Source organism: Herbidospora mongoliensis (genome assembly GCF_001570545.1).
GTDB lineage: Bacteria > Actinomycetota > Actinomycetes > Streptosporangiales > Streptosporangiaceae > Herbidospora > Herbidospora mongoliensis.
Map to the genome: position 1 here is coordinate 224114 of NZ_BBXD01000016.1, position 56729 is coordinate 280842.

At 69.8% G+C, this 56729-nt stretch carries 52 protein-coding genes (2 of these 52 running past the window's edge); 35 read left to right on the forward strand and 17 right to left on the reverse strand.

Annotated features, from left to right (window positions below; translation table 11 throughout):
- From AW272_RS23815 to AW272_RS23825, 3 genes are all read right to left on the reverse strand, one after another.
- Window positions 1-201, reverse strand: the beginning of a protein-coding gene (locus AW272_RS23815) for an SRPBCC family protein (RefSeq protein WP_066369171.1). The gene continues 396 nt to the left of window position 1, outside the view; 201 of the gene's 597 nt are visible here — the first part of the coding sequence; the start codon lies at window positions 199-201; the stop codon falls past the left edge of the window.
- A gap of 90 nt (window positions 202-291) precedes the next feature.
- Window positions 292-504: a hypothetical protein gene (locus AW272_RS23820; RefSeq protein WP_066369175.1), complete on the reverse strand. Its 213-nt coding sequence runs from the start codon at window positions 502-504 to the stop codon at window positions 292-294.
- A complete protein-coding gene (locus AW272_RS23825) occupies window positions 494-2017 on the reverse strand; it encodes a PspC domain-containing protein (RefSeq protein ID WP_169807610.1) in 1524 nt (507 codons plus the stop codon). Before AW272_RS23825 ends, AW272_RS23820 begins: the two co-directional genes overlap by 11 nt.
- A 155-nt stretch (window positions 2018-2172) precedes the next feature.
- Here AW272_RS23825 and AW272_RS23830 point away from each other — a divergent pair, with 155 nt between their 5' ends.
- The 5 genes from AW272_RS23830 to AW272_RS23850 all read left to right on the forward strand — a co-directional run bounded on the left by AW272_RS23830 (window position 2173) and on the right by AW272_RS23850 (window position 6997).
- Window positions 2173-3327: an ATP-binding protein gene (locus AW272_RS23830; protein ID WP_245657689.1), complete on the forward strand. Its 1155-nt coding sequence runs from the start codon at window positions 2173-2175 to the stop codon at window positions 3325-3327.
- Entirely contained in the window at window positions 3324-3962 is a 639-nt protein-coding gene (locus AW272_RS23835; protein ID WP_066369186.1) for a response regulator, read from the forward strand. The genes AW272_RS23830 and AW272_RS23835 overlap by 4 nt, the downstream gene beginning before the upstream one ends.
- A 27-nt stretch (window positions 3963-3989) precedes the next feature.
- The gene (locus tag AW272_RS23840; RefSeq protein WP_066369190.1) at window positions 3990-5447 is read left to right on the forward strand and encodes a glutamate-cysteine ligase family protein; all 1458 of its coding nucleotides are present in this window, start codon (window positions 3990-3992) and stop codon (window positions 5445-5447) included.
- 78 nt (window positions 5448-5525) lie between these two features.
- On the forward strand, window positions 5526-6233 hold the full coding sequence (locus AW272_RS23845; protein WP_066369192.1) for a neutral zinc metallopeptidase: 708 nt from the start codon (window positions 5526-5528) through the stop codon (window positions 6231-6233).
- 17 nt (window positions 6234-6250) lie between these two features.
- The gene (locus AW272_RS23850; protein ID WP_245657690.1) at window positions 6251-6997 is read left to right on the forward strand and encodes a CPBP family intramembrane glutamic endopeptidase; all 747 of its coding nucleotides are present in this window, start codon (window positions 6251-6253) and stop codon (window positions 6995-6997) included.
- On the opposite strand, the gene AW272_RS23855 is transcribed toward AW272_RS23850, so the two are convergent.
- Genes AW272_RS23855 through AW272_RS23870 form a run of 4 tightly spaced genes read right to left on the reverse strand, consistent with a single transcriptional unit; the run spans window position 6986 to window position 10306 of the window.
- Window positions 6986-7705 (reverse strand): PIG-L deacetylase family protein, encoded by a 720-nt coding sequence (locus tag AW272_RS23855; protein ID WP_066369198.1) that lies wholly within the window; start codon window positions 7703-7705, stop codon window positions 6986-6988. The two genes, AW272_RS23850 and AW272_RS23855, sit on opposite strands and share 12 nt — an antisense overlap.
- 57 nt (window positions 7706-7762) lie before the next feature.
- A complete protein-coding gene (locus tag AW272_RS23860) occupies window positions 7763-8599 on the reverse strand; it encodes a M23 family metallopeptidase (protein ID WP_066369201.1) in 837 nt (278 codons plus the stop codon).
- 17 nt (window positions 8600-8616) lie between these two features.
- On the reverse strand, window positions 8617-9477 hold the full coding sequence (locus AW272_RS23865; RefSeq protein WP_083958605.1) for a M23 family metallopeptidase: 861 nt from the start codon (window positions 9475-9477) through the stop codon (window positions 8617-8619).
- Window positions 9478-9490: 13 nt separating this feature from the next.
- On the reverse strand, window positions 9491-10306 hold the full coding sequence (locus AW272_RS23870) for a M23 family metallopeptidase (RefSeq protein ID WP_066369202.1): 816 nt from the start codon (window positions 10304-10306) through the stop codon (window positions 9491-9493).
- A 183-nt stretch (window positions 10307-10489) separates the two neighbouring features.
- Between AW272_RS23870 and AW272_RS23875 the strand changes: the two genes are divergently transcribed.
- From AW272_RS23875 to AW272_RS23885, 3 genes are all read left to right on the forward strand, one after another.
- Window positions 10490-11293, forward strand: coding sequence for a hypothetical protein (locus AW272_RS23875; protein WP_066369205.1), 804 nt, complete (start codon window positions 10490-10492; stop codon window positions 11291-11293).
- Between the two features lie 57 nt (window positions 11294-11350).
- On the forward strand, window positions 11351-13591 hold the full coding sequence (gene pcrA, locus AW272_RS23880) for a DNA helicase PcrA (protein ID WP_245657691.1): 2241 nt from the start codon (window positions 11351-11353) through the stop codon (window positions 13589-13591).
- A gap of 500 nt (window positions 13592-14091) precedes the next feature.
- Window positions 14092-15042, forward strand: a complete 951-nt coding sequence (locus tag AW272_RS23885) for an amidohydrolase family protein (RefSeq protein ID WP_066369209.1) — start codon at window positions 14092-14094, stop codon at window positions 15040-15042.
- Window positions 15043-15203: 161 nt separating this feature from the next.
- On the opposite strand, the gene AW272_RS23890 is transcribed toward AW272_RS23885, so the two are convergent.
- The gene (locus AW272_RS23890; protein WP_066369211.1) at window positions 15204-16046 is read right to left on the reverse strand and encodes a hypothetical protein; all 843 of its coding nucleotides are present in this window, start codon (window positions 16044-16046) and stop codon (window positions 15204-15206) included.
- A gap of 184 nt (window positions 16047-16230) precedes the next feature.
- On the opposite strand from AW272_RS23890, the gene icmB reads away from it, so the two are divergent.
- From icmB to AW272_RS23910, 4 genes are all read left to right on the forward strand, one after another.
- Window positions 16231-16632 (forward strand): coenzyme B12-dependent isobutyryl CoA mutase small subunit, encoded by a 402-nt coding sequence (icmB, locus tag AW272_RS23895; protein WP_066369215.1) that lies wholly within the window; start codon window positions 16231-16233, stop codon window positions 16630-16632.
- A 213-nt stretch (window positions 16633-16845) separates the two neighbouring features.
- Window positions 16846-18027 (forward strand): ADP-forming succinate--CoA ligase subunit beta, encoded by a 1182-nt coding sequence (gene sucC / locus AW272_RS23900; RefSeq protein ID WP_066369220.1) that lies wholly within the window; start codon window positions 16846-16848, stop codon window positions 18025-18027.
- A complete protein-coding gene (gene sucD, locus AW272_RS23905) occupies window positions 18027-18902 on the forward strand; it encodes a succinate--CoA ligase subunit alpha (RefSeq protein WP_066369223.1) in 876 nt (291 codons plus the stop codon). Before sucC ends, sucD begins: the two co-directional genes overlap by 1 nt.
- 130 nt (window positions 18903-19032) lie before the next feature.
- Window positions 19033-20568, forward strand: a complete 1536-nt coding sequence (locus AW272_RS23910; RefSeq protein WP_066369225.1) for a cell division protein PerM — start codon at window positions 19033-19035, stop codon at window positions 20566-20568.
- Here AW272_RS23910 and AW272_RS23915 read toward each other — a convergent pair.
- Window positions 20565-20966, reverse strand: coding sequence for a hypothetical protein (locus AW272_RS23915; protein ID WP_066369226.1), 402 nt, complete (start codon window positions 20964-20966; stop codon window positions 20565-20567). The two genes, AW272_RS23910 and AW272_RS23915, sit on opposite strands and share 4 nt — an antisense overlap.
- A gap of 96 nt (window positions 20967-21062) precedes the next feature.
- On the opposite strand from AW272_RS23915, the gene purN reads away from it, so the two are divergent.
- From purN to AW272_RS23930, 3 genes are read left to right on the forward strand one after another with little or no spacing between them, the layout of a single operon-like run.
- Window positions 21063-21668 carry a phosphoribosylglycinamide formyltransferase gene (gene purN, locus AW272_RS23920; protein ID WP_066369227.1) on the forward strand — a complete coding sequence of 202 codons (606 nt, stop codon included), beginning with the start codon at window positions 21063-21065 and terminating at the stop codon, window positions 21666-21668.
- A gap of 23 nt (window positions 21669-21691) precedes the next feature.
- Window positions 21692-23233 (forward strand): bifunctional phosphoribosylaminoimidazolecarboxamide formyltransferase/IMP cyclohydrolase, encoded by a 1542-nt coding sequence (gene purH / locus AW272_RS23925; protein ID WP_066369230.1) that lies wholly within the window; start codon window positions 21692-21694, stop codon window positions 23231-23233.
- Window positions 23234-23242: 9 nt separating this feature from the next.
- Entirely contained in the window at window positions 23243-24103 is an 861-nt protein-coding gene (locus AW272_RS23930; RefSeq protein ID WP_066369238.1) for a bifunctional methylenetetrahydrofolate dehydrogenase/methenyltetrahydrofolate cyclohydrolase, read from the forward strand.
- A gap of 90 nt (window positions 24104-24193) precedes the next feature.
- On the opposite strand, the gene AW272_RS23935 is transcribed toward AW272_RS23930, so the two are convergent.
- Window positions 24194-24859: an FHA domain-containing protein gene (locus AW272_RS23935; RefSeq protein WP_066369240.1), complete on the reverse strand. Its 666-nt coding sequence runs from the start codon at window positions 24857-24859 to the stop codon at window positions 24194-24196.
- Window positions 24860-25088: 229 nt separating this feature from the next.
- Between AW272_RS23935 and AW272_RS23940 the strand changes: the two genes are divergently transcribed.
- The 4 genes from AW272_RS23940 (at window position 25089) to AW272_RS23955 (ending at window position 29801) form a co-directional block, all read left to right on the forward strand.
- Window positions 25089-26210 (forward strand): citrate/2-methylcitrate synthase, encoded by a 1122-nt coding sequence (locus AW272_RS23940; protein WP_066369242.1) that lies wholly within the window; start codon window positions 25089-25091, stop codon window positions 26208-26210.
- Window positions 26211-26274: 64 nt separating this feature from the next.
- A complete protein-coding gene (locus tag AW272_RS23945; protein WP_066369245.1) occupies window positions 26275-26589 on the forward strand; it encodes a DUF3017 domain-containing protein in 315 nt (104 codons plus the stop codon).
- A 49-nt stretch (window positions 26590-26638) separates the two neighbouring features.
- A complete protein-coding gene (locus AW272_RS23950) occupies window positions 26639-27853 on the forward strand; it encodes an NADP-dependent isocitrate dehydrogenase (protein WP_066369247.1) in 1215 nt (404 codons plus the stop codon).
- Window positions 27854-27956: 103 nt separating this feature from the next.
- Window positions 27957-29801, forward strand: a complete 1845-nt coding sequence (locus AW272_RS23955) for a serine/threonine-protein kinase (RefSeq protein ID WP_066369249.1) — start codon at window positions 27957-27959, stop codon at window positions 29799-29801.
- Here the strand turns inward: AW272_RS23955 and AW272_RS23960 are convergent.
- On the reverse strand, window positions 29798-30169 hold the full coding sequence (locus AW272_RS23960) for a hypothetical protein (protein WP_066369251.1): 372 nt from the start codon (window positions 30167-30169) through the stop codon (window positions 29798-29800). The genes AW272_RS23955 and AW272_RS23960 overlap by 4 nt on opposite strands.
- A gap of 60 nt (window positions 30170-30229) precedes the next feature.
- Between AW272_RS23960 and AW272_RS23965 the strand changes: the two genes are divergently transcribed.
- On the forward strand, window positions 30230-31024 hold the full coding sequence (locus AW272_RS23965; protein WP_157518729.1) for a COG1361 family protein: 795 nt from the start codon (window positions 30230-30232) through the stop codon (window positions 31022-31024).
- On the opposite strand, the gene AW272_RS42290 is transcribed toward AW272_RS23965, so the two are convergent.
- Window positions 30999-31139, reverse strand: a complete 141-nt coding sequence (locus AW272_RS42290) for a hypothetical protein (protein ID WP_157518730.1) — start codon at window positions 31137-31139, stop codon at window positions 30999-31001. The genes AW272_RS23965 and AW272_RS42290 overlap by 26 nt on opposite strands.
- Before the next feature lie 41 nt (window positions 31140-31180).
- Window positions 31181-32119, reverse strand: coding sequence for a UDP-glucose 4-epimerase GalE (gene galE, locus AW272_RS23970; RefSeq protein WP_066369255.1), 939 nt, complete (start codon window positions 32117-32119; stop codon window positions 31181-31183).
- 111 nt (window positions 32120-32230) lie between these two features.
- On the opposite strand from galE, the gene AW272_RS23975 reads away from it, so the two are divergent.
- From AW272_RS23975 to AW272_RS23985, 3 genes are read left to right on the forward strand one after another with little or no spacing between them, the layout of a single operon-like run.
- Window positions 32231-33520 (forward strand): hemolysin family protein, encoded by a 1290-nt coding sequence (locus AW272_RS23975; RefSeq protein WP_066369257.1) that lies wholly within the window; start codon window positions 32231-32233, stop codon window positions 33518-33520.
- 41 nt (window positions 33521-33561) lie between these two features.
- Window positions 33562-34569, forward strand: coding sequence for a tryptophan--tRNA ligase (gene trpS, locus AW272_RS23980; protein ID WP_066369260.1), 1008 nt, complete (start codon window positions 33562-33564; stop codon window positions 34567-34569).
- A gap of 9 nt (window positions 34570-34578) precedes the next feature.
- Window positions 34579-35547, forward strand: a complete 969-nt coding sequence (locus AW272_RS23985; protein WP_245657692.1) for a YihY/virulence factor BrkB family protein — start codon at window positions 34579-34581, stop codon at window positions 35545-35547.
- On the opposite strand, the gene AW272_RS23990 is transcribed toward AW272_RS23985, so the two are convergent.
- Complete coding sequence (locus tag AW272_RS23990) at window positions 35523-36647, reverse strand: D-alanyl-D-alanine carboxypeptidase family protein (RefSeq protein ID WP_083958607.1); 1125 nt, start codon at window positions 36645-36647, stop codon at window positions 35523-35525. The genes AW272_RS23985 and AW272_RS23990 overlap by 25 nt on opposite strands.
- Window positions 36648-36844: 197 nt before the next feature.
- Here AW272_RS23990 and AW272_RS23995 point away from each other — a divergent pair, with 197 nt between their 5' ends.
- The 8 genes from AW272_RS23995 to AW272_RS24030 all read left to right on the forward strand — a co-directional run bounded on the left by AW272_RS23995 (window position 36845) and on the right by AW272_RS24030 (window position 46194).
- On the forward strand, window positions 36845-38017 hold the full coding sequence (locus AW272_RS23995) for a glutamate--cysteine ligase (RefSeq protein WP_066369560.1): 1173 nt from the start codon (window positions 36845-36847) through the stop codon (window positions 38015-38017).
- Window positions 37992-39275, forward strand: a complete 1284-nt coding sequence (locus AW272_RS24000) for an amidohydrolase (protein WP_439649158.1) — start codon at window positions 37992-37994, stop codon at window positions 39273-39275. The genes AW272_RS23995 and AW272_RS24000 overlap by 26 nt, the downstream gene beginning before the upstream one ends.
- A 156-nt stretch (window positions 39276-39431) precedes the next feature.
- Window positions 39432-40505: a BMP family lipoprotein gene (locus AW272_RS24005; RefSeq protein WP_218011030.1), complete on the forward strand. Its 1074-nt coding sequence runs from the start codon at window positions 39432-39434 to the stop codon at window positions 40503-40505.
- Between the two features lie 73 nt (window positions 40506-40578).
- Window positions 40579-42114, forward strand: coding sequence for an ABC transporter ATP-binding protein (locus AW272_RS24010; RefSeq protein ID WP_066369565.1), 1536 nt, complete (start codon window positions 40579-40581; stop codon window positions 42112-42114).
- Window positions 42111-43250, forward strand: coding sequence for an ABC transporter permease (locus tag AW272_RS24015; protein WP_066369264.1), 1140 nt, complete (start codon window positions 42111-42113; stop codon window positions 43248-43250). Before AW272_RS24010 ends, AW272_RS24015 begins: the two co-directional genes overlap by 4 nt.
- Window positions 43247-44518, forward strand: a complete 1272-nt coding sequence (locus AW272_RS24020; RefSeq protein ID WP_066369265.1) for an ABC transporter permease — start codon at window positions 43247-43249, stop codon at window positions 44516-44518. The genes AW272_RS24015 and AW272_RS24020 overlap by 4 nt, the downstream gene beginning before the upstream one ends.
- Complete coding sequence (locus AW272_RS24025; RefSeq protein ID WP_066369267.1) at window positions 44515-44910, forward strand: cytidine deaminase; 396 nt, start codon at window positions 44515-44517, stop codon at window positions 44908-44910. Before AW272_RS24020 ends, AW272_RS24025 begins: the two co-directional genes overlap by 4 nt.
- The gene (locus AW272_RS24030; protein WP_066369272.1) at window positions 44911-46194 is read left to right on the forward strand and encodes a thymidine phosphorylase; all 1284 of its coding nucleotides are present in this window, start codon (window positions 44911-44913) and stop codon (window positions 46192-46194) included.
- 65 nt (window positions 46195-46259) lie between these two features.
- On the opposite strand, the gene AW272_RS24035 is transcribed toward AW272_RS24030, so the two are convergent.
- Window positions 46260-48020, reverse strand: coding sequence for an MFS transporter (locus tag AW272_RS24035; protein ID WP_169807612.1), 1761 nt, complete (start codon window positions 48018-48020; stop codon window positions 46260-46262).
- Entirely contained in the window at window positions 48017-48664 is a 648-nt protein-coding gene (locus tag AW272_RS42295; protein WP_169807613.1) for a chorismate pyruvate-lyase family protein, read from the reverse strand. The genes AW272_RS24035 and AW272_RS42295 overlap by 4 nt, the downstream gene beginning before the upstream one ends.
- Window positions 48665-49056: 392 nt before the next feature.
- Between AW272_RS42295 and AW272_RS24045 the strand changes: the two genes are divergently transcribed.
- Genes AW272_RS24045 through AW272_RS42300 form a run of 3 tightly spaced genes read left to right on the forward strand, consistent with a single transcriptional unit; the run spans window position 49057 to window position 51982 of the window.
- Entirely contained in the window at window positions 49057-50493 is a 1437-nt protein-coding gene (locus AW272_RS24045; RefSeq protein WP_157518732.1) for an ATP-grasp domain-containing protein, read from the forward strand.
- A complete protein-coding gene (locus AW272_RS24050) occupies window positions 50490-51716 on the forward strand; it encodes a GNAT family N-acetyltransferase (protein ID WP_066369281.1) in 1227 nt (408 codons plus the stop codon). The genes AW272_RS24045 and AW272_RS24050 overlap by 4 nt, the downstream gene beginning before the upstream one ends.
- 23 nt (window positions 51717-51739) lie before the next feature.
- Window positions 51740-51982 (forward strand): hypothetical protein, encoded by a 243-nt coding sequence (locus AW272_RS42300; RefSeq protein WP_157518733.1) that lies wholly within the window; start codon window positions 51740-51742, stop codon window positions 51980-51982.
- On the opposite strand, the gene AW272_RS24060 is transcribed toward AW272_RS42300, so the two are convergent.
- Window positions 51882-55100, reverse strand: coding sequence for a transposase (locus tag AW272_RS24060; RefSeq protein ID WP_169807614.1), 3219 nt, complete (start codon window positions 55098-55100; stop codon window positions 51882-51884). The genes AW272_RS42300 and AW272_RS24060 overlap by 101 nt on opposite strands.
- A 543-nt stretch (window positions 55101-55643) precedes the next feature.
- On the opposite strand from AW272_RS24060, the gene AW272_RS24065 reads away from it, so the two are divergent.
- A protein-coding gene (locus AW272_RS24065) for a tol-pal system YbgF family protein (RefSeq protein ID WP_157518734.1) crosses the window boundary here: on the forward strand, window positions 55644-56729 show its 5' portion. It continues 99 nt past the right edge of the window; 1086 of the gene's 1185 nt are visible here — the first part of the coding sequence; the start codon lies at window positions 55644-55646; its stop codon lies off the right edge, out of view.

Genomic DNA, 56729 nt, shown 5'->3' on the forward strand with positions numbered 1-56729 from the left:
GACGTCGGTGATCTGGGCGGTGCCCCGGTAGGTGACCCCGAGCGGGCCGACGCCGACCCGCATCCTGCCGGTGGCCGTGTCACCCTCGACCGAGTCGAGCGTGGCGCCCGGCAGGCACGGGGCCAGCCGTTCCACGTCGAGAAGCACCGACCACGCCTGGTCGACCGGGACCGGCACGGTGAACTCGTGCTCGAATCGCATGGCTCGACTCCGTTCTCTCAAAGCCGCTCCGGAGACAACTACCGCCAGACTCCGAACGTACGCCTGCGAAGTCCCAGATCAACCCTCGGGTTACCGCTTCCGGATCACCTTGGCCAGGATGCCCGCGAAACCCGCGATCCCCAGACCCCCGACGAGGATAGGCCCGATGATCGCCGGGTCGGGAGTCGGGTCGGTCAGATAGCGCACCCCCATCCCCACGAACAACAGGCCGCACAGCAGCGCCATCCAGTCGGTCCGGTGACCCCTCTTACGGTCGGTCCGGTCCGGTACGTCAGGCGCCACGGCGCACCTCCACATCGCCGACGCCCGCGGAGACGTACAGCTCGATCGTGGCCGCTTGGCCTTCGGGAGCGGTCATGGGGGTGAGCGTCCGGCTGATCCGGACGTCGGTGCCGTCGCTGACCTGGTGGTCGATCTTGATGTCACCCAGCCTGGTCTGGCCGTGCACCTCGACGATCGCGTCGGGCGGGACGACCACGGTGAGCTGGCCCAGGGACACCGACGCGTCGAATCTCACTCGTGCTCCGGGTGGTAGTTCCAGGTCGGTCAGGTCGAGTTCGCCCGCGCCGACCCCCACGGCGTAGGTGCGTTCGGCCATCGCGACGGTGGTCGGGTGCCACGAGTAGCTGCCGACCCGCTTCGGTATGCCGGTGACGGACGTGCCCACCACCAGCGCCACCGCGACGATCACGCCGAGCGCGATCAGCCCGGCCCCCCGGCCGAACCAGGTGGCGACGAGCAGACCGCCGCCGATGACGGCGAGCATCGCGCCGCCGACCATCGGCAGACTCACCGATTCGGTCCCGGGCTGCTGCACGGCGACCATGACCCCTCCAACGATCAATGCCAGCATGAATGTCAGGCCGCCGACATAGGACCTGCGTCTCTTGACCTTCGGCGCCTTCGGCACCCTGACGGGCGGCGGCGGAGCCGGCGCCTGTTTCGCGAACGGCCCGTGCGGCGCGAACGCCTCCCCGGCCGAGTAGGCGGCCTGCCTGGCCTCATAGGCCAGATCGGACAGCCGCCGATATCCGTCGGGCGCCTTCGCCCTGGAGGGCGCCGGGGCCGCCTGCGCCGGGGACGCCTGGGTCGGGGGCTCCTGGGCCGGATACTCCCGTGTCGCCGGAGACTCCCCGGCCGTGCCGGGCGGATCGGCGCTCGAAGGCGCCGGGTCCCGGCCGAACGACATCCGGTAGGACTCCCGGAAGGACTCCTTGACCGTCTCCCGGAAGTTGCCCCCCGTCGCCCCGGTCGTGAAACCCCCCACCGTGAACGCCGACGCCGGGGACGGCGAGCTGACCGCCACCGGCTCGATCCGGGTCATCCCCCGGCGACCCGTCAGCCGTTCGGGAATCGACGTGATCAACCCGAGCACGTCGACCCCCCGCGCGTGCGCCGCCAGCAGGGTGATCGCCAGCAGCACCCCCACCACGATCGTCCCCCGGTCGATGCCCCCCGAGGCCAGGTTGACGATCAGACCGAGCGTGAAGACCGCCACGAGCAGGGCCATCACGGTCTCGGTGTCGAATATCCTGCGCGTCCACTGCTCCACGTAGCCGGGGCCCCCGCCCGGCTCGCGCATCAGCAGGAAGGCCGCGATGTAGAGGATGACGCCGATGCCGGACCCCAGCAGCAGCACCGCGAACCCCACGCGGAACAGCACCGGGTCCATGCCCGTGAAGCGGCCCAGCCCGGCGCACACGCCCGTGAGCATGCGCCCTTCGGACACGCGGCTCAGTGGTTCACTGGGCGGATCACCGGCCGGTGGGTTCTCCTCGGGTGGTACCTCGGTCATGGTGCCCATCCTGTCCGTTTTCCAGGGATGACCGCCATCGGGGACGTCCCTGAGACCCCTCTCAGGGGCTCGCCCTGATGCCCGTGCGCGATGCGACATGTGACGATGCAGGAGCAATGTCGGAGAATCCTGGCGCCGCGGAGGCGTCCCCCAGAATGCTGAGGCCCCGGGCCGGGCGCGTGGTCGCCGGTGTCGCCCAGGGGGCCGCCGCTCAGCTGCGCCTCGACCCGGTCGTGCTGCGGCTGGCGTTCGTGCTGCTCACGATCCTCGACGGGGTCGGTGTGGTGGCGTACGCCGCCTTGTGGATGTTCACCGCGACCCAGCAGATCGAGCACCACGACCGCGCGGGCAGCCGTGACTGGGGCCAGGTGGCCGCCTACGGCCTGCTCGGGTTCGCCTTCGGGGCGCTCGCCCTGGTCAGCGGGGCGGCGGCCGGCGGCCTGGCCATGTGGCCGATCGCCGTCGGCGGCATCGGGTCGCTCATCCTGTGGCAGCAGGCCGATCCGGGCCTGCGGCAGAAGTGGATGACCTCGACCGTCGGCCGGGTCCGCGCCACCTGGGTGCGGTCGGGCATCGGCCTGCTTCTCGTGGGCGTCGGCGTCATCGGGTTCCTGGCCGCGCAGGACCAGCTCGCCCAGGCCAGCACCGGGCTCGTGTTCACCGGTGTCGTGCTCGGCGGCGTCGCGCTGATCGCCGCCCCGTGGCTGGCGGGGCTGTGGCGGGAGCTGCAGAAGGAACGTACGGAGAGAATCCGGCAGGAGGAGCGCGCCGAGGTCGCCGCGCACGTCCACGACTCGGTGCTGCACACCCTGACCCTGATCCAGCGCGCCGCGCACGACCCGCGCGAGGTCACCCGCCTGGCCCGCAGCCAGGAGCGCGACCTGCGCAACTGGCTCTACATGCCGAAACAGGACGCCGACGCCACCCTGGCCGCCGCCGTCCGGCGGGCCGCGGCCGAGGAGGAGGACGCCCACGGCGTCCCGATCGAGATCGTCTGCGTCGGCGACTGCGACCTGGACGACGGCCTGCGCGCCATGGTCCACGCGGCCCGGCAGGCGATGGTCAACGCGGCGAAGTATTCGGAATCGTCCGTGGTATCGGTTTACCTTGAGGTCGAGCCCGGCGAGGCCACCGTCTTCGTCCGGGATCGCGGCAAGGGGTTCGTTCTCGACGACGTACCGGGCGACCGGATGGGCATCCGCCAGTCGATCATCGGCCGGATGGAGCGCTTCGGCGGCACGGCCCGCGTCAAGACGGCCCAGGGCGAGGGAACCGAGATCATGTTGACGATGAAGAGGACCACAGGATGAAGACGGTAAGAGTGCTGATCGTGGACGACCACCGGCTGTTCCGGTCGGGTGTACGGGCTGAGCTCGGCCCCTCCATCCAGGTGGTCGGCGAGGCAGAAGACGTCGAGACGGCCGTCGCCACGATCGCCGAGCTCCAGCCCGATGTGGTCCTGCTCGACGTGCACATGCCCGGAGGCGGCGGGGTCGAGGTGCTGCGCCGGGTGCTGACCGCCGGCGCCCAGGTGCGGTTCCTGGCGCTGTCGGTCTCCGACGCCGCCGAAGACGTGATCGGCGTGATCCGGGGCGGCGCCCGGGGTTACGTCACCAAGACGATCAGTGGCGCCGAGCTGACCGACGCGATCTCCCGGGTGGCCGACGGCGACGCGGTCTTCTCACCCCGCCTGGCCGGTTTCGTGCTCGACGCGTTCGCCTCGACCGAGGCCCCGCCGATCGACCCCGAGCTCGACTCGCTCACGCAGCGCGAGCGGGAGGTGCTCCGGCTGATCGCGCGCGGGTACGCGTACAAGGAGATCGCGAAGGAGCTTTTCATCAGCGTGAAGACCGTGGAGACGCACGTCTCGTCGGTGCTGCGCAAGCTCCAGCTCTCCAACCGCCACGAGCTGTCGAGATGGGCCACCGCACGCCGTCTGGTTTGAAAGCCTCTGTCGTGGCAGTCTGACGAAATGGGGCGAGACGTACCCGCGACGCAGTTCAGCCGGGATGACCGGCGGCGCTACCGCGACAAGCTGAAGCGCTCGCTCGACGTGCTCGCCCGGATGCTCGGTGAGGCCCGGTTCGACGCCGAGCGGCCGCTGGCCGGGCTGGAGATCGAGCTCAACCTGGTCGATGCCCGGGGCGAGCCGGCGATGAAGAACGCCGAGGTGCTCGACGCGATCTCGGCGCCCGACTGGGCCACCGAGCTGGGCCAGTTCAACGTCGAGATAAACGTCGAACCGCGCGAGCTCGGCGGCAACGGCCTGGTCGAGCTGGAGCAGACGGTCCGCAACTCCCTCAACCATGCCGAGGAGCAGGCCCGCACGGTCGGCGGCCACATGGTCCTGGTGGGCATCCTGCCGACGCTCAAGGAGAGCGACCTCCACGAGGGAACCCTGTCGGCCAACCCCCGATACAAGCTGCTCAACGAGCAGATCTTCGCCGCCCGGGGCGAGGACCTGCGCATCGCGATCGATGGCGTCGAACGCCTGCACACCTACGCCGACAGCATCACCCCCGAGGCGGCCTGCACGAGCGTCCAGCTGCATCTGCAGGTCAGCCCCCGCAACTTCGCGGCACACTGGAACGCCGCCCAGGCCATCGCGGGCCCGCAGGTCGCCGTGGCCGCCAACTCGCCCTACCTGTTCGGCAAGGAACTGTGGCGCGAGACCCGGCTGAGCCTGTTCGAGCAGGCCACCGACACCAGGTCCGACGAGCTCAAGGCCCAGGGCGTCCGCCCCCGCGTCTGGTTCGGCGAACGCTGGATCACCTCGGTCTTCGACCTGTTCGAGGAGAACAACCGCTTCTTCCCCGCGCTGCTCCCGCTGTGCGAGGACGAAGATCCGGCGATGGTCCTGGAGGCCGGGGGAGTGCCCACGCTGGGTGAGCTGACCCTGCACAACGGCACGGTCTACCGCTGGAACCGGCCCGTCTACGCCGTCTCCGGCGGCCTCCCGCACCTGCGCGTGGAGAACCGGGTGCTGCCCGCCGGGCCGTCGGTGGCCGACATCGTGGCGAACGCGGCCTTCTACTACGGCCTGATGCGGGTGCTGCCGTTCGCCGAACGGCCGGTCTGGACGCAGATGTCCTTCTCGGCCGCCGCCGACAACCTGCGCGCGGCGTCCCGCTACGGCATCGACGCCCACCTCTACTGGCCCGGCCTGGGCGAGGTCACCGCCTCCGAGCTGATCCTGCGCCGCCTGCTGCCGCTCGCCTACGACGGCCTCAACCTGTGGGGCTGCGACCCCAAGTGCCGCGACCGCCTGCTCGGCATCATCGAGCAGCGCTGCCTGACCGGGGTGACCGGCGCGACCTGGCAGGTCCGCAAGGTCGGCGAACACGGCGGCGGCCACGAGGCGATGCGGCGGATGACGGTCGAGTACATGGCCAACATGCACACCAACGAACCTGTTCACCGCTGGGGCTAGAACTCCGGTCTTCTCAAGAAATATCCGTATTTGATAGGCAGGATTGGGGGCGTGCACTTAGTAACAAGGCTTCTCACGGTGTCCCTCCTGGTCCTGACCGCCGCCTGTGGAGAGGTCACCGCCGCCGACCCATGGACGACCGAGCCGGTCCCGGAGGTGACCGCCCCCGACGCGATCGAGACCGACTTCGACCGGCCCGCGGAGGCGGCGCCCGGCGACGACTGCAGCGTGAAGGGCGAGACCTTCTCCGAGGACGTCCGGCTGGCCCGCTGCCTGACCGAGGAGTTCTGGACCAAGCAGTTCGCCGACTCCGGCGGCACCTACCAGCCGATCAGCAGGTTCATCGAGTACAACGGCAACGACGGCCCGGCGTGCGGGGGCCAGGCGTCCGTGCCGAACAACGCCTTCTACTGTCCCGACGGCCACTTCATCGCCTACGACGCGACGTGGCTCCAGAGCCTGTACGACCAGCTCGGCGACGCCGCCGTCTACATCGTGATCCCCCACGAGTTCGGGCACGCGGTGCAGAACCAGCTTGAGTCCGACCACGAGTTCACCATCCAGTCGGAGCTGCAGGCGGACTGCTACGCCGGCGGCACCCTCAACGGCCTCATCACCGGCGGCCGGCTCCAAGCCCAGGAGGGCGACGACGCCGAGCTGATGGCGAACCTGGAGGCGGCCGGCGACCCCACCGACGCCTGGTGGGAGCCCGGCGCCCACGGAACCGGGGAGCAGCGGCAGCTCAACTTCGCACGGGGCTTCGACCGGGGCGTCGGGGCCTGCTGAAAGGGCAGGAGTGACTGATGGCTCACGCGATGGCGAGTGGACAGGCCCGGCGACGCCGGGTGCAGCGACCTGGTGCGGCGCTCGGGGCCGCGGTAGGGGTACTCGCCGTGGCCAACGTCCTCAACAACACGGTGGCCCGCCGGTACGCGCCGCTGACCTCGGCGGTGGCGACCGGGGCACTGCTCCTGATCGCCCGCCAGGCCGGTTCCGGCGCGCGTGACCTCGGCTTCGCCACGCCCGCCCGGGGCGCCCTCATCGGCGGCGGCCTGGCCGCCGCCGTGGCGGCCGGCTACACCGCCGGCGTCCTGCTGCCCCCCACCCGTCGCCTGTTCCTCGACGAGCGGGCCCTCGCGCTCACCCGGGCCCGGCTGTTCGAGGAGGCGCTGCTGCAGGTTCCCGTGGGGACGGTGCTGCTGGAGGAGGTGGCCTTCCGCGGGGTGCTCCCAGAGCTGTTCGGCTACTCCCTGAAGCCCCGCGCCGCCTCGGTGGCCTCGAACGCGCTGTTCGGCCTGTGGCACGTGCTGCCCGCCCTCGACATGGCCCGCGCCAACCCGGCCGCCGCCAGAGCGGGCACCCCCCGGCTGGTCGCCGGGACCGTGGCCACCACGACCCTGGTCGGGCTGGGCTTCCACGAACTGCGCAGACGCGGCGGCCTGCTGGCCCCCGCGCTGCTGCACATCGCGACCAACTCGCTGGGCTTCCTCGCGGCCCGGGGCGCCCGCCGGATGAACGCGCGCCGGCTGCTGAAGAGGTCAGCCCGTTGAGATCACGTGGAAGGCCTCCGCGTACGTCCCCTCCGGCAGCCCCGCGCCGGCGGCGTTGGCCGACAGGAAGCCCTTGACCATGCCCTCCAGGTCGGCCATGTGCCCGGTCTGCGACTCGTGGGCGCGCAGGGCGGCGATCTTCCGGTCGACCGTGGCGGTGATGTCGACCCAGTGGTTGGGGGTGGGGGTGCCGATCATCCAGACCTCCTTCACCGTCCAGGCCTCCAGGCCCTCTTCGGTCAGCAGGTCGGGGAAGGCGTAGGGGTTGCGGGCGTCGGGGTAGACCGCGTCGAGCGCGGCCGAGCCGACCGCGCGGTGGTCGGGGTGGCTGGGGCCCAGCCGGGCGTAGTTCCGTTCGGGGGTCGAGGTGATCACCAGTTCGGGCCTCACCTGGCGGATCACCCGGGTGATGTCCTTGCGCAGCGCGAGGGTGGCCTCGACGGCGCCGTCGGGGTAGCCGAGATGACGTACATCCGAGACCCCCACGCTCTTCGCCGCGGCCGACTGCTCGGCGCGGCGGATCTCGGCCATGCCCGCGCCGTCGGTCTCACGGTCGAAACCGCCGGCGTCGCCCGAGGTGGCCAGGAGGTAGACGACCTCGACACCCCGATCGGTGAAGGCCGCGACGGCGCCCGCGCCCCCGAAGTCGATGTCGTCGGGGTGCGCGGTCACCACCAGCACGGTCCGGATCTCAGCGGCGTCCAGCATGTGTCCTCCTAGTAGTTCATTTGTGCGAACAGTAGGACCGACGCCGCCGATTCCCGGCTAGCAGTTGACGATGTCGTTGCCGTCGTTGTCCTTGGCGACGTCGTTGCCCCAGCGGGACAGGTAGTAGGCCGAGACCCACTGGCCCTGCCAGGGGTTGCCCTCGTCGAGGTCGGTCTTCAGCCACCAGGTGTTCCAGGCCGAGCCGACCTGGACCTTCGGGCCCTTGGCGCGGCAGTAGACGTAGTTCGTGCCCTTGTAGAGGGTGCCGGTACGTGTGCCGCCGGGGGAGGAGTAGCCGGGGGCGTCGGCGAACGTGTCGACCCACTGCTTCCCCGGTGTGGACGGCGGAGTCGTAGCGCCGCCGCAGTTGGTGCTGGTCATGTTGAACGGGCCCGATGGGGTCGGGTTGGCGGTGCGGCCCTGGATGACCGGGATCACGATGTGCTGGGTGTCGCCGTTCGTCGTGCTGTTGGGGTTGGCGAGCTGCTCGTAGTGCAGGTGCGCGGTGCCGGTCCCCACGCTGCCGACGTAGCCGATGACGTCGCCGCGCTTCACGTTGCCGATCCCGCGCACCCCCGTCATGTGCAGGTAGACGGTGAACCAGCCGCCGCCGTGCGCGATCTCCAGGCCGCCCGGCGAGAACGTCTCGTGGATGTAGCCGTCGGCCGAGGCCAGCACGGGCACCCCGGTCTGCGGTCCGGGGACCTTGTACATGTCGATCTTGCCGACCGGGGTGTGGCCGTTGTAGGTGGTGAGGGCGACGACGGTGTTGCAGGCGTAGGGGAGCCGGAAGTCGGGGCGCGGGCCCAGCGCGGCCGCGCCGGCGGCCTGCGGGACCGCGAACGTGGAGGCGAGGACGGCGGCGACGGCCGCGATGATGCGGAGGGGTCTCATGTCAGGGTCCGTTCGGGTCAGCAGGGGCGGATGTCGTTGCCGTCGTTGTCCTTGGCCACGTCGTTGCCCCAGCGGGACAGGTAGTAGGCCGAGACGTACTGGTTCTGCCAGGGCGAGCCCTCGTCGAGGTCGGTCTTGAGCCACCAGGTGTTCCAGTTGGAGCCGACCCGGACCTCCGGGCCCCGCACCCGGCAGTAGACGTAGTTGGTGCCGGCGTAGAGGGTGCCGGTACGCGTGCCGCCCGGTGTGGAGTGGCCGGGCGCGTTGGCGAAGGTGTCGACGTTGACCTTCGTGGGCGCGGGCGGGGGCTGGGTGCCGCCGCAGTTGTTGCTCGTCACGTTGCGCCAGGTCTGGCCGTTGCCCTGGCCGTACTCGACGCCGTTGAACACCGGGCGGACCCGCTCGGTGCCGCTGGCGCCCCAGGTGGCGGTGCCGTTGCCGTTGGCGTCGTAGTTCTGCTCGAAGTGCAGGTGCGGGTGGCCGTTGGAGGTGTCGCCGGTGGCGCCGACGGTCCCGATGACCTGACCCTGCGACACGGTCTGGCCGACCGAGACCGAACGGGTGGCCATGTGCAGGTACGTGGAGTACCAGCCGCCGCCGTGGTTGATCTGGATGACGTTGCCGGGCCCGTTCGCGTCCTGCCGGTAGGACAGCTTGACGGTGCCGGCCGCCGACGCGAGGAGGGTGGCGCCGTTGGTGCCGGTCTGGTTGGGCTCCTTGACCATGTCGAGTGCGGGAGCGTGCGCCCAGGTGTCCAGGCGCCACTGCTGGCCGCAGAGGAAGGGCAGCTGGAAACCGGGCTTGGCCTGGGCGGGTGCGGCGAAGACGAGGCTCGCTCCGGCGACGGCCAGGGCGGTCAGTGCGGACAGGCGCTTCATTTTTTCGGTCCTCTCAACAGGTGCGGATGTCGACGCCGCGGTTGTCCTCGGCGACGTCGTTGCCCCGGCGGGACAGGTAATAGGCGGAGACGTACTGGTCGGTGAAGGGCTCGCCCTGGTCCAGGTCGGTGCGCAGCCACCAGGTGTTCCAGGCCGTACCGGCCTGCACGGTGGGGCCCTTGACCTTGCAGTAGACGTAGCTGGTCCCGGCGTGGAGGACGCCGGTCCTGGCGCCTCCCGGGGTGGCGCGGCCGGGGGCGTCGGCGAAGGTGTCGACGTAGTAGAGGGTCGGTGGCGGCATCGGGCCCACGCCGCAGTTGGCGCTGACAGCGGGGGTCGCGGCCGGATACCAGGAGCGGGCCAGCGGGACGCCGTTCAGCACCGGCCGCACGACGACGCCGTCGTGGATCTGCTCGTAGTGCAGGTGCGGCCCGCTGGTGAACGTGCCGGTGTTGCCGACCTGGGCGATCTGCTGGCCTCGTGCGACGGTCTGGCCGACCGTGACGCGGACGCTGGACTCCCGCAGGTGCATGTAGCGGGTCCGCCAGCGGTCGCCGTGGTCGAGGGTGACGACGTTGCCGGCGTCGTCGTGCCACTCTGCCTCGACGACCGTGCCGCCCTGGGAGGCGAGCACCGGCTTGCCGAGCGCGGGGGAGCCCCGGGGGACCATGTCGATCTTGTCGGGATCGGCGTGGTCGTCGTGGGTGTAGGTCTGCCACGTCTCCCCGCAGGGGACGGGTAACTGGAGGTCGGGCCGGGCGGCGGCGTCGGCGCCAGGTGTGACTGTGCAGGCGCTGACGATCATGAGCGCCGCGACCGTTGTCCTCATCGTGCCTCCTTTCCTTCCGGGTGCCGTCGAAATGAAGCACGGCGGCTCGGGGCGGCGGCAGATGTGCGCTGATCAGAACGTTCTGAACGGCGTTCTCCCAGCTCGGAGGCTCCGTTCAGAACTGGTTGACCGTGCTGTCAGGGGGCAGGCATGATGCTGCTCGGTCGACCGTGGGGGTGTGACGTGGCCGCTGTCGAAGCACCGCCGCCCGATCCGGACGGCGTCTCCACCTGGCCGGAGCTGACCGAGAAGCTCCGCGAGCTCCATGTGTGGTCCGGAAGGCCGAAGTACGCCGTCCTGTCGGCCCACTCGAACCTGGCGCCGTCGGCCATCTCGGGCGTCATCGGCAAGAACCCGCTGACCCGCCCGCCCGAGGCCACCACGCTCCGCTTCGTCGAGGCCTGTCTCACGTACGGGAAGGCCCCTACCAAGGAACTGCACCGCTGGTCGGCCGTCTGGACCCGGCTGTCTCAGCAGCCCGAGAGCGCCCAGCCGGTGGGGGCGCCGCCGCCCCGATTACGGCCCCGGTGGCACCTGCCCGCGCTGGCCGGTGCCGCCGCCGTCGCCGGAGCGGTGATCGTGGCCTTCGCCCCCGCCCTGCTGACCGGCGCGGGCACCCCGGCGGCCATGCCGACCGGCGGTGAAGCCCCCGCCGCCTGCTCGCCCGATCCGGAACGCATCGAAGATCTGCGCCGGAGCCTGATCTGGGACGGCGTCTTCCGGTGCGGCAACACCCCGGAGATCTCCGTCTACGAGCATCCCCGCGTCGGCGCCATCGTCGGCCTGCTGGTCACCGGCGACAACTGGTTCGTCTGCTGGACGCGCGGCGAGCGCCACCAAGGCGGCAACGACGTCTGGTACTACACCCAGGGCGACCACTCGGCCGCCAAGAAGGAACTGGAGGCCTGGGGCTTCGTCCCGGCTGTGAACCTCGACACCACCACCGATCCCGACCCAGGTGTGGACCGCAAGTGTTCGTTCACTTGAGCACTGTGTCTTTGCTTCGCGGAGCGAAGTGTCAGTGGGCGGCTCTAACCTAGACGCGTGACCCATCCCTTGCTTGACGGCCTCAACCCCCAGCAGAAGGAGGCCGTCGTCCACCAGGGCGGCCCCCTGCTCATCGTCGCGGGAGCCGGGTCGGGCAAGACCAGGGTGCTCACCCACCGCATCGCCTATCTACTGGCCGAGCGCGACGTGCATCCGGGCGAGATCCTCGCGATCACCTTCACCAACAAGGCCGCGCGCGAGATGAAAGACCGGGTCGACAAGCTGATCGGCCCGCGCTCGAAGGCCATGTGGGTGATGACCTTCCACAGCGCCTGCGTGCGGATCCTCCGCCGTGAGGCCAAGCGGCTGGGCTTCACCTCCAGCTTCTCGATCTACGACCAGGCCGACTCCCAGCGCCTGATGGCGATGGTCTGCCGCGAGATGGACCTCGATCCCAAGCGCTACCCCCCGAGGTCGTTCTCCGCCCAGGTCAGCAACATGAAGAACGAGCTGGTCGACTACGAGACCGCCCTCGACAAGGCGCAGACCCACCTCGAGAAGACGGTCGCCGAGGCCTACCGCACCTACCAGCAGCGCCTCACCGAGGCCGGCGCGATGGACTTCGACGACCTGATCATGCTCACGGTCACGCTGTTCCAGCTCTTCCCCGAGGTCGCCGAGCACTACCGGCGCCGGTTCCGCCACGTCATGGTCGACGAATACCAAGACACCAACCACGCGCAATACACGCTGGTCAGGGAGATGGTCGGCGTCGAGGAGAAGCGCACCGCCGACGGCGACCCAGTCAGGCCGGGCACCGAAGACGCGCTGCCCCCCGCCGAACTCGTGGTCGTCGGCGACGCCGACCAGTCGATCTACGCCTTCCGCGGCGCCTCGATCCGCAACATCCTGGAGTTCGAGCGCGACTATCCGTCGGCCAAGACGATCCTGCTCGAGCAGAACTACCGCTCGACCCAGACGATCCTCAACGCGGCCAACGCGGTCATCTCCCGCAACGAGAGCCGCAAGCCCAAGAACCTCTGGTCCGACCAGGGCGCCGGCCCGAAGATCGTCGGCTACGTCGCCGACAACGAACACGACGAGGCCACTTTCGTCGCCCAGGAAGTCGACCGCCTCACCGACGACGAGGGCGTCAGCCCCGGCCAGGTGGCCGTCTTCTACCGCACCAACTCGGCCTCCCGCGTGTTCGAGGAGATCTTCATCCGCACCGGCCTGCCCTACCGGGTCGTCGGCGGCGTGCGCTTCTACGAGCGCAAAGAGGTCAAAGACCTGCTGGCCTACCTGCGGGTGCTGTCGAACCCGTCCGACACGGTGTCGCTCCGTCGGATCCTGAACGTCCCCAAGCGCGGCATCGGCGACCGGGCCGAGGCGACGGTCGAGACGTTCGCACTACGGGAGCGCGTCTCCTTCTGGGAAGGCCTGCGCCGCGCCGAGGAGGCGCCCGGCATCGCGACCCGCTCGCTCAACCAGATCCGCGAGTTCGTCACCCTGCTCGACGGCCTGCGGGGGAAGGAGCTCACCATCTCCGACCTGGCCGAGGAGATCCTCACCACCACCGGCTATCGCACCGAGCTGGAGACCTCCGGCGACCCGCAGGACGAGAGCCGCATCGAGAACCTCAACGAGCTCATCTCGGTCGCCTCCGAGTTCGAGGCGGCCAACCCCGAGGGCAACCTGGTCGACTTCCTGGAGCAGGTCTCCCTGGTCGCCGACGCCGACTCGATCCCCGACCCCGAGAGCGGGGCCGGCGGCGTGGTGACCCTGATGACCCTCCACACGGCCAAGGGCCTGGAGTTCCCCGTGGTCTTCCTGACCGCGCTGGAAGACGGCGTCTTCCCCCACATGCGCTCCCTCAGCGACCCCAAGGAACTGGAAGAGGAGCGCCGCCTCGCTTACGTGGGCATCACCCGCGCCGAGAAGCGCCTCTACCTGTCCCGAGCCGCCGTCCGCACCGCCTGGGGCGCCCCGTCCTTCAACCCCGCCTCCCGCTTCCTGTCCGAGATTCCGGGCGACCTGGTCGAGTGGCGCAACGACCCGAAGAAGAACGCCTGGAGCGCCGCGACCAAGCGGGAACTGCGCCCTCTGTCGAACCGGGGCACCGGAAAGCCGGTCCTCCAGCTGACCCCCGGCGACCGGGTGACCCACGACCAGTTCGGCCTCGGCACCGTGATGCTGGTCGAGGGCGAGGGCGAGAAGACCCGAGCCAAGATCGACTTCGGCAGCTCAGGCGAGAAGACCTTGATGGTCAACTACGCGAAGACCCTCGAAAAGCTGTAAATCCCGCCAGGCGCCTCGCCTGCTGTGATCTGCACGGGTGACCTGCGCGAAAGGTCTCGCTGCTTGCTCCTTTCGCGTTTGCTCGCCTCCTTGCTGTCGAGGATCTGGGCCTCGCTGGGATTTCGTCAGCAACGACTTCGCCGGTATTGGGCCTTCGTGGCTGCTGGGTTTGTCGCCACTGGTCTATTTGTCGGTGGCAAGCTCGCCGCCGTTCCGGGTCTTTTCTTCCGTTACGGCTCCGCCTACTTGGGCACCGCCCGCCGCCCCGGTCCTGTCCGTATCCGGCGCCAACCGGCCGCTCCCGGTCGCGCCGCGCCACGGAACAGGCGTGCCACGGAACAGGCGCGCCACGGGACCACGCGTGCCACGGAACGGGCGAGGGCAGGGGACGGGTCAGGGCGTGAACTCGGGCGGGTGGGGGAGCAAGATCCGAGAAAGGGTGACGCAGGGCCGCGGAATGCGATATTTCCTGACGCGGACACCCGAGAGACGAGGATCACATGGCCGGGGAACTGATCGACGTACACGCTCATTTCGTGACCGCCGACTACGTCGAGGCCGCCACGGCCGGCGGGCACGTCACGCCTGACGGCATGCCCCGCTGGCCCTCGTGGAGCCCCGAAGAGCATCTCCAGCTGATGGACGCCAACGGCATCCGTACCGCGATGCTGTCGGTCTCCTCACCGGGCACCCACTTCGGTGACGACGCGGCGGCGCGGGCGCTCTCGCGGCAGGTCAACGACCACGCCGCTAAGGTGGTCCGCGATCATCCCGGCCGGTTCGGTCACTTCGCCTCGCTGCCGCTGCCCGACGTCGAGGGCAGCCTGGCCGAACTCGCCCACGCGCTCGACGACCTCGGCAGTGACGGTGTCGCGTTGATGAGCAACGCCCACGGCCGCTATCTCGGCGACCTCGCGTATGAGCCGCTCTGGGCCGAACTCGATCGCAGGCGGGCGGTCGTGTTCGTCCACCCGACCTCGCCCCTGAACCACGAGCAGGTCGCGCTGGGCCGCCCGAGGCCGATGCTGGAGTTCATCTTCGACACCACGCGGACGGTCTCCGACCTGGTCTTCACGGGTGTCCTGACCCGGTACCCCGGAATCCGGTGGATCTTCACCCACGGTGGCGGCACGCTGCCGCTGCTCGCCGACCGCATGGAACTCTTCCGGACCGCCTTCAACGGCGGTTCCCCCGACGACTCCACGGTCGTCGAGCAGGTCGCGGCGCTGTGGTTCGACATCGCCGGAACCCCGTTCCCCCGCCAGGTCCCCGCCCTGACGAAGGCCTTCGGCACCGACCGGATCCTCTACGGCAGCGACTACTGCTTCACCCCGATCCCGGCCGTGGCCGGACAGGTGGCGTCAATCGACGCCGCCCCGGAACCCGAGGGAACGACCTGGCGGACGCTGACCACAGCCAACGCCCGCCGCCTGCTGACCCACGAGGCCTGAGGCCGCCGGGCCCGGTGCGGCCCGGCGGCACCCGCCGTTTGCGGACGCAGGAGACCTGAGGCCCCCGGCCTGGTGCAGCCGAGGTGTGGTCCGGTGCCGACCACGGCCAAGGTCTGCCGGTTGCCCGCGCGGGTCGGTTGGCCCGCGCGGAGAGGGCCTTGTCAGGCCGCCTTGGCGGTGATCTTGCTCAGCGGGGCGCTGGACTCGGACAGGCCGGCCTCGAAGTCGATCTCGTCGAGGTCCGCGACGCCCTCGGTGGGGGCCTTGACGGACACCTTCGTGCCCCACGACAGATACCGGGTGTCGGCGGAGACCGTGCCGCTGGTGAGGCCCACGGCGCTCGCCTTGGTGCTGCTGACCAGGCGGATCACCAGGCCCTTGGCGTTCACGTAGAGCTTGAAGGAGACGATGGCCTTCTTCTGGGCCGCCGTCGGCCGCTCGGTCGGCAGGACGCCCTGGAGCCACTTCGAGGTGGTGTAGATCTCACCGAGGGTGATCTTGCCGGTGTACACGGAGCCCGTCAGCTTGCTCTTCTTGATGAGCTTCTGCAGCGTGGCCGGCTCGGTGGGGTTGATGAACTGGCCGAAGGGGCCGGTCACACCGGTGGCGGGGCCGCCGGGGGCGCGCAGCCAGGTCTTGTCCTCGGGCAGGAAGCTGCCGAAGATGCCGCCCTTGATGTAGGCGGTGTTGCCGACCTTGATGACCTGCTCGGGCTTGAGCAGCGGCTGGATGTCCTCGGGCATGGCCGCGATGTCGGCCGCCTTGAGGTTGAACTTGGTGGTGAGGTCCGACGCGGCCACGCCGGCCCGGCCGAACTGGAACGTTCCGGTCCGACGGCTGAAGATCGCGCCCCCGGTGGAGAACTTGTCGTTGAACTTCACGCCTAACCCGGTCTTGAACTGCGCCTTGAGCGCGGCGACGGGGTTGGGCGCGGCATACGCGGGCGGGGCGTGGACGGCCGTGACGGCCACCGTGCACGCCGCGATGGCGAGGATTCGCCTCATTGGTGGGGTTCCTCCGAGATAAGTCCCAAATGGGAGAGGGGACGGGGAGGATTCTGCCGGAACATCTATCTCAAATCGATCACTTATCGCGTCTTTTCACAAAGTTCACATATGAAACACCAACAAACCCCGTCAAGCCGAGGCTCCTCAGGGGTGACCAGGTCACCGGGCTACAGTGCGAAGCATGGAATCCAGGATCCGGATCGTCGTCGCCAAACCCGGCCTCGACGGTCACGACCGCGGCGTGAAGGTCGTCGCCCGCGCCCTGCGAGACGCGGGCATGGAAGTCGTCTACACAGGTCTGCACCAGACCCCGGAGCAGATCGTCCGCACCGCCATCCAGGAGGACGCAGCCGCGATCGGGCTGTCGATCCTCTCCGGCGCCCACATGACCCTGTTCGCGAAAGTGATGGAACTCCTGCGCGATCAGGAAGCCACCGACATCGTCGTCTTCGGCGGCGGAATCATCCCCGAGGAGGACATCCCGGAACTCCGGCGCATCGGCGTGGCCGGCATCTTCACCCCCGGCGCCACGACCGAGGAGATCGTCGAGTGGGTGAGAACGACGATTCCGACCTCGGTTTGACCGGCGGCCAACCGCCCATTCGGTACGTTTCCGGTAGCCCCCACAACCCCAGCGCGGACGTCTAGTACATAACGGGAAAGTCGGCAACCCCCAAACGCCCCCCTATGACCTCGCCACGTACGCCCTGGGGCTAGGCTTTCTGCGCGGAAATGCCAGGCAGGACGACGGCGCCCTGTCCAACGGCGCCCTCGACATTCAAAGGGACGGACCCTCGTGGACCTGTTCGAACATCAGGCGAAGGAGCTCTTCGCCGCGTACGGCATCCCGGTGCCGCGCGGAATCGTCGCGCACACCGTGGCGGAAGCACGCACGGCGGCCGAGCAGCTGACCGGGCGGGTCGTGGTCAAGGCCCAGGTGAAGACCGGCGGCCGCGGTAAGGCCGGCGGCGTGAAGGTGGCCGACGACGCCACCGACGCCGAGACGAAGGCCAAGGCCATCCTCGGCATGGACATCAAGGGCCACACGGTCCACAAGGTCCTGGTGGAAGAGGCCAGCAACATCGCGGAGGAGTACTACTTCTCCTTCCTGCTCGACCGTGCGAACCGTACCTTCCTCGCGATCTGTTCCGCCGCAGGCGGCATGGACATCGAAGAGGTCGCGCACACCGCCCCCGAGAAGGTGGCGAAGATCGCGGTCAACCCGATCGACGGCATCGACCTGGCGCGGGCGCGCGAGATCGCGGCGGCCGGCGGGCTGCCGGAGAAGTCGCTCGACGGGGCCGCGGAGCTCATCGAGCGCCTGTGGGCGGTCTTCGTCGATGAAGACGCCTCACTCGTCGAGGTCAACCCGCTGATCCTGACGGCCGACGGCCAGGTGAAGGCGCTCGACGGCAAGGTCACGCTCGACACCAACGCCGACTTCCGCCAGAAGGAGCACGAGTCCTACGTCGACAAGGCGGCGGAAGACCCGCTGGAGGCGAGGGCCAAGGAGAAGCACCTCAACTACGTGAAGCTCGACGGCAACGTCGGCATCATCGGCAACGGCGCCGGTCTGGTCATGTCCACCCTCGACGTGGTCGCCTACGCCGGCGAGCAGCTCGCGGGCACGCCGAAGCCGGCCAACTTCCTCGACATCGGCGGTGGCGCCTCGGCCGAGGTGATGGCCAACGGGCTGGAGATCATCCTGTCCGACCCGGCCGTGAAGTCGGTGTTCGTCAACGTCTTCGGCGGCATCACCGCCTGTGACGCGGTCGCCAACGGCATCGTGAGCGCCTTCCAGCTGCTGAGCGACCGGGGTGAGGCGGTCTCCCGCCCGCTCGTGGTCCGTCTCGACGGCAACAACGCGGCCCTGGGCCGCGAGATCCTGCAGAACGCCGCCCTCCCGGGCGTCGAACTTGTCGACACCATGGACGACGCGGCCAAGCGCGCCGCCGAACTCGCTGCGGTAGGTGCGTAATGGCCATTTGGCTCACCGAGAAAAGCAGAATCATCGTCCAGGGCATCACGGGGTCCGAGGGCACCAAGCACACCCTGCGGATGCTGGCCTCCGGCGCCAACGTCGTCGGCGGCGTGAACCCGCGCAAGGCGGGCACCACTCACGAGGGCCTGCCGGTGTTCGCGACCGTCGCCGAGGCGATGGAGAAGACCAGGGCCGACGTCAGCGTCATCTTCGTGCCGCCGGCGTTCACCGCCGGTGCGGTGAAGGAGGCGATCGACGCCGAGATCCCCCTCGCGGTCGTCATCACCGAGGGCGTGCCGATCCACGACACGACCGAGTTCTGGGCCTATGCCACCGCCAAGGGCAACAAGACCCGGATCATCGGCCCGAACTGCCCCGGCATCGCCTCGCCCGGCGCCTCCAACGCCGGCATCATCCCCGCCGACATCACGACTCCGGGCCGCATCGGCCTGGTCTCGAAGTCGGGCACGCTGACCTACCAGCTCATGTACGAGCTGCGCGACTTCGGCTTCTCCACGGCGGTCGGCATCGGCGGTGACCCGGTCATCGGCACCACCCACATCGACGCCCTCCAGGCGTTCCAGGACGACCCGGGCACCGACGCGATCGTCATGATCGGCGAGATCGGCGGCGACGCCGAGGAGCGTGCGGCGGCCTACATCGAGAAGCACGTGACCAAGCCCGTCGTGGCCTACGTCGCCGGGTTCACGGCGCCTGAGGGCAAGACGATGGGCCACGCCGGCGCCATCGTGTCGGGCTCGGCCGGCACCGCCCAGGGCAAGAAGGAAGCCCTGGAGAAGGTCGGCGTCCGCGTCGGCAAGACTCCGAGTGAGACCGCCCGTCTCATGCGGGAGATCATGCAGAACCGTTGATAGTTCCCTGAGAACCCCGGCGCCGAGCGCCGGGGTTCTCGGTTCTCCCAAGAACACCCCAAGGACAAACGGGACGCCCATCGGCGCGGCGTGACCGTGTAACGGCCCGCCCTTGAGAGCATCGGCTACTGTGACGGCGCTTCTCGACCAGATTCGGACAGTCCCCCGGGCCGTCTTCGGCGACGACGATCGGCGCCCGCTGCCGGTGTCCGGCATGCTGGCCGCGGCGGGCACGCTCGGCATCGGCCTGGCGGTGCTCACCACGTTGACGCTGATCGGGTGGATCGCCGCGCCGCGCGGCACGTTCGGCGCGGGGCTGCCGGGGGTGTTCCGGACCGCCTGCCAGCTGTGGCTGGCCGCCCACCACGCCGGGTTCGAGATCCCGGGTGGAGGCAGGGTCGGGCTGCTGCCGCTGGGCCTGATGATCCTGCCGGGCACCCTGCTCTACCGGGCCGGACTGTGGATGGCCCGAGACGCCGACCTGCGGCTGCGGCTGCCGGCGCGGCTGCCGAAGGGCTCGTCCAAGGACCTGGCGAACGCCCGCCGCAAGGCCCAGCTCATCCTGATCGCCCGCGCCGGCATCTCGCTGGCCGCGCCCTACGCCCTGCTGGCCGGGATGATCGCGCTCGTCGGCCGCAACGAGGTGACCGAGCCGTTCGTGGCCGAGGCGCTGATCAGTCATCTGGTGCTGGCGTTCCTGGCCGGTTCGGTGGCGGTGGCCCGCACGATCGGGCCGTGGCGGGCGATGGTCCGGCTGCTGCCCGAGCGGCTGCGCTCGGTGGTGGTGGGCACGTTCGTGGCCGTGTCGCTGATGCTGGCGTCCGGGCTGCTGCTGGTGCTGGGCCTGATCGGGGTCCACTTCGACGAGATCCAGCGGCTCACCGAGGCGCTCAGCCCCGGCCTGGTGGGCGGCGTGCTGCTCGCGCTGGTCGAGGGGCTCTACCTGTTCAACGCGGTGATCTGGGGGCTGGCGTACATCACCGGACCCGGGTTCGCCATCGGCGCCGGCACCCTGGTCGCGCCGACCGGGGTGAAACTCGGCACGATCCCGTCGCTGCCGCTGCTGGGCGCGCTGCCCGAGTCGGGTCCGGTCCCACCGTGGATGATGGCCGTGGTGGCGCTCCCCTTCGCGGCCGGAGCGGTGGCCGGGGTGGTGGTGGCCAGGATCGCGCCCACGCCGTCACTGGAGGCGGCGCCGCTGTGGGGGTTCGTCTGCGGGCTGAGTTCCGGGGCCGTCGCCGGGCTGCTCGCAGCGCTGTCGGGCGGCCCGCTGGGCGGCGCCCGCATGGCCGCCGTCGGGCCGTCGGCCTGGGAGGTGGCCTTCTCGGTCACCCTGGAAGTGGGCGTGGCCGCGGGCATCTCGGCCGGGCTGGCCAACTGGTGGCTGATCTCCCACACACCCGCCCAGCAGCCGATCGCCGAGGTGGTCACCAAGGTCAAGAAGAAGCGCAAGGCCAAGAAGGAACCCCTGCCCGGCCACTGGATGGACGCCACCGAGGCCGACACCATCGCGATCCCGGTCATCCGCGACATCGAGCCCGACGACCACGCCGTGGAGACCTTCGCCCGCAAGCGCTCGACCCCGACCAGGCCCGACGACGACGAGGAACCGATCGACCAGCCGACCGGCGCCCACGTCACCTATCTCAACAGCAAAACCGACTAACCGGGCAGCGGCATGTTCGCCGGCCATGGCATGCCGAGCTTGGTCTCCAGCGCCGACTTCAGCGCGTCGGAGCACTCGGTCTGCGCCGTGACGGTGCCGGCCCCCTTCAGGCATTCCGTGTACGCCGTCAGCTCGGTCCCCAGGTAGATCTGCACCCCCGTGGTGACCCCGCCGAGGATGAACGCCAGCGACGAGATGAGCACCGCGCCCGTCGCCATGCCGGTGGGCTGGCCGCCCTTCTTGAGCGTCCGCAGGTCGCGGATGCCCACGATGACGCCGAACACCGACAGGGCCAGGCCCATCGTCGGCACGAACAATGTGAAGATCAGCGCCATGAGACCGAGCGCCAGCGCCCGGCGCCCGCCCATCTCCGCAGCCGTCGTCAGTGGTGTGGTCAAGATGTCCTCGCCTTGCTGATAGGGCCTTCGCGCCGCACGACGGCGTGACCGATACCCTTTGTCACGCACCCGTTCACTTCCCCGAAGGAGACCGCTCTGTCTTCACGGCTCGTGGTCCTCGTCTCGGGTTCGGGGACCAACCTACAAGCCCTACTCGACGCGGCGGCAGATCCGGCCTACGGCGCGACCGTCGTGGCCGTCGGGGCCGACCGTCCGGCGATCGAAGGGCTGGCCCGCGCGGAACGCGCCGGTCTGCCCACTTTCGCCGAGCGGGTAAGTGATCATACGGCCCGCGAGGCGTGGGATTCCGCCCTCGCCGCGAAGATCGCCGGCTATGAACCCGATCTGGTGGTGTCGGCCGGGTTCATGAAGATCCTCGGCCCGGCCGTGCTGTCGCGGTTCACGGTGGTCAACACCCACCCGGCGCTTCTCCCGGCCTTCCCCGGCGCCCACGCCGTCCGCGACGCGCTCGCCTACGGCGTTAAGGTCGCCGGCTGCACCGTCCACCTCGTCGACGACGGGGTCGACACCGGCCCGGTGATCGCGCAGACGGCCGTCCCGGTCGAAGACGGCGACGACGAGGCGGCTCTGCACGAGCGCATCAAGGTCGTCGAGCGGACGCTGCTGGTCGAGGTCGTCGGGCGGATGGCCCGGCAGGGCTGGCGGGTCTCCGGGCGCACGGTGCGCCTGGACACCCACTGAACAGAACAACAGGAGGCTACACAGTGACTCGGATCGCCATCCGGCGCGCGCTGATCGCGGTTTACGACAAGACCGGCCTGGAAGACCTGGCCCGGGGCCTGGAAGCGGCGGGTGTGGAGATCGTCTCGACCGGCGGCACCGCCGCCGCCATCGCCTCCTACGGCATCCCGGTCACGAAGGTGGAATCGCTGACGGGCTTCCCCGAGTGCCTCGACGGGCGGGTGAAGACCCTCCACCCGCGCGTGCACGCCGGGCTGCTGGCCGACGGCGCCAACCCGTCCCACGTCACCCAGCTCGAAGAGCTGGAGATCGAGCCGTTCCAGCTCTGTGTGGTCAACCTCTACCCGTTCCGCGAGACGGTGGCCTCGGGCGCCTCCGACGCCGACTGCGTCGAGAAGATCGACATCGGCGGCCCGGCGATGATCCGCGCCGCCGCCAAGAACCACGGCACCGTCGCCGTGGTCGTCGACCCGCGCGCCTACCCGGCCGTGCTGGCCGCGATCGGCGAGGGCGGCTTCACCGTCACCGACCGCCGCCGCCTGGCCGCCGCCGCCTACGCCCACACCGCCAGCTACGACGTGGCCGTCGCCTCCTGGTTCGCCAACGTCTACGCCCCCGAGGGCGAGTGGCCCGCGTTCATGGCCGCCGACTGGAACCTGAAAGACGTGCTCCGTTACGGTGAGAACCCTCACCAGCGCGCCGCCCTCTACTCGACGGGTTCGGGCGGCCTGGCGGGCGCCGAGCAGCTTCACGGCAAGGAGATGTCCTACAACAACTACGTCGACGCCGATGCCGCCTGGCGCTCGGCCTGGGATTTCGACTCCCCGGCCGTCGCGATCATCAAGCACGCCAACCCGTGTGGCATCGCGGTCGGATCCGACGTCGTCGAGGCACATCGCAAGGCCCACGAGTGCGACCCGGTCTCGGCCTACGGCGGCGTCATCGCGGTCAACCGCGAGGTCACCAAAGCACTGGCCGAGCAGATCGCGCCCATCTTCACCGAGGTCGTCGTCGCGCCGTCGTTCGCGGCCGACGCCCTGACCGTCCTGCGGGAGAAGAAGAACCTCCGCCTGCTGGCCTGCCCCCAGGGCCCTCGCAACGCCGCCGAGTTCCGGCGGATCGACGGCGGGCTGCTCGTGCAGACGGTCGACCGGGTCGACGAGCCCGGTGACAAGGTCGCCGGTTGGGAGCTCAAAGCCGGTCCGGCCGTCTCCGACGAGACCCTCGCCGACCTCGAGTTCGCCTGGAAGGCCGTGCGGTCGGTCAAGTCGAACGCGATCCTGCTGGCCGCGGGCGGCGCCTCGGTCGGCGTCGGCATGGGCCAGGTCAACCGGGTCGACTCGGCCCGCCTCGCGGTCACCCGGGCGGGGGAGCGGGCGGCCGGTTCCGTGGCCGCCTCCGACGCGTTCTTCCCGTTCGCCGACGGCCTGCAGGTGCTGGTCGACGGCGGCGTGACCGCGATCGTGGAGCCGGGCGGCTCGATCCGTGACGACGAGGTCATCGCCGCGGCCCAGGCCGCCGGTGTGAGCCTCTACTTCACCGGCACCCGCCACTTCTTCCACTAAGGGGCACACATGAGCGCAGGGATTCTCGACGGCAAGGCCACCGCGGCAAAGATCAAGCTCGACCTGGCGCTGCGCGTCGGCAAGCTCGCCGAGGCGGGCATCACCCCGGGTCTGGGCACGGTCCTGGTCGGCGACGACCCGGCCAGCCACATCTACGTCGCCAGCAAGCACCGCGACTGCGCCGAGGTCGGCATCAACTCGATCCAGCGCGAGCTGCCCGCCGACGCCACACCCGGGCAGGTCGAAGACGTCATCGACGAACTCAACGCCGACCCGGCCTGCAACGGCTACATCGTGCAGCTCCCGCTGCCGCGCCACCTCGACACGATGGCCCTGCTGGAGCGCGTCGACCCCGCCAAGGACGCCGACGGTCTCCACCCGGTCAACCTGGGCCGGTTGGTCCACATGGTCGAGGCGCCGCTGCCCTGCACTCCGCGTGGTGTCGTGCGGCTCCTGCGGGAATACGACGTGCCGATCAACGGCGCCGAGGTCGTGGTGGTGGGCCGGGGCATCACGGTCGGCCGTCCGCTGGGCCTGCTGCTCACCCGCCGCTCCGAGAACGCCACCGTCACCCTGTGCCACACCGGCACCCGTGACCTGGCCGATCACGTGAGGCGGGCCGACATCGTCGTCGCGGCGGCCGGGGTGCCCGGCCTGATCACAGCCGCGATGGTGAAGCCGGGGGCGGCCGTGCTCGACGTGGGCGTCTCACGGGTCGACGGAAAGATCGCCGGCGACGTCGCGGCCGACGTCGCCGGGGTCGCCGGATGGGTCGCGCCCAACCCCGGTGGGGTCGGGCCGATGACCCGCGCCCTGCTGCTGACCAACGTGGTCGAGGCCGCGGAGCGGGACGCGGGTCTGTTGAGCTAGGAAGCGGAGACCCCTCGCCGAGCCCCGCCTGTCTTCGGGCAGATTCCTAGCGCGAGCCACAGCCGGCCTTCGGCCGTCTGCGTCTCGCTTTCAGCTCGCTCGGCGCCCCGCTGTGGGCGCCGACGCGGGATGCGCCGCCGGAGTTCCGCTTCCCTCGGTCGCCCTCTGCGGGGGGACGACCGGTGTCGGGCGGACCAGCCCGAGCGCGACCACCTCGTTGGCGAGGCGGGTGCGCCGGTTGGTGCCCTCGGGAATGCGGAACTTCTGGTAGAGCCGCAGCAGGTGCTGCTTCACCGCGGCCTCCGTGACGACCAGGTCGTCGGCTATCTCGCGTGCGGTCGCGGGCGCCACGAACGCCTCGTCCGAGAGCGCCGGTCGACACAGCGAGGTAAGGACGTCGACCTCGCGCCGGGTGAGCTCGGGTGCGGCGGCTCGCCGCAACTCGACCTCTGGCGCCAGGTCTTCGCGCGGTATGCCGCCCACCCGCGCGCGGGCGGCGCCGAACGAGACGACGTCGCCATCGTCAAGGACCCTCCGGGCGATCGGCCTGCCGTTCACCCGTGTGCCGTTGCGGGACAAGCCCAGGTCAACGACATACAGGTAAGGTCCCCGTCTGACGAACTCGGCGTGTAAACGCGACACGCTCGGGTCTGTCAGCCGGATGTCGGCACCTCGGCCCCGGCCGATCGTGGTGATCTCGGGGCGCAAGGGCACCACTTCGCCGGTGTCCTCGATCCGTATGAACGGCCCCTCCACGGCAGTTCCTCCCCAGGTAGCCCGCCGTTACTTTCACATCAGCTGCGGCTTACCCAAACGTGGGGATCGGGAATCGCCTTTGCCTTGACCAGAATCGGCGCTGAATTGGTCTGGACCTCAAAGCGAGATGCGGCCGGCCGTAGCTCGCGCTGGGAACCTGTTCCGAAGGAAGAGGTGCTTTACCAGCTCACGGGTAGACTTTCGCAGTAGATAAGCGGAGGAAACACTCATGGCAGACAAGCCCACCAAAGGCCTCGCCGATGTCGTCGCCGCGTCAACAGCGCTCAGCGACATCGACGGCAAGGCCGGTCTGTTGTTCTACCGCGGATACGACATCCACGACCTGGCCGGCCGCACCACCTTCGAGGAAACCGCTCACCTTCTCCAGCACGGCACCCTCCCGAACCGCGACCAGCTCGCCGAATACGGCGCGGAACTCGTGCGGGGGCGCGCGCTCGGCAGTCTCGTCGAGCAGAACATCGTGGAGATCGCCGAGAAGCAGGAGCCCATGGAGGCCCTGCGCACGTTGCTCTCCCTGACCAGCGCGGAGGATCCCGACAAGGACTCCAACGCCGCCGACGCCAACCTGCGCAAGGCGGCCCGGCTGACGGCCCTCCAGCCGGTCCTGGTGGCCCGCTTCCACGCGGCCCGCCGGAGCGCGGAGATCCCCGAGCCCGATCCCGACCGGTCGATCGCGGCCAACTTCCTGCTCCAGATCACCGGCAAGGAGCCGACGCCCAGGGAAGTCGAGATCTTCGACGAGTGCCTGGTGCTGCACGCCGACCACACGATGAACGCCTCGACGTTCGCCGCCCGGGTCTGCGCGGCCACCTTGTCGGACATGCACTCGGCCGTGGTCGCCGCCATCGGCACCCTCAAGGGGCCGCTGCACGGCGGGGCCAATGAGCAGGTCATGCGGACGCTGGAGACGATCGACGCCGGCGGCGTCGCCGAGGCCGTCCGCGGCAAGCTGGCCGGCGGCGAGAAGATCATGGGGTTCGGTCACCGGGTCTACAAGACCGAAGATCCGCGGGCCACTCATCTGCGCCGCCTGTCCGAGGAGCTGGGCGAAGCGTCCGGAGACGACACCTACTATCGGATGTCGAAGGAGATGGAGGAGGTCGTCTTCGCGGAGAAGGGCCTCTACCCCAACGTCGACTTCTACGCCGCCACGGTCTACCACTTCCTCGGCATCCCGACCGACCTGTTCACCCCGGTGTTCTCGGTCAGCCGGATGGCGGGGTGGACCGCCCACGTGATCGAGCAGCACGCCGACAACAGGCTGATCCGCCCGGACAGCGAGTACATCGGCGCGCGCGACCAGAAGTGGGTCCACATCGACGAGCGGTGAGAATCACCGCCGCAGCTGACACTCCATAGAGACGGAACCGACCATCAACACCAACGCGAGGCGCATGGCCTGGGGGGCCTACGTGATGGTGGCCGCGGGCGCGGCCACCGGGCTGATCCTCATCGCCGTGCTCCCGGAACCATGGCTGGGCGGCGTCGTTCTGGGCGCCGCCTTTCTCACGGGCGCGGTGCTGCGGCTACTGCTTCCCCGGCGCCACTCCGGCGGGCTCTCCGTCCGCTCCCGCGTGGCCGACACCGTCACCCTGACCCTGTTCGGGTTGCTGATGGTGGCGGCCGGGGTCCTGCTGGAGGTCGACCTCCATCCCTCCGACCTCATCGTCGACCAGGTGCGGCCGTCCGATAGCCTCGTCGGCCAGTGACCTCAAAAAGGACTCCGGCCACAGTTAGTTCAGAAGGGGAACCCCACGCATGCCCAAGATCAAGGTAGCGGGTCCGGTCGTCGAGCTTGACGGCGACGAGATGACCCGGATCATCTGGCAGTTCATCAAGGACCAGCTGATCCTGCCCTACCTCGACGTCGACCTCAAGTACTTCGATCTCGGCATCGAGCACCGAGACGCCACCGACGACCAGGTCACGATCGACGCCGCGAACGCCATCAAGCAGTACGGCGTCGGCGTCAAGTGCGCGACGATCACCCCCGACGAGGCCCGTGTCGAGGAGTTCGGCCTGAAGAAGATGTGGAGGTCCCCGAACGGGACCATCCGCAACATCCTCGGTGGCGTCATCTTCCGTGAGCCGATCATCATGTCGAACGTGCCGCGCCTGGTGCCGGGCTGGACCAAGCCGATCATCGTCGGCCGTCACGCCTTCGGCGACCAGTACCGCGCCACCGACCTGAAGATCCCCGGCGAGGGCACGCTGACGCTGACCTTCACCCCGAAGGACGGCAGCGAGCCGATCGAGCTCAACGTCTTCGACTTCCCCGGCGGCGGCGTCGCCCTGGCCATGTACAACCTCGACGAGTCGATCCGCGACTTCGCCCGGTCGTCCATGCGCTACGGCCTGTCCCGCAACTACCCCGTCTACCTGTCGACGAAGAACACGATCCTGAAAGCCTACGACGGCCGGTTCAAGGACATCTTCGCCGAGGTGTTCGAGAGCGAGTTCAAGGCCGACTTCGAGGCGGCCGGGATCACCTACGAGCACCGGCTGATCGACGACATGGTCGCGGCCTCCCTGAAGTGGGAGGGCGGCTACGTCTGGGCGTGCAAGAACTACGACGGTGACGTCCAGTCGGACACGGTGGCGCAGGGCTTCGGGTCGCTCGGCCTGATGACCTCGGTGCTGATGACCCCCGACGGGCAGACCGTCGAGGCCGAGGCCGCCCACGGCACGGTGACCCGCCACTTCCGGCAGCACCAGCAGGGCAAGCCGACGTCGACCAACCCGATCGCGTCGATCTTCGCCTGGACCCGTGGCCTGCAGCACCGCGGCAAGCTCGACAACCAGCCCGAGGTGATCGACTTCGCGACCAGGCTCGAAGAGGTCTGCGTCGAGACCGTCGAGAGCGGCAAGATGACCAAGGACCTGGCTCTGCTGGTCGGCGACGACGCCGAGTGGCTGACCACCCAGGACTTCCTGGCCACGCTCGACGAGAACCTCCAGAAGAAGATGGCTTAAACCCTCTTCCCCCTGAGCCGCTCGCCTTTCCCCGGTGGGCGGCTCTTGCGTTTGCCGTAAAGTCAGCCTGGCCAGTAAATGACGAAAACGGTGGGAATTATTCATGATCGAGCCGCTCGGGTCGGGGGACCCGAAACAGCTCGGTCCCTTCACCCTGTCCGGGCGGATCGGCGAGGGCGGCCAGGGGACCGTTTATCTCGGCACCAATGACTCGGGTGAGCGGGCCGCGGTGAAGTTGCTGCACGTCAAGTTCACCGGCGACGCCATGGCCCGCTCCCGCTTCGCGCGTGAGTTAAGGGCCGCCGAGCGCGTCGCCAGCTTCTGTACGGCCAGAGTCATCGGCGCCGACCTCGAAGGCGACACCCCCTACATCGCCAGCGAGTACATCGAGGGCCCGTCGCTGCGCGAGCAGATCGACGATTCCGGCCCGATGCGCGGCGACGACCTGGAACGGCTGGCCGTCGGCACCGCCACCGCGCTGACCGCCATCCACCAGGCGGGCATCGTCCACCGCGACTTCAAGCCCGACAACGTGCTGCTGGCCACCGAGGGCCCCCGGGTGGTCGACTTCGGCATCGCCCGCATCCTCGACTCCACCGGCACCATCACCAGCCGGGCGATCGGCACCCCCGCCTACATGGCTCCCGAGCAGGTCTCCGGCGACGACGTCGGGGCCTTCACCGATGTCTTCGCGTGGGGCGCGACGATCGCCTACGCCGCCACCGGGCAGGCCGCGTTCGGGGCGAAGTCGATCGCGGCGGTGCTGAACCGCATCCTCAACCACGAGATCGACCTGACCCCGCTGCCCGAGCCGCTGAAGAGCGTGGTGGCGGCGAGTGTGAGCAAGCGTCCGGCCGACCGGCCGACGGCGGGGCAGATCCTGCTGCGCCTGCTCGGCCATCCCGAGACCGGCGACGCCTCGACCGTGGTGATGTCGCAGGGCGCCCTGGTGGCCAACCCCGAGACGGGGCCGTTCCCGGTGGTCCGCGACCTCAACGACGAGACCCGGGCGTTCCGGATGCCCGTACCGCCGCAGGAGCCCCCGTCGAGGCAGCGGCAGAAGTGGTGGCTCCCCGCCTCCATGGCCGGCGCCGCCGCGCTGGTGCTGACCGGGGTCGCGGTCGTGGTGGCGCTGATGGTCAACTCCCCGGACCCCACCCCGAAGCCGAGCCCCTCCCCGACCAGGTCGGGCCCCTACTCCTCGGTGCTGGAGAAGGCCAGGGAGACCGGGAGGCTCACGATCGGGGTGAAGGAGGATCTGCCCGGGATCGGGCTGCCGATCGAAGGGGAGCTCCGGGGCTTCGAGGTCGAGGTGGGCCGCTACATCGCCGGGCATCTCGGCGCGAAGAACGTGACCGTGCAGGTGGTGAAGTCGTTCAACCGCGAGCAGGCGCTGACCTCGGGCGCCGTCGACCTGGTGGTCGCGACCTACGCCTGGGAGGCCTCCAAGAACGACAAGGTCACCTTCGCCGGGCCCTACTACTGGGCGAGGAACGACGTGCTGGTGGCCGACGACTCGGCCATCTCCAGCGCCGCCGACCTCCGGGGCAAGCGGCTGTGCAACCGGCCGGGCACCAACACGTCCGAGATCAAGCGATGGCTCGCCGGTCAGGGGATCGCCGTGGTCGACGTGGCCGGGAAGGACGCGGGCGACTGCATGAACTTCCTGAAGGACGGACTGGTCGACGCCGTACCCGGCGACGACATCGTGCTGGCCGGGTTCGCCGACCGGGAGCCGGTCAAATACCGCGTTCTCGGTCTGGGCGTGGGCTCGGCGCGCTACGCGGTCGGCCTGCCCCAGGGTGACGTGAAGACCTGCGAGGCGGTCCGCACGGCGATCGTCGAGCTCTACGAGACCGGCAAGGCCCGCGACCTCATGGCCGAATATTTCGGCAACGCCGTCTTCACCCCCGACCGGAACACCCCGGCGAAGCTGACCTGCCGTTAACCCCGCCGGCGGGGCCGGAGCAGCAAGATGATCATCACGAGCACCTCGAGCGCGAACGCGGCCCCCATCGCCGTCGGCGTCAGCCAGTCGGCGTAGTCGGGGCAGTTCGTCTGGACCCGCCTGCCGTCGACCAGGACGCTCTCACAGCTGAAGATCACGAGCGGGACGACGTACACCCAGAGGACGCCCAGGGGCCAGACCAGCAGGCCGAGCGCCTTCTCCCAGGGTCGCCACCGTTTGGAGGCCAGCAGCAGGTAGGCGCCGGCCAGCCAGCCGACGACGAACAGCAGGCCGCCGAAGGTCAGCAGCAGGACCGTGCTGACGTCGTAGAGCAGGGCGCGGACTTTGCCGTCCCGTGTCCCTTCCATGAGGTCGACCGTAGCGTGTCCGGACGATCATCTCGATGCCCCGGACGTTGAATTGGGGCCATGGGTCGATGGATGGTCGCGGCGGTCGCGTTCCTCGTCTCCGGCGCCGCCGGGGGTCCCGCGCTGGCGTCCGGGCCTGAGGGGCAGGACAAGGGTCAGTGGGGCGGGGCCGACCTGTCGGTCTCCATCGTCGCCCATCCGAAGGTCGCCCAGCCGGGGCAGTCGCTGACCTACAAGGTCGAGGTGAAGAACGGCGGTCCGGGTGACGCCGTGCTGCCGACGCTGACGGTCCGCGTCCCGACCGACTTCAAGATCATGAATGTGGACGTCGCCGAGTGCCAGCCCGGCCGGGGCCTCGCGGAGGTCGTCTGCCGCTCGTCCAAGGACGTCGCGCCCGGTCAGGCCGGCGGAGTGGTGATCACCGGGGTGGTACGTCCCAGCGCTCTGGGCCCGCTGCGCGCCCAGGCCCGGCTGACCTCGGAGGTCCTCGACGGCCACGACTCCGACAACGAGGCCGAGTCGGTCACCAAGATCGACGAGGGCGCCGACCTGATCGTGAAACTCTCCCCGCCCCGGCGCAGCGGCCACCGCACGATGGTGAACGCGTCCGTCCGCAACAAGGGCCCTCGGGTGGTCCGGGACGCCATGGTCTACGTCGACGGCGCCCGCTGCGGCGGCCGGACCGGCTGCGTGGTGCCGCCGATCCGTCCGGGCGGCACGGCCTGGTTCCGGCTGGCCGTGCAGCGCGGCAAGGACGCGGTGACGGCGATCGTGCGCTCCCAGGGGCGCGGCGACCGCCATCCCGCCAACAATCAGGCCTCGATGAACGTCAGGGGCACGGCGGCGTCCCGCTGATCATGTTCCGGAACGCGTGGGTGTCGCCGGTGGCGAACACCACTCCGGCGGCGGACGCGAGGCTGCCGAGCATGACGAGCAGCACGACCCCCACATATGCCAGCACTCGCCTCATAGCCGAGACTTAATCATATTTAACGCTGTGAATCCGGACAATTACCGAAGTGATGCCCAGGCATCCGCGACCATCGAGGTCAGGCCGGTGTGTTCGGGCTGCCAGCCCAGCTCCTTCTGGATCAGCTCCGACGACGCGACCAGCACCGCGGGGTCGCCCGCGCGCCGGGGCGCGATGTCCGCGGGGATCGGATGGCCGGTGACCTCACGGCAGGCGTCGACGACCTGCTGGTTGGAGAAACCGGTGCCGTTGCCGAGGTTGAAGATCTTGTGTACGCCCCTCTCGCACGCCGCCAGCGCCAGCAGGTGGGCGTTGGCGACGTCGGAGACGTGCACGTAGTCACGGACGCATGTGCCGTCGGGCGTGGGGTAGTCGCCGCCGAAGATACTGATCGACTCGCGCTCGCCGAGCGCGACCTTGAGCACATTGGGGATCAGGTGGGTCTCGACCACGTGGCGCTCGCGGTAGCGACCGTAGGCGCCGGCGACGTTGAAGTAGCGCAGGCTGACCGCCGCGATGCCGTACATCGCCGCGAAGGCGGTCAGGGTGGTGTCGACGGCGAGCTTGGACGCGCCGTAGGGGTTGGTGGGCCGGGTCGGGTCGGTCTCCCTGATGGGGGTGTTCTCGGGCTCGCCGTAGGTCGCGGCGGTGGAGGAGAACACGATGCGGCCGACGCCGCCCTTGCGCATGGCGTCGAGCAGGCGGAGCGTTCCACCGAGGTTGTGCGACCAGTAGAGTGCGGGCTTCTCGACCGATTCGCCGACCAGCGACCGGGCCGCGAAGTGGAGCACCGCGTCGAAGCCGGACAGGTCGCCTGGTTCCGTGAAGGTGCCCTCGACGAACCGCGCGCCGTCGGGCACCGCGTCGGCGTGGCCGGTCGACAGGTCGTCGAGCACGGTGACCTCGTGTCCCGCCTCGACGAGCTGCGCCGCGGTCACGCTGCCGATGTAGCCAGCGCCTCCGGTAACCAGTAGCTTCACGTTGGATTCCGTTCGACTGTGTTCGATTTTGTACGACGCCCAGCCTAGCCGCGCTGTGAGTACGCTTTCAGCTCTCTCGTCATCGGAAGTCGCCAGGGCGGAAACATTCCAGTGAACAGTCTCGCGGCCAACATCGCCCTCGTCTTGGTGTTCATCCTGATCGGCGGCTACTTCGCGGCGGCCGAGATGGCCCTGGTCTCGCTGCGCGAAAGCCAGGTGCGCGGGCTGGAGAAACTCGGCCGCCGGGGCGCCCGGGTGGCCAAGCTGGCGCGTGACCCCAACCGGTTCCTGTCGGCGGTGCAGATCGGGGTCACCGTGATGAGCATGCTGTCGGCGGCGTTCGGCGCCGACAAGCTCGCCGGCGAGCTGACCCCGGCACTCGAGGAGTGGGGCCTGCCGAAGTCGGCCGCGCCGCTGGTCTCGCTGGTGGTGGTTACCCTCTGCATCTCCTACGTCTCCCTGGTGCTCGGCGAGCTGGCGCCCAAGCGCCTGGCCCTCCAGCGGGCCGAAGGCCTGGCGCTGTTCGTGGCCCCCTTCGTCGACCGCATCGCGGCCCTGTCGCGGCCGATCATCTGGGCGCTGTCGAAGTCGACCGACGGCGTGGTGCGGCTGCTGGGCGGCAACCCGAACGCCGACCGCGAGGCGATGACGATCGAGGAACTGCGCGACATGGTGGCCGGGCACGCCGAGCTGACCGCCGACGAGCGGCACCTGATCGCCGAGGTCTTCGCGGCCGGCAAGCGGCAGTTGCGGGAGGTGATGCTGCCGCGTACCGAAGTGGAGTTCATGGCGGCCGAGACCACGCTGGCCGAGGCGGCGGTGCTGGTCGCCTCGCTGCCCCACTCGCGGTTCCCCGTCTACCGGGGCTCCTACGACGAGGTGGTCGGGTTCGTGCACGTCCGCGACCTGCTCGACCCGGTGCTGACCGGCCGGATCGACCCGATCTCCGAGGTGGTGCCGATCCGCCCGGTGAAGCAGGTGCCGGTCACCAAGCGGGTGCTGGCCACCCTGTCGGAGATGCGCGACGAGGGCCACCACCTGGCCATCGTGGTCGACGAATACGGCGGCACGGCCGGCATCGTCACCCTTGAGGACCTGGTCGAGGAGCTCATCGGCGACATCCGCGACGAATACGACCAGGAGGAGCCCGGTTTCCGCCGCATCGCGGGCGACGTCGAGGTGGAGGGCCTGCTGCGGCTGGTCGACGCGCTGTCGGAGCTCGGCATCGCGCTGCCTGAGGGGCCTTACGAGACCATCGGCGGTTTCATGATGGCCAAGCTGGGCCATCTGCCCGTGGTGGGGGAGGTCGTGGAGGTCGCGGAGGCGCGGCTGGCGGTCACCGAGATGGACGGGCGGCGGGTCTCCCGGGTCCGGGTCACGCCCGCCACCCCGGAGGCGTAAATCGTCGCGACCTGCCCGGGGTTGCTGGAAGAATGAGGTGTATGGCTCGCCCTCGTGTTCTTTCCGGCATCCAGCCCACGTCGGGCTCGTTCCACCTCGGCAATTACCTGGGCGCGGTCCGCCAGTGGGTCGCGCTCCAGGAGACGCACGACGCGTTCTACATGGTCGTCGACCTCCACGCGATCACGATCACGCCGACCGCCGCCGAGCTGCGCACCCGCACCCGCACCGCCGCCGCGCAGCTGTTCGCGTGCGGCCTCGACCCCGAGCGGTCGTCGGTGTTCGCGCAGAGCCACGTTCGTGAACACTCCGAGCTGGCCTGGATGCTCATCTGCATGACCGGCATGGGCGAGGCCGGGCGGATGACCCAGTTCAAGGACAAGTCATCGAAATACGGTGAGGGCTCGGCCTCGGTGGGCCTGTTCACCTACCCGATCCTGCAGGCCGCCGACATCCTGCTCTACCAGACCGACCAGGTCCCGGTGGGCGCCGACCAGAAGCAGCACATCGAGCTCACCCGTGATCTCGCGCAGCGGTTCAACACGCGCTACGGGCAGACGTTCACGCTGCCCAAGCCGTACATCCTGAAGGAAGTCGAGAAGATCACCGACCTGCAGGACCCGACGGCGAAGATGTCGAAGTCGTCGTCCAGCCCGCAGGGCATCCTCGACGTGCTGGAAGACCCGGGGCCGCTGCGCAAGAAGGTCATGCGGGCGGTCACCGACACCGGCACCGACATCGTCGCCGACGACGAGAACAAGCCGGGCGTCACGAACCTGCTCCGGATCCTGTCGGCGCTGACCGGCACCACGATCCCCGACCTGGAGGCGCGCTACGTCGGCGCGGGCTACGGCACCTTCAAGAAGGACGTCGCCGAGGCCGTGATCGAGACGTTCACGCCGATCCGCGAGCGCGCGGAGAAGCTGCTCGCCAACGAGGCCGAGCTCGACCGGATGCTGGCGATCGGCGCGGCCAAGGCGCGCGCGGTGGCGCAGGAGACCATGGAGAAGGCCCGCGACGCGATGGGATTCCTGCCCACTCACGGGTAGTACCCGAGCGTGATCAAGCGCGCGCTCCAGTCCTTCCTGCGGTTTATCGATGTGGTGAAGGCCTGGGGCCGCGCGAAAACCGAGAGCGCGCGGATCCGGTTCCGGTGGGTCGACCATCTGATCCGCACGATCCACCGATACCAGGTGCTGCACGGCGACCGGCTGGCCGGGGCGGTGACCTACTTCGCGTTCCTGTCGTTCTTCCCGATCATCGCGCTGTCGTTCGCGGTGTTCGGCTACGTCGTCACGTTCCGGCCCGACGCGCTGCAGACCCTGAACCAGGCGATCAACGACCAGCTCCCGGGCCTGGCCGACAAGCTCGACCTGAGCTACCTGGCCGAGGCCCGCAGCGCCGCCACGATCATCGGCCTGATCGGCCTGCTCTACTCGGGCCTCGGCGCGGTCGACACGCTGCGCACCGCGCTGCGGGACATGTGGATGAGCCGCCGGCCCGCCGTGAACTTCTTCGTCGGCAAGGGCTACGACCTGGTCGCGCTGGTCCTCATCGGCCTCGCGATGATCCTCTCCGTGGTCGTCAGCGCGGCGGCCAGCGGCGCCACGTCCACGGTCGCGGGCTGGCTGGGCTTCGGCGCGTCGTGGTTGGTCTCGGCCGGCCTGGTGGTCGTCGGCATCGTGGCCGCGCTGGCCGCCGACACCCTCGTGTTCCTGGTCATGTTCTGGTGGCTGGCCAGGCCTGCGCAGCCCTTCAAAATCGTGCTGCGCGGGTCGCTGGTGGGCGCGGTGCTGTTCGGCGTGCTGAAGCAGTCGGCGACGCTGCTGCTGTCCCACACGTTGTCGAACAACACGCTCTACGGGGCGTTCACCGTCATGATCGGCCTGCTGCTCTGGATCAACCTGTCGGCGCGGGTGATCTTCTACAGCGCCGCCTGGACCGCCACCGCCACCCTCGGCCCGCCGCCGGAGCCGTCACCGGCCCCGGCCACCCACGACGGTTACGACGAGGCCGTCGGCGACTGACGCCTCTTACGGCGGATGCCCCAGCCGAGCAGACCGACTCCGGCGACCAGACCGCCGCCCAGGACGATCGTGGCGAGCATCCCTGAATTTTCACGTTTTGGCGCCACCGGCTCGGAGACCGCGGCGTTGCCCTCGGGCACCGGTGCCGCCGGCGCCGACGGCGCCGGGGAGGGCTGCGCCGGCGGCAGCGGGTCGACCAGGGCGCCCACGGCGGCGGTCTTGCCGCGGTTGGCGAAGCCCCAGTTCATCAGCTCCTCGACGTCCTTCCAGAACGACTCCTCGTGCCGCATGACCGACACGATGATCGTGTGGCCGTCGCGCTTGGCCGCGCCGACGAAACTGCCGAAGGCCTTGGACGTCCAGCCGTTCTTGACGCCGATCATGCCGTCGTAGGTCCACAACATGCGGTTGTGGTTGCCGATCTCGTAGTGGCCCTTCGGCGCCGGGAACTTGGCGGTCTTGGTGGAGATGTACTCGCGGAAGTCCTTGTTCTGAAGACCGGCGCGGGCGATCAGCGCCAGGTCGTAGGCCGAGCTGCTCTGCCCCGGCTTGTCGAGGCCGCTGGGCGTTTTGGCGACCGTGTCGTTGGCCTGGAGGCGCTTCGCCTCCGCGTTCATGTCGGCCAGGGTCGCCGGGATGCCGCCGTTGGCCTCCGACAGGGCGTTGGCGCAGTCGTTGCCGCTGACCATCATCAGGGCGCGGAACAGGTCGTGCACCTTGTAGATGGGCTTGGGCACGAGGCCGACCGCGCTGCCCTCCTCGTTGACGGCGGCCCGGCTCGGCTTGACCGTCTGGTTCTTGTCCAGCTTCGGGATCAGCGTCAGCGCCGTCAGGGCCTTCATCGTGCTGGCCGGGAGGAACTTCCCGTGCGGGTTCTTGGCCGCCAGCACCTCGCCGGTCTCGGCGTCGGCGATCACGTACGAGTTCGCCTTGGTCTTCGGTGGGGCCTTCACGCCCGCTTGGACGATGAGACCCGTACTGGCCAGCTGGGGCCCGCCGATCGCATCGGCCGCCGTGGTGGACGCCAGGGCCGGCTGCCCTCCCGCGAGCAGTCCCGTCGTGAGAACGGCGAGGCTGAGGGCACTCGTACATCTACGCATATCGCGAAAGATCCCCCAAAGATCACAGGCGTACGCATTGGACCCTACTCGTTGATTGACCGTTTGGGGGCAGTTGGCTGATCTGGGGGGAGAGGTCACGATGCACAAGAGGCCTTGATCGGATGTGGGCTTTCGGTTTGGCCGATTAACGCCACGTCGAGTGACGGTGCCTGAGACGATGGACTATGGAGGTTGTTGTGCCGATCGAGTTCAATCCGTCCCGCGGTGCGACTCTGGGCGTCGAGTGGGAGCTACAGCTCATCGACACGCACACGCGACGGCTCCGGCAGGATGCGCGCCAGATCCTCGCCGAGGTGCCCGATCTGAGCGAGAGCGCCCGGCCGAAAGCCATGCACGAACTCATGCAGTCGCAGATCGAGATCGTGACGGACATCTGCCACACGGCGGCGGAGGCCGTCCAGGACCTGGAACGGAGCCTGACCCGGCTCCGGGAGGTCGCCGAGCCGCGAGGCGTCTCGCTGGCCTGCACCGGGACCCATGCGATCAGCGACTGGCGGGACGCGGAGTACTCGCCGATGCAGCGCTATGCCGAACTCGTCGAAGAGATGCAGTGGCTGGCATGGCGCATCCAAACATTTGGCGTACACGTTCACGTGGGGGTACGGGATCGAGATAAAGTCATTCCCATAGTCAACGCACTTGCGGCCTACCTGCCGCATTTCCTGGCGCTGACGACCTCCAGCCCGTTCTGGGGCGGCCAAGACACCGGGCTCGCCTCCAGCCGGGCAATCGTCTTTGGGGCACTGCCCACGGCCGGGCCGCCGCATTTATTGGCGGACTGGGCGGGGTTCGAGGAATACATGGAGACCCTGATTCGTGCCGGCACGATCAAGAGCATCAAAGAGGTCTGGTGGGACATTCGACCCCATCCCGACTTCGGCACGATCGAGATCCGCATGTTCGACGGCATTCCGACCCTACGAGAGGTCGGCATGGTCACCGCCTTGTCGCAGTGCCTTGTGACGCAGTTCGACCAGCAGCTCGACCGGGGCTACAAGCTTCCGAGCCCGGCGGCCTGGGTCGTGCGCGACAACAAGTGGCGGGCCACCCGCTACGGGCTGGACGCCGTCGTCGTCACCGACGACAAAGGCTCGACCGCCCCGCTGCGCGACATGTTGTACGAACTCCAGCGCGAACTCGAACCGGTGGCCGACCGCCTCGGCTGCGCCGACGAGCTGGCCGTATTGAGCGACGTTCTCGACCAGGGCAGCTCGTGCGAGCGGCAGCGGGGAATTCTCGCAGCCGGTGGAACTCTTGAAGACGTTGTCGACGCGACCATTACCGAGCTGGCTCAAGACCGGTTCGTCACTGCGAGGAAGGCAGATGGAGCAGATCATGCAGGGACATGATCAGGAGACGGAGTCCCCTGAGGGGCATGGTCTTACGGGGGAGCTGGACGCGTTCCTCGCCGCTCACGAAAGTGAGCTCGTCGCACTGCGCCGCGACATCCACATGCACCCCGAGCTCGCTTTCAACGAGCACCGCACCACCGGCAAGGTCATGGACCTGCTGAAGGGGGCCGGTCTGGAGCCCCAGATCCTGCCCCGGGGCACCGGCATCCTGTGCGACATCGGCCCCGGCGGCGGCCCCACGATCGGCCTGCGCGCCGACATGGACGCCCTCGCCATGCCCGACGAGAAGGACGTGCCCTACCGTTCGCTCCAGCCCGGCCGCTGCCACGCCTGCGGCCACGACGTGCACACCGCGATCCTGGCCGGCACCGGCGTCTTCCTGGCCCGCCAGGCGGCGGCGGGGCTGCTGCCCGGCCGGGTCCGGCTGATCTTCCAGCCGGCCGAGGAGATCGTCGAGGGCGCGCTCGAGGTCATGGCGGCCGGCGGCATCAGCGGGCTCGACCGGGTGTTCGCGCTGCACTGCGACCCGCGCCTGGAGGTGGGCCAGCTCGGCCTGCGCTCGGGCGGCATCACGGCGGCCTGCGACCGGCTCACCGTCCGGCTGCGTGGCCCGGGCGGGCACACCGCCCGCCCGCACCTGACCGCCGATCTCGTCTACGCCCTCGCGAAGATCGTCACCGAACTCCCCGCGGCCCTCAGCCGCCGGGTCGACCCGCGCTCGTCGCTGTCCCTGGTCTGGGGCCGCGTCCAGGCGGGTTCGGTCGGCAACGTGATACCCGAAGACGGCCTGATCGAGGGCACGATCCGGTGCCTGGAGGACGAGGCGTGGCACGCCGCGCCCGACCTGATCAAGTCGCTGCTCGACGGGGTCGCGGGCGCCTACGGGGTGGAGGCCGAGCTCGACTACCGGCGCGGGGTGCCGCCCACGGTCAACGACGCCGCCAGCGTCGAGATGTTCCGCGACGCCGCGGTCCAGGTCCTCGGGCCCGACGCGCCCGCGCCGACGTCCCAGTCGCTCGGCGGCGAGGATTTCGCCTGGTATCTGGAGTCGATTCCCGGCGCGCTGGCCCGGCTGGGCGTGCGCACCCCGGGTGACAACCGCGACTTCGACATCCACCAGGCGACCTTCGACGTCGACGAGCGCTGCGTGGGTGTGGGCGTCCGGGTGCTGGCCGCTACGGCCCTGACCGCCCTGTGGGACGGTCAGCGCACGGCGGTCCGCCGGGGCTCCGAATCGGAGGCTCTGCTGGCCTGACTCGGTCACAAGGTGGCGTGAGCTGCATAACAGGGTGATTGCGGAGCTGTGCTGGCGTTTTGAGCATCCTTCCCGAACAACTATCTTCCGTGCAGGTTGCCGTGCGTTCCTTCGCGCGTGCGACGGAAGTGAACGTCACGGAAGGGGAGTCCCACCTTGCTCCGCAATCGTTTTGGCAAGGTCGTCGCCGGTGCCGCCACCGGTGCGATGCTGCTTGCCGCCGCCGCCTGTGGCGGCGGCGACACCACTGAGGGCGCTCCCAGCGCCGCGCCGACCGACGCCGCGTCGTCGGCCCCCGCGGCCGCCGGCGCCAAGGTCGGCCTCGCGTACGACATCGGCGGCCGTGGCGACCAGTCCTTCAACGACTCCGCCGCAGCGGGCCTGGACAAGGCCAAGGCCGAGCTCGGCGTCGAGGTCAACGAGCTGGAGGCCGGCAACGGCGAGGCCGAGTCGGCCAAGGAGGAGCGCCTGCGCCTCCTCGCCGACGGCGGCTTCAACCCGGTCATCGCGGTCGGCTTCGCCTACTCCGCTTCGGTCGCCAAGGTCGCGGCCGAGTTCCCCGACACCAAGTTCGCGATCGTCGACGACGACGCCGCCAAGGGCGCGAACATCTCCAACCTGGTCTTCGCCGAGGAGCAGGGCTCGTTCCTGGTCGGCGCCGCGGCGGCGCTGAAGTCGACCAAGGGCGACGTCGGCTTCGTCGGCGGTGTCGAGGTTCCCCTGATCAAGAAGTTCCAGGCCGGTTTCGAGGCGGGCGCCAAGGCCGTCAAGCCGGACATCAAGATCCAGTCGAAGTACCTGACCCAGCCGCCGGACTTCTCCGGCTTCGGCGACCCGGCCAAGGGCAAGACGGCCGCCGAGGGCATGTTCGACGCGGGCGCCGACGTGGTCTACCAGGCCGCCGGTGGTTCCGGCGCCGGTGTGTTCGAGGCCGCCAAGGCCGCGGGCGGGCTGGCGATCGGCGTCGACTCCGACCAGGCCAAGACCGCCGACCCGACGGTCGCCGACGTCATCATCACCTCGATGCTGAAGAAGGTCGACGTCGCGGTCTTCGACTTCATCAAGAGCTTCACCTCCGACTCGGTCGCGGCCGGTCCGAAGGTCTACGACCTCGCGGCGGGCGGCGTCGACTACTCGACGACCGGCGGCAAGATCGACGACATCAAGACCCAGCTCGACGACTTCAAGGCCAAGATCGCGAGCGGCGAGATCACCGTTCCCAAGGAATAGCCCGGCGGCATGACCGTTGAGAGGCCCGGTGACTTCCACCGGGCCTCTTGGCACGCTTACGCAGGAGGCCAGCATCAGCACCGAGACCACCGTCTCCGAGGTCGCCGTCCAGCTTGAGGGGATCACCAAGAGGTTCCCGGGAGTCGTCGCCAACCGCGACATCCACCTGACGGTCCAGAAGGGGCACATCCACGCCATCGTGGGGGAGAACGGCGCCGGCAAGTCGACCCTCATGAAGATCCTCTACGGCATGCAACGCCCCGACGAGGGCGAGATCCGCGTCAACGGTTCGCCGGTGACCTTCCACACCCCGGGTGACGCGATCTCGGCCGGAATCGGCATGGTGCACCAGCACTTCATGCTGGCCGACAACCTCACGGTGCTCGAGAACGTGATCCTCGGCAGCGAGCCGAAGAAGGGCGGACTGGGCCTCGACTTCGCCGCCGCCCGCACGAAGATCAAGGAAATCTCCGACGCGTACGGCCTGGGCATCGAGCCCGACGTCCTGGTCGAGGACATCGGCGTCGGCGCCCGGCAGCGGGTGGAGATCCTCAAGGTCCTCTACCGCGGCGCCCGCATCCTGATCCTCGACGAGCCGACCGCCGTCCTGGTCCCCCACGAGGTCGACGAGCTCTTCGAGAACCTGCACGGACTGGTCCGTGAGGGCATCACCATCATCTTCATCTCCCACCACCTCGACGAGGTGCTGAAGGTCGCCGACGCGATCACGGTCATCCGGCGCGGCACCACTGTGGCCGAGGTCGAGCCCAAGAGCGTGACGGCCCGCCAGCTCGCCGAGCTGATGGTCGGCAGCGAGCTGCCCAGCCCGGAGACCCGCGAGTCCACCGTGACCGACGTGGTGGCGCTGCAGGTCGACGATCTGACCATCGGCGCCGACGGCGAGCGCAAACTGCTCGACGGCGTGACCCTGACCATCCACAAGGGCGAGGTCCTCGGCATCGCCGGCGTCGAGGGCAACGGCCAGGCCGAACTGGTCGAGGCCATCATGGGCATCCGCTCGTCCACCGGCACGATCACCCTGGCCGGGGTCGAGATCACGTCGTGGACGACGCTGCGCCGCCGCGACGCCGGAATCGGCTACATCCCCGAAGACCGGCACCGCCACGGCCTGCTTCTGGAGGCCCCCCTCTGGGAGAACCGGATCCTCGGCCACATGACCGAGAAGGTCAACGTCCGGGGCTGGTGGATCAACCGCAGGGGCGCCCGCGCCGACACCGAGCGCATCGTCAAGGACTACGACGTGCGCACCCCCGGCATCGACGTCTTCGCCTCCGCCTTGTCCGGTGGCAACCAGCAGAAGCTCATCGTGGGCCGCGAGATGAGCGGTGAGCCCAAGCTGCTCATCGCCGCCCATCCGACCCGGGGCGTCGACGTCGGCGCCCAGGCGGCCATCTGGGACCACCTGCGGACCGCCCGCGCCGCCGGGCTCGCGGTGCTGCTCATCTCGGCCGACCTCGACGAGCTGATCGGCCTGTCCGACTGGCTCAAGGTCATCCACCGCGGGGAGATCGTCGCCGAGTTCGACCCCGCGGCCGTCACCCCCGAACAGCTCGGGTCCGCGATGACCGGCGCCGGGGAGGAAGCATGAGCTCGTCATTCACCGACCGGCTGCTGGGGCGGGTGAAGCTGACCGGATGGGTGTCGCTGGCCGCGCCCCTCCTGGCGATCCTGTTCGCCGCGCTCGTCACCGCGATCGTGCTGACCCTCACCGGCAACCCGGTGATCGACACCTTCATCACGCTGGTCGACTACGGCTCGCAGCCGCGCTCGCTCGTGCTGATCATCAACAACGCGACGACTTACTACCTGTCGGCGATCGCGGTGGCCGTCGGGTTCCGGATGAACCTGTTCAACATCGGCGTCGACGGTCAATATCGGCTCGCGGGCCTGGTCGCGGCGGCGGTCGGCGGGGCGGTCACACTGCCCGCGCCGTTCCACCCGATCCTGATCATCCTGGTCGCGATGCTGGTCGGCGCGGCATGGGCGGGCATCGCGGGTGTGCTCAAGGCGACGCGGGGCGTCAGCGAGGTCATCTCGACCATCATGCTGAACACGATCGCCACCGGCATCGGCGCCTACCTGCTGCTGGAGCATTGGGGCGTCCAGCTCAGCGCCAACGACATCGGCACCAAGCCGATCGAGCCCTCCGGCCAGGTGTCCGGCCTCGCGCTGATCCCCGGCACGCAGACGAAGGTGTTCGGCCTGATCTTCCTGGCCGTCGCCGTCGGCATCGGCTTCCACGTGCTGCTCAACAAGACCCGCTTCGGGTTCGACCTGCGCGCCACCGGCCGTTCCGAACAGGCCGCGGTGGCCAGCGGGGTCAACGTCAAACGCATGGTCGTGTACGCCATGCTGATCTCGGGCGCCACGGCCGGCCTGATCGGCATGCCCCAGTTGCTCGGTGAGTCGCACACCTACAACCTGAACTTCCAGGCCGGTCTCGGCTTCACCGGCATCGCCATCGCGCTGCTGGGCCGCAACAACCCCATCGGCATCGCGTTCGGCGCGCTGCTCTGGGGCTTCCTGGACGTCTCGTCCAACATCCTCGACCTCCACAAGATCTCACCGGAGATCGTCACGATCATGCAGGGCGTGATCGTGCTCTCGGTGGTCATCGCGTACGAACTCGCGCACCGCTACAGCGTCGTCGCCGAGCAGAAGCGGGTCAGCCGGCAACTGGCCGGCGCCGCGTCCACCACGCATAAGGAAGGAGCGGCGGCGTGACCACCACCACCACGACGGCGGCCGCCCCCGCCCCCGCGCCTCCGGCGCGGAAGTTCCGGCTGACCTGGCAGATCCTGCTGCTGGGCCTGCTCGCGCTGCTGTTCCTGCTCTCGGTCGCCCGGGTGCTCACCGGCGCCAACGACATCACCTCCGGCGGCGCGATCGGCGCGGCCCTGATGGCGGCCATCCCCATCGGGCTCGCGGGCCTCGGCGGCCTGTGGTCGGAGCGGGCCGGTGTGGTCAACATCGGCCTCGAGGGCATCATGATCCTCGGGACCTGGTTCGGCGCCTGGGGCGCCATCGTGACCGGCAACGCCTGGGCAGGCGTGCTGGCGGGCGCGGTGGGCGGTGTGCTCGGCGGGCTGCTGCACGCCGTCGCGACCGTCACCTTCGGCGTCGACCACGTGGTCTCGGGCGTCGCGCTGAACATCCTGGGCCTGGGCATCACCAAGTACCTCTCGACGCTGGTCTTCGCCGAGATGTCGGGCGGTGGCGACACGCAGTCGCCGCGTGTCCCCGCGATGCAGACGGTCGGCATCCCCGGCATCGGGGGCCCGTTGCAGGACCTGGAGTCCCAGCACTGGTTCTTCATCTCCGACCTGGCCGGCGTGCTGCGCGGCCTGACCCAGAACGTGTCGCTGTTCACGATCCTGGGTGTGCTGCTCGTCCCGCTGAGCTTCTGGCTGCTCTGGCGCACGGCTTTCGGCCTGCGCCTGCGGTCGGTCGGCGAGAGCCCGGTCGCGGCAGAGTCGCTCGGCGTCAACGTCTACTTCTACAAGTACGTCGCGGTCCTGGCCTCCGGCGCCTTCGCCGGCATCGGTGGGGCGTTCCTGGCGATCGTGGCGGCGGGCACCTACCGTGAGGGGCAGACCGGTGGACGCGGGTTCATCGGCCTGGCGACGGTCATCTTCGGCAACTGGCGTCCGGGCGGCCTGGCGGCCGGCGCGGGCCTGTTCGGCTACACCGACGCGCTCCAGCTCCGGCAGGGCGGCACCTCCGTGCACGCGCTGCTGCTGGTCGTGGCGTTGCTGCTGGTCGCGGTGGCGATCTGGCAGTTCGTGAAGCAGCAGCGGCAGAGAGCCGCCCTGCTGACCGGTGTCGCGGCCATCGCGATCCTCGTGGTGTTCGCGCTCACCGACACGATCCCCGAGCAGTTCACGTCGTTCACGCCGCACCTGACGACGCTGCTGGTGCTGTCGCTGGCGTCCCAGCGGCTGCGGATGCCGGCCGCCGACGGTCTGCCGTATCGGAGGGGACAGGCGAAATGACATCTGTTGACTGGAACGCGCTGCGCACCGCGGCGGGGGAGGCGATGCGGCTCGCGTACGCGCCGTACAGCCACTTCCCCGTGGGCGCGGCGGCGCTGGTGGACGACGGCAGGATCGTGACCGGCTGCAACGTCGAGAACGCGTCGTACGGCATCGGCCTGTGCGCCGAGTGCGGCCTGGTGTCGGCGCTGCACGCCTCGGGCGGCGGTCGCCTGGTGGCCTTCACCTGCGTCGACGGCCATGAGGAGCTGCTGATGCCGTGTGGCCGGTGCCGTCAGCTGCTGTTCGAGCACGGGGGCCCGGAACTGCTGGTGGAGACGCCGGAGGGCCCCTGGCCGATGGCGAAGTTCCTGCCGTTCGCCTTCGGGCCTGACGATCTTTCGGGGAAATGAATGGCATTCGACGCGATCGACATCATCGTCACCAAGCGTAACAAGGGCGAGCTTTCGGTCGACCAAATCGACTGGACGATCGAGGCCTATACGTCCGGATTGATTGCCGACGAGCAGATGTCGTCCCTGGCGATGGCGATCCTCCTGAACGGCATGAACCGCCGGGAGATCGCCGACTGGACCGCCGCGATGATCAAGTCGGGCGAGCGGATGGACTGGTCGATGCTGGACCGCCCGACCGCCGACAAACACTCGACCGGCGGCGTCGGCGACAAGATCACCCTGCCGCTGGCCCCCCTCGTCGCGGCCTGCGGGGCCTACGTCCCGCAGCTCTCCGGCCGGGGCCTCGGACACACCGGCGGCACGCTCGACAAGCTGGAGTCCATCCCGGGCTGGCGGGCGTCGCTCTCCAACGACGAGATGCTCGCCGTCATCCGGGCGGCGGGCGCGGTCGTGTGCGCGGCCGGCACCGGCCTCGCCCCCGCCGACAAGAAGCTGTACGCCCTGCGCGACGTGACCGGCACCGTCGAGTCGATCCCGCTGATCGCCTCCTCGATCATGTCCAAGAAGATCGCCGAAGGGACCGGCTCGCTGGTCCTGGACGTGAAGGTCGGCTCCGGCGCGTTCATGAAGACCGTCGCCGACGCCCGCGAGCTGGCCCGCACGATGGTCGAACTCGGCACCGACGCAGGCGTGCGGACCGTGGCCCTGCTCACGGCCATGGACCGCCCGCTCGGCCTGAAGATCGGCAACGCCCTCGAAGTCGAGGAGTCGGTCGAGGTCCTGGCCGGCGGCGGCCCCGCCGACGTGGTCGAACTGACGTTGACCCTGGCCCGCGAGATGCTCGAAGCGGCGGGCGTCTCCGGCAAGGACCCCGAACAGGCGCTGAAAGACGGCTCCGCGATGGACGCCTGGCGCAGGATGATCTCCGCCCAGGGCGGCGACCCCGACGCCCTGCTGCCCCGCGCGGCCGAGACGATGGAGATCACCGCCCCCGCCTCGGGCATCCTGACCAAGCTCGACGCCCTGGGCGTCGGCGTGGCCGCCTGGCGCCTGGGCGCCGGCCGCGCCCGCAAGGAGGACCCGGTGTCGTTCGGAGCGGGCATCGTGCTGCATGCCAAGCCGGGCGACATCGTCCGTCAGGGCCAGCCGCTGATGACCCTGCACGCCGACGAGACGGGCCGCTTCGAACGGGCCCTCGCATCGCTCGACGGCGCCTACGAGGTCACCGAGAACACCGACCCGGGCCTGCTCCCCCTGGTCGTGGAGCGCGTCACCGCCTGAGCCCAGGCAGAAGCCTGCCCGGTGACCTGAGCAGCAGGTCACCGGGCAGGCTGGTTTCCGGGGGTTCACCGATTCGGTCGTTGCTGGTCCAGCAGGACGTCGGCGATGAGGTTGATGCGGCTGGTCGTCTCTTTGAGTGTGCGCAGCATCTCCGCCGCCACCGGGTCGCCGACCGGTGCCGACATGGGCGTCGACATGGGGACGGCGCGGCGCGGCAGCGGGATCGACGGGTGGACGGCGGGACGGGCGACCGGATGGACCGGACGATCCTGGCGAGGCTGAGGCTGAGGCTGGGGCAGGCGGGTGGCCGGAGGCTGGGCGGAGCGGGAGGGGACGCGGGTCTTGACTCCTCGGGACTTCATGGCGCCGAAGAACAGGCCCAGGCCGCCGGCGAAGACCGCGACCGCCAGCGACCCGAGGACGACGCTCGTGTAGCCCGGCATCGGCGCCTCCACCAGGGGGCGCTCCAGCAGGACCACTGTGACGGCGACGCCGATCGTGCCGCCTATCTGGCGGACGGACATGGTCGCGCCGACCGCCGTGGCGTAGCGTTCCGGGCCTGCCGTCAGGGCGGCGGCGGCCGAGGAACCGGCGTTGAGCAGGCCGAAGCCGAAGCCCAGTGCGGCGTTCAGCGGCAGCCAGGCCTGGAGGATGTCCAGGTCCTGGCCGGTGCCGATGACCAGGTGGAGGAGTCCGATGCAACTTCCGGCGATGATGACCGCGCCCAGGTAGATGACGGTGCGTGGGCCGCGGCGTTTGATCAGGCTGCCGGCGATGATGCTGCCGATGAGGACACCGGCGGCGTTGGGGGCGATGGCGGCGCCGATCAGCTCCGGCGACTGGAGCCACACGTCGCCGAGGAACAGCGGCATGATCACCAGCAGGGGGAGTGAGACCAGGCCGTACAGGGCCGAGAGGGCTCCGGCCAGGGCGAAGCGGCCGTTGCGCCACAGACCGAGGTCGATGGCGGGGGCCTTGTGGTGGGCCGAGCGGGCCAGCGTCGCCAGCAGCATGAGTGTCCCCCCGGACACCGCGCCGATGACGTAGGGGTCGAAGCCTCGGCGGGGGGACTGGACGACCGCCCACGTCAGCATCACGAGCGCGGCGCCCAGCAGGAGGCAGCCGATGATGTCGGGGACGACGCCCCGGGTATGGGGCGGCCGGGGGAGCGTCATCGACAGCGTCAGCAGGAGCAGGGTGATGAACGCGCTGGGCACGAACAGGACGCGCCAGCCGATCTCCATGTTCTGGCTGAACCAGCCGCCGAGGGCGTACATGGCCGTACCGGCGACGCCTGTCGAAGCGCTCCATATGCCGATGGCGGCGGCCCTGCGGCTGGCGGGCACCGTCGCGAGCAGCATCGCCAGCGACGCGGGCACCATCAGTGCGGCGCCCAGCCCCTGCGCGGCGCGGGCGACGAGCAGCAGGCTCCACATGGGGGTGGCGACCGTGCAGAACGCCGCGAGCGAGAACAGGGACAGCCCGACGGTGAGGAGCCGCCGCGGGCCGAACACGTCGGCGAGCCGCCCCCCGACGGGCAGCAGCGCCGCGTACGGGAGGGCGAAGGCGGTCAGCAGCCACTGGGTGTCGATCGGCGAGGAGGGCCCGAATCCGCTCTTGGCGAGCTGCGGCACGCCGAGAGTCGCGCCGAGCGTGTCGGCCATGGTGATGCCCATGATGCCGGCGCACACGATGACGGGCATATAGCTGGTCCTGCGTTTGTGCGAGGTGACCGTCGGCCGTCCGCGCCCTTGCTGGCGGCGGGGTGGATCTGTCAGCAGCGGCGGCAGGCCGTCGTCCCCACGCCGCTGCGTGAGGACGCTCATTCGGCCGGCTTGCGCGCGGGTACGGGGGGTTGGGGGAGGGAGATTCGGGGGTTGCCGATGTACGTGTGCATCTCGGGTCCTTGGCGGGAGTGCGCTGCACGTGCCTTCGTGGGCCGCGGCCGGGGGTCCTCCTCCAGGAGGGGCAGGTCCCGGATGGGGGTCACGATCGCGGGGTGGAACTGTTCTTCGACGTGGAGGAATGGCCTGCCTCCAGCGAAGACGAGATACGAGCGGTAGACGCTGGGCCGGCCCACACCGCCCCATTCGCTCATCCGGCAGCCGGTCTCGGTGATCACGCGGCGCTGTTCGACGGCCCCCTGCAGCACGCGGCCGAGGGGGGTGCCCCCTCCGTCGACGATGCTGCGGGCGACCAGATGACTCGACGTCATGATCACCGTGTTGATCGAGATGGCCTTGCCGTCCGGGCGGACGAGTTGCGATTTCCTGACGACCAACGGTTCGTCGGCCTCACCGGGCACCAAAGCCTTGACCGCCGCTCGGGGTCGTACTTGCGAGGACGGAAGCCCCCGCTGATCGAGCACACGGACACGCAGTGGGATGCCGAGTAAAGCCGAAAGTAATTGCGTGGTCGATCCGTCGTTGGCGAGGACCATTCGGGTCACAGCATCGGCCGGGATGCTCATATGACCCTCCCTTCGCGCTCTGACAAAGAGTCTGACACAAGTTGAGATCTTAATTACTTTCTGCATTTCTGCAAGAGGGCCCCTTTTCGGTCACGAGTCCGGCGCACGGTTTCTGCACGTAGTCAGTGCTGGTGAAGGTATCGGTCCTGCTGTAAGACTTCTTGTCAAATTCCTTTACAGAAATGCGAGTGACGCAAGATACTTGAGTCCGAATCGTCCTGGTATGTAGCTGTTTGTCGGGTCCAAAGCTCACGGCAGATATGCATTTCCCCCTCCGCCACAATTCTCCTTGACATTGGCCTGTAAATACTTCCAACATCATTCGCAGCAAGCCTGCGCGAACCCTCCTCCGTAAAGGTGGAAGTCAAGTGAACGTGCAATACCTGTTCGTTATGAATGGCGAAAGGGGCGGCCTGCCGCTCCCTCGGGTGGCCATGTCCCGGCGTCATCTGGTCGCGAACCGCCGGGTCCTCGAGCGCCGGGTGCCCTGGCCCCACCGCACCGCCGTGCGGATCCCCGCCTCCCACCGCGGCACCGTGGCCCTGGTGGGCTCCGGCGCCGGCGACGCCGGCGCGCTGCTCGCCCAGGTCCGTGAGGGCGGCTTCGACGTGGTGCTGGTCGACACCGGCGACGCCCCCGCCGGCCGGCCCGGTCACCTCGACGTCCTGCGCGTGCCGTCCATGACGTCCGCCGCGATCGCGGCCGCCGTCGAGGGGTTCTCCCGCCCCGTCGACGGCGTCATCTGCTGGGAGCCGCGCTACCAGGAGGTCGCGGCGGCGGCAGCCCTGAAGCTGGGGCTGCCCTCCTTCGGGGAGACGGCCGCCATCGGCAGCGCCGACCCCCTCAGCACCCAGGTCCTGCTCGCGGCGGCGGGCATGCGCACCCCCAGGTCGATCCTCGCGGTCTCACCGGAGGAGGCGAACCGGGCCGCCCAGCTCATCGGCTGCCCGGTCCTGTTCGTCGCCCGGACGCCCGCGGGCAACCTGTCCCGCCGCCGGGTGGACGATCTGGCCGGCATCCCGGCTGGCTTCGCCGGGGCCCAGGCCGCCAACGGCGACAGCGGGGCCGTCTTGGTAGAGGAGGTGCCGGTGGGTGCACCGGTCACGGTCGAGTGCTGGGTCCGTTCGGGCGCGCCGATCGGGGTGGCGGTCATCCGGCACTTCGGTGAATACGACATCGTCGACGCGGCCGACCCGCTGCACGACGACGACGCCGTGGCGGCGGTGATCGCGACCGCGGTGGCGGCCGTGGGCGTGCGCGACGGGCACGTGGGCGTCGACCTGCTGCTCTCCGACGACGCGACCATCGTGACGGGCCTGCGGTCCGGACCGCCCGGCGCGCTGCTGAGCCACGTCGTCGAGCTGGTCACCGGGGTGAACCTCCCGGCGGCCGCGGCGGCGATCAGCTGCGGCCGGGAGCCGGAGCAGACCCGGCACCGTCAGCGCCGCGCCGCGCTCGTGACGCCCGTCGACATCCGCGCGCCCCGCCTCGACGACCTCGACGAGGACCTGTCGTACGTGGGCTGGATCGAACGCTACGAACCCGGCGGCCGGGCCGTCGTCACCGGGCGCACCCCCCGCGAGTGCGCCCTGCGCGCCGCCCAGCTCCGGGCCGCCCACCTGCGCGCCGAGCACCTGTACATCCCGGCCGAGTGGCCCTTCCTGCCCCCGTCGTTCCAGCGGATCCGGGAGCCGGAACCGGTGGCACAGCCGTTGCCGCAGCCGGCCCCGCAGCCGATCGAGGCCCCGGCGCCCCAGCCGGTGCTGGAGGCCGCGCCGGAACCCGCACGGCCGGTCATGCCGCCGAGCATGGCGAAGGCCGTCCAGTGAGGTCGGCGGCCGTCTCCTTCTACGAGGACGCCAGGGAGCCGGCCCGGCGCCCGGGAGCCGACGAGGTTCGCCTCAGCATGGCCCCCCTCCGCTCGGCTCCGGCCCGGTGGGACGAACTGGTCCCCCGTACCGCAGCGGGGCTCTTCAACGGCCGGGCCTGGCACCAGACGCACGCCGATCCGGACGCGGCGGCCTGGCACGGCGTGGTCCTCGGCTGGGTGGGCGGCGCCGGACGGCCGTCGCTGCGCACCGTGGTGCCCGTCGGCCACTACGACCGGGCGCCCACCCGTCCCATGCTCGACCCGTCCCGCCTGTTCGGCTCGATGCTGCGCGGCGGCCGGTTGCGCACCGCGGAGGCGTGGGGGCGGGTCACGCTGATCGGGGCGTCGTCGGCCGGGTATCGCACCGTCCCCGTCTGCCACCCGGACGACGAGCACCTGTGGGCGCGGGCCGTGGAGTATGCGATCCCCGACGACGGCACGGCCGCCATCCTCTATCTCGACGGCCCCACGGCGGGCCGGCTGACCCGCTACTTCCCGCGCGCGCCCCTCATCCTGACCCACGCGCGGACCACCATGCGGATGCAGGGTTCCACGTTCGAGGAGCACCTGGCGGCGCTGCCGCGCTCACGGCGGACGCTGGCCCAGCGCGAGGAGCGCGTGTTCGGCGACGGCGCACGGGTGATCAAGGTGGTGCCGCTCACGGCGGCCCTGCTGCCCGACCTGGCCCGCCTGCACCCGACGCCCAAGGAGGCCACCTCCGCCGAACGGGAGCTGCGCCGCTATCTCGCCTCGCCGCTCGCCGGGTCGGCCCACGTGATCCTCTGCACCCACAACGGCGCCCCGATCGGCTACCGGCTGGTGTTCCAGCACGGCGACGGCCTGGTCGCCCACCGCATCACGGTCGACCCCCGGCGCACCGGGCACTTCGCCGAGCAGCCGGTCCTGCAGTCGCACGCCCCGGTCCGGATGTGCCTGGCCCGGCACCTCCAGGAGGTCGACTTCGGCGTCGGCGGGTTCACCGACAAGCTCCGGCGCGGCGCCCGGCTGCTCCCGCTGTGGTCGCTGCTGGTGCGCCCGCCGGTCGGCTGGACGGCCCGGCACACCCGCGAGGTCAACCGGCGGCGCGCGGGCGAGCTGTTCGACGCGTACGCGCCGGACATGGACGTCGACGACCTGGCCCTGCTCCGGCTCATCTCACAGACCGGCATGTTCGCCGCCTAGAAGATCAACCAGGGGGAGTAACCATGACGCACTCCATCTTCGGCTCGTTCGAGGACGAACGCGCCGGCCGCCGCCCCTACGCCGACCCCGACTCCATCACCACCCTGGTCGACTCCTTCCGGCTGTCGGCCGACGACGACGACGTCCACGAGCTGTTCGACCAGCTCAACTTCCACCTGGTCGCGGTGGAGAAGCTGCTGATGTCCTGGTACGCGCGAAAGCACCCGGAGCGCCCCCTGCCGCTTCCGCGCCGACCAACGCCGTGATCGTGCGGGAGTCGGTGTCCGCGCAGACCGCGAGCACGACCGGGTCGCCGACTCCGCCCGCCCAGGCCGTGCATACGGCCAGGTCGCGGGTGTCGGCGGCCCGCGCCTCCAGGCGGGCCGCCTCGGCGACCGCCCGCCGGGCCCGCGCGACCTCGTCCAGCAACGGACGGCAGGCCCGCGCCAGGCCCGCCGTCCGCTGGTCCAGTTCGGCCCGGCTCGCCGCCAGGGCCGCGAGGGTCGTCTCACGGGTCGGTGCCGGCCGCAGCGCCCTCACCCGGGCCTGGGTGAGGTCCCCGGCCGCCGCGAGCAGCCCGACGACGTTGATCCCGGCGGCCAGCGCCGCGCGGACCTCGTCGTCGCGGGCCGTGCGCGCCTCGCCCAGCAGAAGGGCGGCGCGCGCCACCTCGGCGAGCACTCCTTCTCCGGGGCGCTGAGGCGCCCGCAGCAGCAGGTCGGCGCCGAGCCCCTCCAGGATCCGGGCCAGCGCGTACGGGCTGATCCGCGCCACCTCGCACATCGCCGTCACCGTGCGGTGCCCGTCGCGCCAGGCGCGGCGGACGGCGTCCCCGTGCTCGTCCTGCCGATCGCGGACGGCGGCGGCCAGATCGGCGATCCGCGTCAGGAACGCGGCCTCCTGGGTCCGCGCCCGCACGCGCACCTCCCGCCGGACGGCCCGCACCCGGTTCTCGGGCAGCGAACTGACCCGCATCAGGGTGGCCAGACCGGTCACCCCGGCGCGGACGCACGCGCGCAGCGACTCCACGTGCTCCCGGTCGATCGGCTCGGAGACGAAGGGGATCTCGCCTTCCGGTAGGCCGGTCCAGGCGGCGACCAGAGCGGCGTCCGCGGCCCCGGCGGCGTGCAGGGCGGTCAGCGCCGCCCGCAGGGCCTCCCGGGCCTTCTCGCCGGCCTCACGGGCCACGGCGAGATCGGCGGACGCGGCCCGCACGACGTCCAGGAGAGGGCCGGACCGTTCTCTGTGGACGGCCATGCGGCGCGACCGGCGGGCGTGGGTGCGGCACTGGTCGCCCATGACGGCGCGGTTGCCGCACCCGGCAGGCCAGACGCACAGGTAGGGCACCCCGTGCGCGACGACCAGGATGGGCCGCCGGGCCAGGGCGGCGGCCAGCTCCTTGGACTTCCATCCGGCCTCGTCCGAGGCGACCAGGCACAGAGGCCCGTTCGCCTCGTCGAGCAGCAGTTCGGCGAAGGAGACGAGGGTGGCCGCGCGGACCCGGCCGCGATAGCGGGCCTGCGGGTACCAGGCGAACCGGGTCTCACCCGTGCGGTCGAGGGCGACCAGGAGGCTGAGGTCGCCGTCCAGCCGCGCCTCGGCGACGAAGCGGACGGCGGCGCCCGCCCCCGCGTGCGCCAGGTAGCGCGGCAGCGTCTCGACCTCCCAGGGCCCCGGCTCGACCGCCGGGGTGTCCTCGGGCCACAGGCCTCCCTCCCGCAGGGCGGCGAGGGCCTGTGCGGCGTCCACGGGCCGTCCGTACGTCCGGGCCAGCAGGACGGTGAGCGTCCGCACGGTCAGCAGGACGGGCGGGCCCGTCAGGACGAGGTCGCGCAGCCGGTCGCCCGCCGACACCGGCCGCCGCCGGGCGCGTTCCCTGGCGGCGGCGATCCGCACCTGGCGGTCGGCCGTCCCCACGGGGCCGCGCGGCGGGTGTTCCATCTCGAGCGAGGGCGACTCGCCGGGGCCGAGTTCGCGGCGGCGGTGGTAGTGGCGGCGGCACAGCGCCTGGACCGGGTCGCGTTCCGCGATCCGCCAGACCCGTTCGCCGCAGCCGTCCTGCCAGGTGCAGTAGAAGGCGTCGCCGACGGTCGTGGCGGTGGCGTCGAGCTCTCTGGAGTGCCAGCCGGAGTCGTCGGTGACGAGCAGGCACAGCGGGTCGGTGACGTCGTGGCGGAGCCGTGCGGTGAAGTCGGCCAGGGTCGCGGCGCGCATGCGGCCCTGGTAGCGGGCCTCCTCGTACCAGGCGAAGCGGCGTTCACCCCCAGGGGTGACGGCCAGCAGGAGCGTGCGGCCACCCGGCAGCGGGACCTCCTGGACGAACCGCACGGCGCCCGCTCCGGCCTCGGCCTGGAACAGCGGCAGCACGTCGTGGCACCAGCGGCCTACAGAGGGTGACCCCGTGGGCAACACGGGCGGTAGCGGTCCCTCGGGCCACAGGTTCTGCGCGTAGAGGAGGACTTCGGCTTCGCCGGTACTGACCGGATGGCCGAAAACCACGCCGAGCCGTTCGGCCAGCCGCTCCATCGTCCACAGGCCGGCGGAGGGGCCGCGCAGGACGGTCGGGCGCAGATCGGGCGCCGAGGCGGTGGCCCGGACCGGCGCGGGACGGAGCGCCCAGGCGTCGCCGCCCTCGCGCACCCAGACGGTCAGCGGCAGGGCCGCCAGCCCGCGCGCGGACTCGTCGAGGTCGAAGACGGGGTGCTGGGCCGTGATGAGGCAGGTCGGACGGCCCGTCTCCGCCACCAGCCCGGCCGCGAAATCGAGGAACGTCGCCGCGCTCGCGGGCCCGGAGTAGGCCCGGAACAGCAGCGGCCCGCCGGGGATCAGCGCGTAAGCCAGATGGAAGCCGAAAGTGGCGGCCGGGTGGGCCGAGCGGGGCAGCGGGGCGCCGATGTCCACCAGCCCCCCGCGCATCAGCAGCGCGTCCTGTTCCCGTGCTTTCTCTTTTATGAACGCGTAACGCTGTTTCCACAATCGGGCCGAACCGTCCGGCCACGTGACGAGAGAGTGACGCGGCCATAAACCGAGTGAACGCAGCAGTCGGCCGATGCTGGTGAGCGTCAATGAGACGCCGTGGTCCCGGGCGACGAGGTCGTTTACGAGTTCCCGCGTCCACAACCTTCCTGTCAAGCCCGATGACTCCGGATCGGCCAGCAGCGCGGTCGCCAGGTCGTGCAGGCCGTCGGGGGAGAGCGCGGACGGACGCCCCTGCAGCGGGCTGGCCTGCAGCTTCTCCGGCTCGGAGCGGGACTGGCGCAGCCATTCGTAGACCGACGACCGGGACACGCCCATGTTCCGGCTCACCTGGGCGACCCGCTCTCCCGCCTCCACGCGGGTCACGGCGGTGGTGCGCAGGGATGCGAGGAAGGCGCGCCCGTCCACATCCCGCATTCGATGCGGCCGACTTGTCAAACTCTCGTCAATGACCGTGTAATGATCCACGTGCGACCAAATAACACGAATTCACCACTTATGCAATCAGTCTACTCGTCAAGCGAGTCAGGAAATCTGACATAAATGCTCCCTGTCCGGAAGGGGTGCCCTGACCAGCGCCCCGGCGGGTGATTATTCTCCGCCCAAAACCATATTTTCGGTCGAGGCAAGATTGGTATGGCCTGAGAAAGGAACACTGATTAGTCCCGTGAACACGTTTGCTGGTGGTCAAGTTGCTCTGTCACGTCTATGCTCCGTTTGACGCACTTGATCTAGGCGTCGATATACGCACCGTGTTAGGCGAGGAGCACAGTGCCCGAGAAGATCGCTCAACGCGTTCGAGCCGCTCGCCTGCAGAGAGGGTTGTTGCCATTCCAAGTGACGTCCGAACTGGACGCCGACTCGATCGAACGGATTGAAAGCGGAGACCTCGAACCCACCGCGGCCATGATCAGGATCATCGCGCGAGGACTCCACTGCTCCCCTCTGTGGTTGACCGACGGACTTGACCCGCACACGATCGCGGGACTGCGGGCCGAAGCCGCCAAGGCGGGCGCCGCACTGACGGAAGGCCGGTTCGCCGAGGCCAGGGACCGCTACGCCACGCTGCTCCGGCAGCCGTCGCTCGGCATGGTCCCGAACCTGTGGCGGCTGGCCGAGCTCGGCCAGGCCCAGGCGGCCGAACGCGAGGGCGACCTGCCCCAGGTGATCAGCCGGGTGACGCGCCTGCTCGACTCCCACCTCGACGAGCCCTCCGACACACTGGCCCGCTCCAGCGGTCAGTGGACGCAGTTCGTCGACTACCGCGTCCGGCTGGCGACCGTGTTGTGCCGCTGTCATCTTGAGGCGGGCGACATTCCGGCCAGCGTGGCCGTGGGCGAGCGCGCGCTCGACCGTGAGATCGCCGCGGCCGGCTGGACTTCGAGCGTGATCGAACTCGGTTGCGCCCTCGTCGGGACCTACAGCGAGCAGTTCGACCTCGGTTCCCACCCGGAAGAGGCCGGACATGGTTCGCATCTGCGATTGCATCTGCTGCTGAGCGAGCTGACGAGTGCCGCGATAGAGCTCGGAGAGCCCCGCGGACGTATTTCGGTCGCTTGGCAGAACGGAATCGCCGCGGCGAGGTCGGGATTGTCGACAACCGCTCGGGGCCTTTTTGAGCAGGCCCTATCTCTGTACGAAGCGGGTTACCACGATCCGCTCGGCCTGGCCCGCCTGCGGGCGACCGTGGCCGGGGAACTGGTGGGCGCCGATCCGGCGGCGGTCGAGGAGCTCTTCCCGTCGCTCATCCGGGCCCAGGCGGAGCTGGTCGAGGCCGGGGCCGGGATCGTCGACCGGGGGTTCTGCGCCCTCGCGCTGGCCCGTGCCGACATCGTCAGAGGCGATCCGCACCAGGCGATCGACCGGGCCAACGAGGTCGTCAAAGCGATCGGTGAGACCGCCGCGCTGCTGCTCGTTCACGCCTCAGAGGTCATCGCCGAGGCACACCTGCGGCTCGGCGAGACCTGGGAGGCCGAACAGGCCCTCGTGGCCGCCGCCGAGCACTGGGAGACGATGACCTCCCGCGAACGGGCCTCG

What these genes read in the sequence shown, in the direction of transcription:
- AW272_RS23825 (WP_169807610.1), bottom strand. Translation starts at nt 2,017, where the DNA reads ATGACCGAGGTACCACCCGAGGAGAACCCACCGGCCGGTGATCCGCCC.
- AW272_RS23830 (WP_245657689.1), top strand. Translation starts at nt 2,173, where the DNA reads ATGCTGAGGCCCCGGGCCGGGCGCGTGGTCGCCGGTGTCGCCCAGGGG.
- AW272_RS23835 (WP_066369186.1), top strand. Translation starts at nt 3,324, where the DNA reads ATGAAGACGGTAAGAGTGCTGATCGTGGACGACCACCGGCTGTTCCGG.
- AW272_RS23840 (WP_066369190.1), top strand. Translation starts at nt 3,990, where the DNA reads ATGGGGCGAGACGTACCCGCGACGCAGTTCAGCCGGGATGACCGGCGG.
- AW272_RS23850 (WP_245657690.1), top strand. Translation starts at nt 6,251, where the DNA reads ATGGCTCACGCGATGGCGAGTGGACAGGCCCGGCGACGCCGGGTGCAG.
- AW272_RS23855 (WP_066369198.1), bottom strand. Translation starts at nt 7,705, where the DNA reads ATGCTGGACGCCGCTGAGATCCGGACCGTGCTGGTGGTGACCGCGCAC.
- AW272_RS23860 (WP_066369201.1), bottom strand. Translation starts at nt 8,599, where the DNA reads ATGAGACCCCTCCGCATCATCGCGGCCGTCGCCGCCGTCCTCGCCTCC.
- AW272_RS23865 (WP_083958605.1), bottom strand. Translation starts at nt 9,477, where the DNA reads ATGAAGCGCCTGTCCGCACTGACCGCCCTGGCCGTCGCCGGAGCGAGC.
- AW272_RS23870 (WP_066369202.1), bottom strand. Translation starts at nt 10,306, where the DNA reads ATGAGGACAACGGTCGCGGCGCTCATGATCGTCAGCGCCTGCACAGTC.
- AW272_RS23885 (WP_066369209.1), top strand. Translation starts at nt 14,092, where the DNA reads ATGGCCGGGGAACTGATCGACGTACACGCTCATTTCGTGACCGCCGAC.
- AW272_RS23890 (WP_066369211.1), bottom strand. Translation starts at nt 16,046, where the DNA reads ATGAGGCGAATCCTCGCCATCGCGGCGTGCACGGTGGCCGTCACGGCC.
- icmB (WP_066369215.1), top strand. Translation starts at nt 16,231, where the DNA reads ATGGAATCCAGGATCCGGATCGTCGTCGCCAAACCCGGCCTCGACGGT.
- sucD (WP_066369223.1), top strand. Translation starts at nt 18,027, where the DNA reads ATGGCCATTTGGCTCACCGAGAAAAGCAGAATCATCGTCCAGGGCATC.
- AW272_RS23930 (WP_066369238.1), top strand. Translation starts at nt 23,243, where the DNA reads ATGAGCGCAGGGATTCTCGACGGCAAGGCCACCGCGGCAAAGATCAAG.
- AW272_RS23940 (WP_066369242.1), top strand. Translation starts at nt 25,089, where the DNA reads ATGGCAGACAAGCCCACCAAAGGCCTCGCCGATGTCGTCGCCGCGTCA.
- AW272_RS23945 (WP_066369245.1), top strand. Translation starts at nt 26,275, where the DNA reads ATGGCCTGGGGGGCCTACGTGATGGTGGCCGCGGGCGCGGCCACCGGG.
- AW272_RS23950 (WP_066369247.1), top strand. Translation starts at nt 26,639, where the DNA reads ATGCCCAAGATCAAGGTAGCGGGTCCGGTCGTCGAGCTTGACGGCGAC.
- AW272_RS23955 (WP_066369249.1), top strand. Translation starts at nt 27,957, where the DNA reads ATGATCGAGCCGCTCGGGTCGGGGGACCCGAAACAGCTCGGTCCCTTC.
- AW272_RS23960 (WP_066369251.1), bottom strand. Translation starts at nt 30,169, where the DNA reads ATGGAAGGGACACGGGACGGCAAAGTCCGCGCCCTGCTCTACGACGTC.
- AW272_RS23965 (WP_157518729.1), top strand. Translation starts at nt 30,230, where the DNA reads ATGGGTCGATGGATGGTCGCGGCGGTCGCGTTCCTCGTCTCCGGCGCC.
- AW272_RS42290 (WP_157518730.1), bottom strand. Translation starts at nt 31,139, where the DNA reads ATGAGGCGAGTGCTGGCATATGTGGGGGTCGTGCTGCTCGTCATGCTC.
- trpS (WP_066369260.1), top strand. Translation starts at nt 33,562, where the DNA reads ATGGCTCGCCCTCGTGTTCTTTCCGGCATCCAGCCCACGTCGGGCTCG.
- AW272_RS23990 (WP_083958607.1), bottom strand. Translation starts at nt 36,647, where the DNA reads ATGCGTAGATGTACGAGTGCCCTCAGCCTCGCCGTTCTCACGACGGGA.
- AW272_RS24000 (WP_439649158.1), top strand. Translation starts at nt 37,992, where the DNA reads ATGGAGCAGATCATGCAGGGACATGATCAGGAGACGGAGTCCCCTGAG.
- AW272_RS24015 (WP_066369264.1), top strand. Translation starts at nt 42,111, where the DNA reads ATGAGCTCGTCATTCACCGACCGGCTGCTGGGGCGGGTGAAGCTGACC.
- AW272_RS24025 (WP_066369267.1), top strand. Translation starts at nt 44,515, where the DNA reads ATGACATCTGTTGACTGGAACGCGCTGCGCACCGCGGCGGGGGAGGCG.
- AW272_RS24030 (WP_066369272.1), top strand. Translation starts at nt 44,911, where the DNA reads ATGGCATTCGACGCGATCGACATCATCGTCACCAAGCGTAACAAGGGC.
- AW272_RS24035 (WP_169807612.1), bottom strand. Translation starts at nt 48,020, where the DNA reads ATGAGCGTCCTCACGCAGCGGCGTGGGGACGACGGCCTGCCGCCGCTG.
- AW272_RS42295 (WP_169807613.1), bottom strand. Translation starts at nt 48,664, where the DNA reads ATGAGCATCCCGGCCGATGCTGTGACCCGAATGGTCCTCGCCAACGAC.
- AW272_RS24045 (WP_157518732.1), top strand. Translation starts at nt 49,057, where the DNA reads ATGAATGGCGAAAGGGGCGGCCTGCCGCTCCCTCGGGTGGCCATGTCC.
- AW272_RS42300 (WP_157518733.1), top strand. Translation starts at nt 51,740, where the DNA reads ATGACGCACTCCATCTTCGGCTCGTTCGAGGACGAACGCGCCGGCCGC.